At 34.9% G+C, this 56080-nt stretch carries 73 protein-coding genes and 1 pseudogene (1 of these 74 cut by a window edge); 39 read left to right on the forward strand and 35 right to left on the reverse strand.

The genetic code is table 11. The features are described 5' to 3' along the window. Positions 1-148: pseudogene (locus PQ511_RS23780) on the reverse strand (RNA-guided endonuclease TnpB family protein); the annotation flags it as partial. A gap of 199 nt (positions 149-347) precedes the next feature. On the opposite strand from PQ511_RS23780, the gene PQ511_RS21605 reads away from it, so the two are divergent. Further along, positions 348-1001, forward strand: a complete 654-nt coding sequence (locus tag PQ511_RS21605; protein WP_273854001.1) for a hypothetical protein — start codon at positions 348-350, stop codon at positions 999-1001. Between the two features lie 253 nt (positions 1002-1254). Here the strand turns inward: PQ511_RS21605 and PQ511_RS21610 are convergent, their stop codons facing one another. From PQ511_RS21610 to PQ511_RS23785, 5 genes are all read right to left on the reverse strand, one after another. Further along, on the reverse strand, positions 1255-1902 hold the full coding sequence (locus tag PQ511_RS21610; RefSeq protein ID WP_273854002.1) for a GIY-YIG nuclease family protein: 648 nt from the start codon (positions 1900-1902) through the stop codon (positions 1255-1257). A 107-nt stretch (positions 1903-2009) separates the two neighbouring features. Next, positions 2010-3347: a ribonuclease H family protein gene (locus PQ511_RS21615; RefSeq protein WP_273854003.1), complete on the reverse strand. Its 1338-nt coding sequence runs from the start codon at positions 3345-3347 to the stop codon at positions 2010-2012. 225 nt (positions 3348-3572) lie between these two features. Further along, positions 3573-3893 (reverse strand): hypothetical protein, encoded by a 321-nt coding sequence (locus tag PQ511_RS21620; protein WP_273854004.1) that lies wholly within the window; start codon positions 3891-3893, stop codon positions 3573-3575. A 132-nt stretch (positions 3894-4025) separates the two neighbouring features. Then, positions 4026-4325, reverse strand: coding sequence for a hypothetical protein (locus PQ511_RS21625; protein ID WP_273854005.1), 300 nt, complete (start codon positions 4323-4325; stop codon positions 4026-4028). 195 nt (positions 4326-4520) lie between these two features. Continuing rightward, the gene (locus PQ511_RS23785; RefSeq protein ID WP_420541747.1) at positions 4521-4754 is read right to left on the reverse strand and encodes a CPCC family cysteine-rich protein; all 234 of its coding nucleotides are present in this window, start codon (positions 4752-4754) and stop codon (positions 4521-4523) included. Between the two features lie 182 nt (positions 4755-4936). Between PQ511_RS23785 and PQ511_RS21630 the strand changes: the two genes are divergently transcribed. Continuing rightward, positions 4937-5449: a hypothetical protein gene (locus PQ511_RS21630; protein WP_273854006.1), complete on the forward strand. Its 513-nt coding sequence runs from the start codon at positions 4937-4939 to the stop codon at positions 5447-5449. 78 nt (positions 5450-5527) lie between these two features. After that, a complete protein-coding gene (locus tag PQ511_RS21635; protein WP_273854007.1) occupies positions 5528-5896 on the forward strand; it encodes a hypothetical protein in 369 nt (122 codons plus the stop codon). 337 nt (positions 5897-6233) lie between these two features. On the opposite strand, the gene PQ511_RS21640 is transcribed toward PQ511_RS21635, so the two are convergent. Beyond that, positions 6234-6605, reverse strand: coding sequence for a hypothetical protein (locus PQ511_RS21640; RefSeq protein ID WP_273854008.1), 372 nt, complete (start codon positions 6603-6605; stop codon positions 6234-6236). 157 nt (positions 6606-6762) lie between these two features. Here PQ511_RS21640 and PQ511_RS21645 point away from each other — a divergent pair, with 157 nt between their 5' ends. From PQ511_RS21645 to PQ511_RS21655, 3 genes are all read left to right on the forward strand, one after another. Beyond that, entirely contained in the window at positions 6763-6951 is a 189-nt protein-coding gene (locus PQ511_RS21645) for a hypothetical protein (RefSeq protein WP_273854009.1), read from the forward strand. 18 nt (positions 6952-6969) lie between these two features. Beyond that, entirely contained in the window at positions 6970-7242 is a 273-nt protein-coding gene (locus PQ511_RS21650; protein ID WP_273854010.1) for a hypothetical protein, read from the forward strand. Positions 7243-7386: 144 nt separating this feature from the next. Beyond that, positions 7387-8541: a hypothetical protein gene (locus PQ511_RS21655; protein WP_273854011.1), complete on the forward strand. Its 1155-nt coding sequence runs from the start codon at positions 7387-7389 to the stop codon at positions 8539-8541. 63 nt (positions 8542-8604) lie between these two features. Here PQ511_RS21655 and PQ511_RS21660 read toward each other — a convergent pair whose 3' ends face one another. Together PQ511_RS21660 and PQ511_RS21665 are read right to left on the reverse strand one after the other, a co-directional pair. Further along, positions 8605-9393, reverse strand: coding sequence for a hypothetical protein (locus PQ511_RS21660; RefSeq protein ID WP_273854012.1), 789 nt, complete (start codon positions 9391-9393; stop codon positions 8605-8607). 59 nt (positions 9394-9452) lie between these two features. Then, positions 9453-10142: a hypothetical protein gene (locus tag PQ511_RS21665; protein WP_273854013.1), complete on the reverse strand. Its 690-nt coding sequence runs from the start codon at positions 10140-10142 to the stop codon at positions 9453-9455. Positions 10143-10309: 167 nt separating this feature from the next. Between PQ511_RS21665 and PQ511_RS21670 the strand changes: the two genes are divergently transcribed. After that, on the forward strand, positions 10310-10717 hold the full coding sequence (locus PQ511_RS21670) for a thiol-disulfide oxidoreductase DCC family protein (RefSeq protein ID WP_273854014.1): 408 nt from the start codon (positions 10310-10312) through the stop codon (positions 10715-10717). Positions 10718-10815: 98 nt separating this feature from the next. Further along, a complete protein-coding gene (locus tag PQ511_RS21675) occupies positions 10816-11136 on the forward strand; it encodes a hypothetical protein (RefSeq protein ID WP_273854015.1) in 321 nt (106 codons plus the stop codon). A gap of 737 nt (positions 11137-11873) precedes the next feature. Here PQ511_RS21675 and PQ511_RS21680 read toward each other — a convergent pair. Together PQ511_RS21680 and PQ511_RS21685 are read right to left on the reverse strand one after the other, a co-directional pair. Continuing rightward, positions 11874-12776 (reverse strand): hypothetical protein, encoded by a 903-nt coding sequence (locus PQ511_RS21680; RefSeq protein WP_273854016.1) that lies wholly within the window; start codon positions 12774-12776, stop codon positions 11874-11876. Positions 12777-12990: 214 nt separating this feature from the next. After that, positions 12991-13239 (reverse strand): hypothetical protein, encoded by a 249-nt coding sequence (locus tag PQ511_RS21685; protein ID WP_273854017.1) that lies wholly within the window; start codon positions 13237-13239, stop codon positions 12991-12993. Positions 13240-13437: 198 nt separating this feature from the next. On the opposite strand from PQ511_RS21685, the gene PQ511_RS21690 reads away from it, so the two are divergent. Both PQ511_RS21690 and PQ511_RS21695 read left to right on the forward strand, forming a co-directional pair. Next, positions 13438-13611 (forward strand): hypothetical protein, encoded by a 174-nt coding sequence (locus PQ511_RS21690; protein WP_273854018.1) that lies wholly within the window; start codon positions 13438-13440, stop codon positions 13609-13611. Between the two features lie 80 nt (positions 13612-13691). After that, positions 13692-13850 (forward strand): hypothetical protein, encoded by a 159-nt coding sequence (locus PQ511_RS21695; RefSeq protein WP_273854019.1) that lies wholly within the window; start codon positions 13692-13694, stop codon positions 13848-13850. Positions 13851-13989: 139 nt separating this feature from the next. Here the strand turns inward: PQ511_RS21695 and PQ511_RS21700 are convergent, their stop codons facing one another. Both PQ511_RS21700 and PQ511_RS21705 read right to left on the reverse strand, forming a co-directional pair. Further along, a complete protein-coding gene (locus tag PQ511_RS21700) occupies positions 13990-15348 on the reverse strand; it encodes a phage lytic cycle repressor MrpR family protein (protein ID WP_273854020.1) in 1359 nt (452 codons plus the stop codon). After that, positions 15305-16300: a phage lytic cycle repressor MrpR family protein gene (locus PQ511_RS21705; RefSeq protein WP_273854021.1), complete on the reverse strand. Its 996-nt coding sequence runs from the start codon at positions 16298-16300 to the stop codon at positions 15305-15307. The genes PQ511_RS21700 and PQ511_RS21705 overlap by 44 nt, the downstream gene beginning before the upstream one ends. 510 nt (positions 16301-16810) lie before the next feature. On the opposite strand from PQ511_RS21705, the gene PQ511_RS21710 reads away from it, so the two are divergent. Further along, positions 16811-18277, forward strand: a complete 1467-nt coding sequence (locus PQ511_RS21710) for a hypothetical protein (RefSeq protein WP_273854022.1) — start codon at positions 16811-16813, stop codon at positions 18275-18277. 102 nt (positions 18278-18379) lie between these two features. Here PQ511_RS21710 and PQ511_RS21715 read toward each other — a convergent pair whose 3' ends face one another. Further along, positions 18380-18910 carry a helix-turn-helix transcriptional regulator gene (locus PQ511_RS21715; protein ID WP_273854023.1) on the reverse strand — a complete coding sequence of 177 codons (531 nt, stop codon included), beginning with the start codon at positions 18908-18910 and terminating at the stop codon, positions 18380-18382. Between the two features lie 260 nt (positions 18911-19170). Here PQ511_RS21715 and PQ511_RS21720 point away from each other — a divergent pair, with 260 nt between their 5' ends. Further along, the gene (locus PQ511_RS21720) at positions 19171-19644 is read left to right on the forward strand and encodes a hypothetical protein (protein WP_273854024.1); all 474 of its coding nucleotides are present in this window, start codon (positions 19171-19173) and stop codon (positions 19642-19644) included. Positions 19645-19722: 78 nt separating this feature from the next. After that, positions 19723-20973, forward strand: a complete 1251-nt coding sequence (locus tag PQ511_RS21725) for an RNA-guided endonuclease InsQ/TnpB family protein (protein ID WP_273854025.1) — start codon at positions 19723-19725, stop codon at positions 20971-20973. Positions 20974-21416: 443 nt separating this feature from the next. Here the strand turns inward: PQ511_RS21725 and PQ511_RS21730 are convergent, their stop codons facing one another. Then, positions 21417-22361, reverse strand: a complete 945-nt coding sequence (locus PQ511_RS21730) for a hypothetical protein (RefSeq protein ID WP_273854026.1) — start codon at positions 22359-22361, stop codon at positions 21417-21419. Between the two features lie 395 nt (positions 22362-22756). Here PQ511_RS21730 and PQ511_RS21735 point away from each other — a divergent pair, with 395 nt between their 5' ends. Further along, positions 22757-23086: a hypothetical protein gene (locus PQ511_RS21735; RefSeq protein WP_273854027.1), complete on the forward strand. Its 330-nt coding sequence runs from the start codon at positions 22757-22759 to the stop codon at positions 23084-23086. 50 nt (positions 23087-23136) lie between these two features. Here PQ511_RS21735 and PQ511_RS21740 read toward each other — a convergent pair whose 3' ends face one another. After that, entirely contained in the window at positions 23137-23403 is a 267-nt protein-coding gene (locus PQ511_RS21740; RefSeq protein ID WP_273854028.1) for a hypothetical protein, read from the reverse strand. A 309-nt stretch (positions 23404-23712) separates the two neighbouring features. Between PQ511_RS21740 and PQ511_RS21745 the strand changes: the two genes are divergently transcribed. Beyond that, positions 23713-23946: a hypothetical protein gene (locus PQ511_RS21745; RefSeq protein ID WP_273854029.1), complete on the forward strand. Its 234-nt coding sequence runs from the start codon at positions 23713-23715 to the stop codon at positions 23944-23946. A 50-nt stretch (positions 23947-23996) separates the two neighbouring features. Next, positions 23997-24950 (forward strand): HNH endonuclease, encoded by a 954-nt coding sequence (locus PQ511_RS21750; protein ID WP_273854030.1) that lies wholly within the window; start codon positions 23997-23999, stop codon positions 24948-24950. A 129-nt stretch (positions 24951-25079) separates the two neighbouring features. Here the strand turns inward: PQ511_RS21750 and PQ511_RS21755 are convergent, their stop codons facing one another. Both PQ511_RS21755 and PQ511_RS21760 read right to left on the reverse strand, forming a co-directional pair. Then, positions 25080-25346 carry a hypothetical protein gene (locus PQ511_RS21755; protein ID WP_273854031.1) on the reverse strand — a complete coding sequence of 89 codons (267 nt, stop codon included), beginning with the start codon at positions 25344-25346 and terminating at the stop codon, positions 25080-25082. 177 nt (positions 25347-25523) lie between these two features. After that, positions 25524-27683 (reverse strand): hypothetical protein, encoded by a 2160-nt coding sequence (locus PQ511_RS21760; protein ID WP_273854032.1) that lies wholly within the window; start codon positions 27681-27683, stop codon positions 25524-25526. Between the two features lie 298 nt (positions 27684-27981). On the opposite strand from PQ511_RS21760, the gene PQ511_RS21765 reads away from it, so the two are divergent. Further along, positions 27982-29682 carry a competence protein CoiA gene (locus PQ511_RS21765; protein ID WP_273854033.1) on the forward strand — a complete coding sequence of 567 codons (1701 nt, stop codon included), beginning with the start codon at positions 27982-27984 and terminating at the stop codon, positions 29680-29682. 337 nt (positions 29683-30019) lie between these two features. Here the strand turns inward: PQ511_RS21765 and PQ511_RS21770 are convergent, their stop codons facing one another. Further along, complete coding sequence (locus PQ511_RS21770; protein ID WP_273854034.1) at positions 30020-31201, reverse strand: NupC/NupG family nucleoside CNT transporter; 1182 nt, start codon at positions 31199-31201, stop codon at positions 30020-30022. A 133-nt stretch (positions 31202-31334) separates the two neighbouring features. After that, a complete protein-coding gene (gene pruA, locus PQ511_RS21775; protein WP_273854035.1) occupies positions 31335-32933 on the reverse strand; it encodes an L-glutamate gamma-semialdehyde dehydrogenase in 1599 nt (532 codons plus the stop codon). A gap of 608 nt (positions 32934-33541) precedes the next feature. Here pruA and PQ511_RS21780 point away from each other — a divergent pair. Then, positions 33542-33787, forward strand: a complete 246-nt coding sequence (locus tag PQ511_RS21780) for a hypothetical protein (protein ID WP_273854036.1) — start codon at positions 33542-33544, stop codon at positions 33785-33787. A gap of 24 nt (positions 33788-33811) precedes the next feature. Beyond that, positions 33812-34321: a hypothetical protein gene (locus tag PQ511_RS21785; RefSeq protein WP_273854037.1), complete on the forward strand. Its 510-nt coding sequence runs from the start codon at positions 33812-33814 to the stop codon at positions 34319-34321. Positions 34322-34600: 279 nt separating this feature from the next. Here the strand turns inward: PQ511_RS21785 and PQ511_RS21790 are convergent, their stop codons facing one another. Then, positions 34601-35020 carry a DUF3775 domain-containing protein gene (locus PQ511_RS21790; RefSeq protein ID WP_273854038.1) on the reverse strand — a complete coding sequence of 140 codons (420 nt, stop codon included), beginning with the start codon at positions 35018-35020 and terminating at the stop codon, positions 34601-34603. Between the two features lie 123 nt (positions 35021-35143). On the opposite strand from PQ511_RS21790, the gene PQ511_RS21795 reads away from it, so the two are divergent. After that, positions 35144-35761 (forward strand): M15 family metallopeptidase, encoded by a 618-nt coding sequence (locus tag PQ511_RS21795; RefSeq protein ID WP_273854074.1) that lies wholly within the window; start codon positions 35144-35146, stop codon positions 35759-35761. A gap of 98 nt (positions 35762-35859) precedes the next feature. Here PQ511_RS21795 and PQ511_RS21800 read toward each other — a convergent pair whose 3' ends face one another. Then, the gene (locus PQ511_RS21800) at positions 35860-36201 is read right to left on the reverse strand and encodes a hypothetical protein (protein ID WP_273854039.1); all 342 of its coding nucleotides are present in this window, start codon (positions 36199-36201) and stop codon (positions 35860-35862) included. A gap of 264 nt (positions 36202-36465) precedes the next feature. On the opposite strand from PQ511_RS21800, the gene PQ511_RS21805 reads away from it, so the two are divergent. The 4 genes from PQ511_RS21805 to PQ511_RS21820 all read left to right on the forward strand — a co-directional run bounded on the left by PQ511_RS21805 (position 36466) and on the right by PQ511_RS21820 (position 37703). Continuing rightward, positions 36466-36690, forward strand: a complete 225-nt coding sequence (locus PQ511_RS21805; protein WP_273854040.1) for a hypothetical protein — start codon at positions 36466-36468, stop codon at positions 36688-36690. Positions 36691-36703: 13 nt separating this feature from the next. Then, a complete protein-coding gene (locus tag PQ511_RS21810; RefSeq protein ID WP_273854041.1) occupies positions 36704-36919 on the forward strand; it encodes a hypothetical protein in 216 nt (71 codons plus the stop codon). Between the two features lie 22 nt (positions 36920-36941). Beyond that, entirely contained in the window at positions 36942-37238 is a 297-nt protein-coding gene (locus tag PQ511_RS21815; RefSeq protein WP_273854042.1) for a hypothetical protein, read from the forward strand. 87 nt (positions 37239-37325) lie between these two features. Next, positions 37326-37703: a hypothetical protein gene (locus PQ511_RS21820; RefSeq protein ID WP_273854043.1), complete on the forward strand. Its 378-nt coding sequence runs from the start codon at positions 37326-37328 to the stop codon at positions 37701-37703. A 367-nt stretch (positions 37704-38070) separates the two neighbouring features. Here the strand turns inward: PQ511_RS21820 and PQ511_RS21825 are convergent, their stop codons facing one another. Next, positions 38071-38301, reverse strand: coding sequence for a hypothetical protein (locus tag PQ511_RS21825; protein WP_273854044.1), 231 nt, complete (start codon positions 38299-38301; stop codon positions 38071-38073). Positions 38302-38614: 313 nt separating this feature from the next. Here PQ511_RS21825 and PQ511_RS21830 point away from each other — a divergent pair, with 313 nt between their 5' ends. Further along, on the forward strand, positions 38615-38881 hold the full coding sequence (locus PQ511_RS21830) for a hypothetical protein (RefSeq protein ID WP_273854045.1): 267 nt from the start codon (positions 38615-38617) through the stop codon (positions 38879-38881). Between the two features lie 130 nt (positions 38882-39011). Continuing rightward, positions 39012-39593, forward strand: coding sequence for an NUMOD4 domain-containing protein (locus PQ511_RS21835; protein ID WP_273854046.1), 582 nt, complete (start codon positions 39012-39014; stop codon positions 39591-39593). A 210-nt stretch (positions 39594-39803) separates the two neighbouring features. On the opposite strand, the gene PQ511_RS21840 is transcribed toward PQ511_RS21835, so the two are convergent. Genes PQ511_RS21840 through PQ511_RS21855 form a run of 4 tightly spaced genes read right to left on the reverse strand, consistent with a single transcriptional unit; the run spans position 39804 to position 41195 of the window. Beyond that, on the reverse strand, positions 39804-40085 hold the full coding sequence (locus tag PQ511_RS21840) for a hypothetical protein (protein WP_273854047.1): 282 nt from the start codon (positions 40083-40085) through the stop codon (positions 39804-39806). A 42-nt stretch (positions 40086-40127) separates the two neighbouring features. Next, positions 40128-40397, reverse strand: a complete 270-nt coding sequence (locus PQ511_RS21845; RefSeq protein ID WP_273854048.1) for a hypothetical protein — start codon at positions 40395-40397, stop codon at positions 40128-40130. 29 nt (positions 40398-40426) lie between these two features. Then, positions 40427-40738, reverse strand: a complete 312-nt coding sequence (locus PQ511_RS21850; RefSeq protein ID WP_273854049.1) for a YodL domain-containing protein — start codon at positions 40736-40738, stop codon at positions 40427-40429. Between the two features lies 1 nt (position 40739). Further along, positions 40740-41195: a hypothetical protein gene (locus PQ511_RS21855; protein WP_273854050.1), complete on the reverse strand. Its 456-nt coding sequence runs from the start codon at positions 41193-41195 to the stop codon at positions 40740-40742. A gap of 143 nt (positions 41196-41338) precedes the next feature. On the opposite strand from PQ511_RS21855, the gene PQ511_RS21860 reads away from it, so the two are divergent. After that, positions 41339-42670 (forward strand): poly-gamma-glutamate hydrolase family protein, encoded by a 1332-nt coding sequence (locus PQ511_RS21860; RefSeq protein WP_273854051.1) that lies wholly within the window; start codon positions 41339-41341, stop codon positions 42668-42670. Between the two features lie 87 nt (positions 42671-42757). On the opposite strand, the gene PQ511_RS21865 is transcribed toward PQ511_RS21860, so the two are convergent. Both PQ511_RS21865 and PQ511_RS21870 read right to left on the reverse strand, forming a co-directional pair. Then, positions 42758-43081 carry a hypothetical protein gene (locus PQ511_RS21865; RefSeq protein ID WP_273854052.1) on the reverse strand — a complete coding sequence of 108 codons (324 nt, stop codon included), beginning with the start codon at positions 43079-43081 and terminating at the stop codon, positions 42758-42760. Positions 43082-43572: 491 nt separating this feature from the next. Continuing rightward, entirely contained in the window at positions 43573-43782 is a 210-nt protein-coding gene (locus PQ511_RS21870; protein WP_273854053.1) for a hypothetical protein, read from the reverse strand. A 143-nt stretch (positions 43783-43925) separates the two neighbouring features. Between PQ511_RS21870 and PQ511_RS21875 the strand changes: the two genes are divergently transcribed. Further along, complete coding sequence (locus tag PQ511_RS21875; protein ID WP_273854054.1) at positions 43926-44159, forward strand: hypothetical protein; 234 nt, start codon at positions 43926-43928, stop codon at positions 44157-44159. Between the two features lie 99 nt (positions 44160-44258). Continuing rightward, entirely contained in the window at positions 44259-45134 is an 876-nt protein-coding gene (locus PQ511_RS21880; protein ID WP_273854055.1) for an Nmad3 family putative nucleotide modification protein, read from the forward strand. Between the two features lie 147 nt (positions 45135-45281). On the opposite strand, the gene PQ511_RS21885 is transcribed toward PQ511_RS21880, so the two are convergent. The 3 genes from PQ511_RS21885 to PQ511_RS21895 form a co-directional block, all read right to left on the reverse strand. Then, entirely contained in the window at positions 45282-46313 is a 1032-nt protein-coding gene (locus PQ511_RS21885) for a hypothetical protein (RefSeq protein ID WP_273854056.1), read from the reverse strand. Between the two features lie 178 nt (positions 46314-46491). Further along, entirely contained in the window at positions 46492-47067 is a 576-nt protein-coding gene (locus PQ511_RS21890) for a 3'-5' exonuclease (protein ID WP_273854057.1), read from the reverse strand. Between the two features lie 101 nt (positions 47068-47168). Then, positions 47169-47471 carry a hypothetical protein gene (locus PQ511_RS21895; protein WP_273854058.1) on the reverse strand — a complete coding sequence of 101 codons (303 nt, stop codon included), beginning with the start codon at positions 47469-47471 and terminating at the stop codon, positions 47169-47171. Between the two features lie 219 nt (positions 47472-47690). On the opposite strand from PQ511_RS21895, the gene PQ511_RS21900 reads away from it, so the two are divergent. Beyond that, positions 47691-47987 carry a putative quinol monooxygenase gene (locus PQ511_RS21900; RefSeq protein WP_273854059.1) on the forward strand — a complete coding sequence of 99 codons (297 nt, stop codon included), beginning with the start codon at positions 47691-47693 and terminating at the stop codon, positions 47985-47987. 85 nt (positions 47988-48072) lie between these two features. Here the strand turns inward: PQ511_RS21900 and PQ511_RS21905 are convergent, their stop codons facing one another. After that, a complete protein-coding gene (locus PQ511_RS21905; RefSeq protein WP_273854060.1) occupies positions 48073-48348 on the reverse strand; it encodes a DUF1433 domain-containing protein in 276 nt (91 codons plus the stop codon). Positions 48349-48452: 104 nt separating this feature from the next. On the opposite strand from PQ511_RS21905, the gene PQ511_RS21910 reads away from it, so the two are divergent. From PQ511_RS21910 to PQ511_RS21940, 7 genes are all read left to right on the forward strand, one after another. Then, complete coding sequence (locus PQ511_RS21910; RefSeq protein ID WP_273854061.1) at positions 48453-49856, forward strand: lipase family protein; 1404 nt, start codon at positions 48453-48455, stop codon at positions 49854-49856. A gap of 18 nt (positions 49857-49874) precedes the next feature. Further along, a complete protein-coding gene (locus tag PQ511_RS21915; RefSeq protein WP_273854062.1) occupies positions 49875-50177 on the forward strand; it encodes a hypothetical protein in 303 nt (100 codons plus the stop codon). A gap of 242 nt (positions 50178-50419) precedes the next feature. Next, positions 50420-50755 carry a hypothetical protein gene (locus tag PQ511_RS21920; RefSeq protein WP_273854063.1) on the forward strand — a complete coding sequence of 112 codons (336 nt, stop codon included), beginning with the start codon at positions 50420-50422 and terminating at the stop codon, positions 50753-50755. A 262-nt stretch (positions 50756-51017) separates the two neighbouring features. After that, on the forward strand, positions 51018-51299 hold the full coding sequence (locus tag PQ511_RS21925) for a hypothetical protein (RefSeq protein WP_273854064.1): 282 nt from the start codon (positions 51018-51020) through the stop codon (positions 51297-51299). 96 nt (positions 51300-51395) lie between these two features. Beyond that, positions 51396-51854, forward strand: a complete 459-nt coding sequence (locus PQ511_RS21930; RefSeq protein WP_273854065.1) for a hypothetical protein — start codon at positions 51396-51398, stop codon at positions 51852-51854. 251 nt (positions 51855-52105) lie between these two features. Then, positions 52106-52591: a GNAT family N-acetyltransferase gene (locus PQ511_RS21935; RefSeq protein WP_273854066.1), complete on the forward strand. Its 486-nt coding sequence runs from the start codon at positions 52106-52108 to the stop codon at positions 52589-52591. A 553-nt stretch (positions 52592-53144) separates the two neighbouring features. After that, complete coding sequence (locus PQ511_RS21940) at positions 53145-53396, forward strand: hypothetical protein (protein ID WP_273854067.1); 252 nt, start codon at positions 53145-53147, stop codon at positions 53394-53396. A gap of 95 nt (positions 53397-53491) precedes the next feature. On the opposite strand, the gene PQ511_RS21945 is transcribed toward PQ511_RS21940, so the two are convergent. Next, positions 53492-54187: a hypothetical protein gene (locus PQ511_RS21945; protein ID WP_273854068.1), complete on the reverse strand. Its 696-nt coding sequence runs from the start codon at positions 54185-54187 to the stop codon at positions 53492-53494. Between the two features lie 274 nt (positions 54188-54461). Between PQ511_RS21945 and PQ511_RS21950 the strand changes: the two genes are divergently transcribed. Further along, the gene (locus tag PQ511_RS21950) at positions 54462-54908 is read left to right on the forward strand and encodes a hypothetical protein (RefSeq protein ID WP_273854069.1); all 447 of its coding nucleotides are present in this window, start codon (positions 54462-54464) and stop codon (positions 54906-54908) included. A 60-nt stretch (positions 54909-54968) separates the two neighbouring features. On the opposite strand, the gene PQ511_RS21955 is transcribed toward PQ511_RS21950, so the two are convergent. Beyond that, the gene (locus PQ511_RS21955) at positions 54969-55763 is read right to left on the reverse strand and encodes a nucleotidyltransferase domain-containing protein (protein WP_273854070.1); all 795 of its coding nucleotides are present in this window, start codon (positions 55761-55763) and stop codon (positions 54969-54971) included. Positions 55764-55948: 185 nt separating this feature from the next. Between PQ511_RS21955 and PQ511_RS21960 the strand changes: the two genes are divergently transcribed. Then, positions 55949-56080 carry the 5' portion of a hypothetical protein gene (locus PQ511_RS21960; RefSeq protein WP_273854071.1) on the forward strand. The gene runs 111 nt beyond the window's last position, so the window shows 132 of its 243 coding nt (coding positions 1-132); its start codon is at positions 55949-55951; its stop codon lies off the right edge, out of view.

Here is a 56080-nt window from a genome sequence, read left to right on the forward strand (position 1 = left end):
TCTTGAAGAAGTGTTGTCGTACAGAATACAAGCCCACATTATACATGTTCTTGCTTAAATGAACGAGCTTACGCAGTGCAAGATACTCTTTTTTAGATTTCAACTTCAAATACTCTTTTTGAATGCCGTATCGCTTTTTCTCTTTCATTTTTCACACCTCCTTTAGCTACATTTTATCAAAGGAACATGTGTTTGTCTCGAATGTGCTAACCCACGGAAATTCATCCCATGACTGAAGATCACGGGTGTTCTTTCCTAATTCATACAATTCGCATTAATAACAGTTATCCTAAAAAATATGTTAGTCTTGATAAGCGATAAAACGGAACAATGGGAAGGGGTAAAAAATGAAGAAAGTTTCTATGCTGATTCTTTTGTTGCTTTTATTTGCTGTAGGTTGCTCTCAAGAATCCAGTCAATCGAATGAAGAGATAAATCAATCGATAGAGAACGACCTTAATACAAATGCAGATAAGAAAATAGAAGAAGAGAAGAAAAAAGAAAAAGAGGAACGAGTTCCGATTGTAGATACCAGAGCACTTGCAAAAGAAACAGGTGCAGATCAGGAACTAATGGATAAGTTTTATCACGTAGGTGATGAGTTCAGTCGAAACAATTCACTGACTCTAAAACTAACAGGCGGATATACCACTAAAGCAAAGCATAATGACCTTGTTGTTGAAGAGCTAGATCATGATCAGTTTTTAATTTTGGAGTTTAAAGTTTCGAACATGCGTAACGAAGATGTCGTGTTATCCGATCAAGACTTTACAGGTATTTCATCCGAAGAGATACAGATGGAGAGTGAGGTCTTTTACAATACATACAGCGATGAGTCGTTTAATTACCTTAAGCTTCAAGCGGGAGAGAAAGGTATTTTCCGAATTGCATTTGATGTGACCGAAGCGGAATTTTACATTGTGAAATTTAATGAAATGGAAAAGATGAACAGCAGCGAAACGCTTATCTATATAAAACCTTCCTATCCCACAAAATTATGAAGGTAATGACTCCAGGACATAAAGAAGGTGATCTCAATAGCCACAATAAGACTTAATCGTAGGTATGGTTGTTTCTTTGAGAGCAAAGAATCAAATGATTTAGTGTTCGCACTATATGAAGATATCGATCGTAATATCCACTACAAGTATTGTAACTACGACACCGACACGTATCAGATGAACACGGTATTGTTCTTCGAGAAATTCCAGAGGTCAGTAGAGTAAATGCCTGCGCTCTCTGTTCGAAGGCAAACTATAAGTTCACGAGTTTAACCAATAATGATTTTCTTTTTAATTTCTGGGAAGCGAGGATGTAGTAAGGCGAACCAACTAAAAGGAACTTTCCTTGTCGCTTCCCTTTTTGTTCTTGAACTTCTACGTAGGTTTCTGTCGGATGATTACTCATTTTCTCCATATATCTCTTTAGTTTTTTAGGATTTGGTTTGCTCGGTAAAGGTTTGTAGTTTATTTGGGCAATTAAAACTTCTTTAAATAATGGATCTGTAGGAGATAAAGTTGTTTCCTTAATGTTTTCAGCCTCTCCAACTGAGATTGTTTCCAGTTCAGCATGATCTATAGTTATAGATTTTACAATTTCTTCGGGAAAGTTCATGCGTCTAATCTCATTTAGTTCTTCTTCAGATAATTGAAACCATTCCCCATTTAGTCTTTTTCCTTCAAAATACTTATGTAAAAGTTTTTCTGTGGTCTGAACGTTTTGACTGTATATTGCATGAGCGAGCTCCACATCAAAAGGCAAAGTGACCCCAAAACGGATTAATCTTTGATCTAAATTCCTCGAATATCCAATCTTAATACTCCCACAAAGATGTTCTCTCAAGAAATAAACAAATCCGGCTTCTTTCCTCTTGAGTAATCCCGTAATTTTCTTGCTCTCCATTACCTCAACTCCTTTTACCTTATTTTTCTACATTTCATCATATTTATTCGATTGGTTAAAACGACTTACAAAACTGGAATTTTCATTTAAAAAAACAACCTCCGATATTAGCCCATCGAAAGTTGTCTTTTAAGTTTTTTTTGATAAAATTTTTCCATCTTCTCCGAATAACTCAAGAAGAACAAATAGCATTGCTCCTCATTTACTGCGATTTGTTGGTCATGCGCTCTTTTTAACAATTCTCTCACCATGGACCCTACGTTTATCATTAACGCGCTTAAACTAGAAAAACTCTCTCTCTTTCTTTTGAAAATAGCATGTCCATAACTTACCATTCTTTGCTTATCCTTTTCATCAACCGTGAAACAGTTAAGAGGACTTTTTATTGTTATTGCCTTCACCATTAGACCCTTTAAGTGATTATTCTCTTTGCTTACCTTAATTTCTTTTCGTACCTTCTTATTACGAATCAACTTCATATAGATATTTTCCATTTTTAAACTATGCGACAGGAAAAATAGATAAGCTTGATCACGGGAGAGTACAAGTTGCTTCCATTTAGCCTTTTCAATAAATACATCTACTAAAAACTCTATGTCATCCATTAAGTCAGCGTAGCTAAGATAGTTATGACGGTAGCTCAAATAGATATTTTCACCACTACTTAACAACTTTTGCCTTACTTTCCCTTTGCCAGAAAAACAATCAATCGTCTTGTTAACTTTCAATGCCTTTTTCCTCAGTTCGACGATATGAGGCATTTCTAAAGCGTTGTTTGTACTAGAAATTTTGGTTCTGAAAAGTGCTTCTTTTGCTAGGTGATCAACAAGTTCATTGTATTCATTTCCATTATGCGCTTTCACTTTAGTGAAATCTAACCTTAAACCATAAAGAGCAATCCATCTATCCATAAATGTTTTGTATTGTTTTGCGAATGGATTTCTAGGCTTTATTTCTCTAGTTACTATTTCTCTAACCCCATTGAAATCATGATATATAACTAAATTACGTTCCCCATTTAATGCAGCATACCTCACAGCTTCCATCACTGCTTTTAGTTCTCCTGCTAAACTCTTCAAAGACAGAGCAGCTTCCTTATTCGTTCCTAAACCGCTCTGGCTATGTGTAACGGATTCATGTTTGACTGTTACAAAAGCATAAGAGTAGTCATTCGTTCTCCCGTTAAAGCTTCCGTCTGTATAGATGTTCATCATATGTAAATGTGATAACTTATTTGTCTGTCTTTCTTCCGCTAACCGGAACCCTTTTAGTTGTTTTTCTCCTAGTAACTCCTGCGCTTCAGATAGAGAGTAACACTTCTTTACAGATGCCCCTAAGAACCCCTTAGTGACCCGCAACACTTCATCCCAACTATAGTAAATACCTGGTTCTCTACCCATGATCACCGCGTAACAGATGGAATCCTTTATGGTTTCTTTTTTCATCCTTTAAACCTCCGTAATGCTGTTCAGAGCAATTAATGAGAATAACCTAAATGAACTACTCATCACTAAATAATATGGAGCCAAAAATTCCTTATCTTAAGAGTTTCTTAGAAATCTCCCTGGTTATTTTCTATGTGGAGAAATACGGAAAAGGTATTCAGTCATTAGAAACATCAATTAAGAAAAAGAGCTTATGAAAAGCCCCTTTGTTTTATATGGTCTTTTTTAGCTCGCAATTCTATTACATTGCATACAATACAATCCCAAACTAGGGTTGCCATCATCTAAAGGTCCAAGAATCCCTTTACCGCAACTACATGTTTGGTTGTATTTTTTATTGTAATCATTTACTTCTTCGTTTTCTATTTCTACTTTTTTATCATTATGAATATGCCATAATGCAACGTCCAAATCTTCGTTTGCAACTTTGAGCTCTTGGTTTTCTTCAATTAAAACCTTGTTTTCTATGCTTTTTTTGTTTAGAAGCTCTTCCAATTCCTCAATTCTTGCTTGTTTCTTTCCGAAGATCTTTTTAAATAATTTCATACAATACACCATCCTAGTTTTTTGCAATTATAACTGGATATTGAGTATTGAGAGAATTTAAATTAGTTTTTATCGTACAAAGAGGTAAGCGAAGGAAGCGCACAGGAAGCTGAACACTTTTCCGATAACATGCTAAGCGATATGAATATCTTTGAAATTTATTATTTTACTGCAGTTTAAACAATAAAGACCCGAATTTGGCTCCTCATCAACTAATGGTCTTATATCTTTATCCTCGCAATGACATTTCTTTATTGATCGCCCTTGATAGTCATCTTCCATAAGTCTTCGTTGTTGTTTTTCGTTAGTGACTTTTTGAACACGAACTCTGGTTGATAACGATTTGATTATTTTTCTTTTTCCATTTAGCTGATCCGACAAGAGTTGATTTTTACTCCTCTTTGAAAAAAACAATGTTTTTAGTAACTTCATCTAAATCACCCACTTAACGTAACTTCATTAACCTCTATTATATTAGCGAAGTATTGAAATGAACAGTTGTAATTTCATTATTATATATATTTTTACGTATTTTTAATAATAGTAGAGAGGTCTGTACAGAATGACAACTACTTAATGTCGCTAGGATAAAACATCTAACTACCTTCTGTGATAGTTGAACCCCTTTTAAAGGAGCTTCCACTTCGGATCTCTATCTCCATATTCCTTAGCCGACCGAGTTTCACCTAAGCCATTCTCATCACACGCACCAAGAATTAAGAAATTCATTTGCGCTTCTTTTAATGTCAGGGGTGAATTCGCTTCATCTAATGAGTCAGGTCTTTCTCTGTAAATAGGATCGTCTTGCCAGAAGCAATTTTCACAGATATCGTGAATTTCGCTATTTAGTACAACATCCACAGCAAGGGCAAGTATATTTCATTACTATCACCTCAATTAATTAATAAATGACAATGGGTCATGTATTGTAGTTCCTCTTTTTCAATATATTTTCAGAAATTTCCTTTTGGATAAAGGACTCTTTCCTTATTAGATAAAAGGGAATTTTAGGAACAAAAATTAAAACAAATGGAGTGAACAAAATGAAAAAAGTATTATTTTCAATAGGCGCAGCGTCCTTGATTTTCACAGCAGCATGTTCAGAGGAAAAGGCAGAGAATACAGAACCAGAACAAGAGGCAATATCTCAAACAGATGTTAAAAGCGCTCTAATGGATTTCCAAATGAAGTTAACGAACACGATCAACAAACAAGATGCCGCGCTTTATTCTTTTGATGCACTAGTTGCCAAAGAAGAAGAACCACCAACTCAAGAAGAGGTGGATGAAGCAAAGAAACATGCTACAGAAACATCAGTGAAAATTGCAGAATCGGTAAAAGATCTCAAAATCCCTTCAGATCTAAAACCATTTAATGAGGAACTAACCGAAGTTGTTACAGAACTTTCTACTGCTTATAAAGAGTGGGGTACTCTTGGTGAAGAGAACGATCACCCTAAATATACAGAGCACTTTGAAAATGCTCAAGCATCACTCACAGAAATTTATGAACAAGTGGAACTTGAACCAGCTGACTTAGCGACTGAAGTAAAGTAATCTGAATCAACCAACTAGAAGCCATAACAAGTGTTATGGCTTCTAGTTTTAAAATAATCAAAGATGGAGTGAACGCATTTGGAGCAAAAGGTATATAAAATAAGAAACAAGGTGACTGGGGAATTTTCCAAGGGAGGAAGTAGGGCTAATGTATGGACCAAATCAGGTAAGTCCTGGTCAAATATAGGTCATCTTAAAAACCATATTAATCAGTTTATACGAAACGGAGAACTAATTCAGAGCTATCCCTATAAAAATGCAGAGATCGTTGAGATAATCATAGACGATTCCAATTCATTTAGATTTGATATGGATAGGTTTGCTGAAGATTTACTAAAAAACAAAGCGGATGCTGAAGAAGCCTATCGTAACAACTTGAATCGTTGGAAAGAGCAACAAGAAAAGGCTCTATTAGAAGCACTAAAGCAGAAATACGAACCACAGTAAGTCACTAAAGGATGTGTATGACATGCATCTTACATATACTAAGGGTATACAATACACATACTCAATGTACACCGAAGCGAGAGAGGAGGGGGGAGAACCATTACAAATTTAGGTGCGGGAATACTACTATTAATTTTACTAGGATTAGTGATGTATAGCTGGTTTTTTGAACCAAAAAACGGGGTGGCTATCGATTTCCATTCAAAAAAAGCATTTGTTTTATTTTCTGTTTTCTTAAGTCTACTCATAGTTTATTTACTGGGCACAGGCATTTACCAATCCTACATGTAAACAAAAGAACCTTAGAGGTATCGTTTCCTCAAGGTTCTTTTAATTCTTAATTGATTTCGTCAGGACTACCCAACTTAACTAATCCATACTGGATAAGTAAGTCGCCAAACTCATGATCAAACAAATCACTGTCATAGTAAGGAAGTGAATCATAATAATCCACTATTTCTCGTAAATTGTGCTTCAACATTATTTTTCTAAATGCTTCACAGTAACCGCTCGTGCCTTCCATATAGAGCCACCAAGCATGATAACTAAATTCTTCATAGTTATTTGGCTTATCGCCGCGTTTAATATCGTTTTTTTGGAAAGTACGGATAACTTCCTTTCTAAAATCGGATAAAATTTCTTTAGTAAACTTGGATTTTATCTCTTCAGGTATATGATAATCCACGGTACCTTTATCTGTTATAGGCATAATATCCCCCTTTCATAAGCACTTATGAGACTGGTAATGATTTATTTTCCAAATTCTTGGTTTACCCTCTAGTAATTTACCCTTAAACTGAATACCATATCCTATGTGTACCAATTCATAACTGAGCAATTAGCCTAATTATCAGGAGGTTTAAGAGTTGATCGATAATATCCTAAAGGCTTTAAAAGAAGCGGGTTATTCTATCCAAATAACCGTTGAAGATGAAAAACCAGTAAAAGTACAAGCTATAGGCACCGACCGCACATTACACGAAACGACCGGTTCTTCGTTGTTGGTCAGTTTAGATAAGATGCAGGAAAACTTATTGTGCAGCAGCAATAATTAATATAGAGGAGGCGATACCATGATCGATAAACGAAATACCATCATCAAAGGAGCTTTATTACTCCAATTAATTTGGTATGTGATGTTTGTAACGAATTTCATTGGATTCATAGGATCCAAAAGTATTCTTCTCCAAGATATAGTATGGATTGGTATTCCTAGCATAGGATTAGTTGTTTCATTATTATTTTTACTCAAATACAAATTACATAAGCTTTCATTTATCACGATGTTACTATCTTTACCCATTTTTGCATTTTGGTTTCTTATATCGGGAATAAGCGAGATGTAAGTCTCATCCCTATACACCTGTTGCAAAAAAAGACTTCACCTTAAGGGAAGTCTTTTTTGCGTTTACACATTCATTCTCCTTTTTCTTGGTTAATTACATTCTGCAGTTTAGGATGTTTGTTCAAGCGAAGGAGGTAGTTTTCTTTTGAATAATGGGTTAAAGCGCATGATCTTGTTTAATACATCAACTTCGGTTGTGTTTACATTCGTGGATTTATTTGTGAATTTATATATCTGGCAACAGAACAAACAACTTTTGGACTTGGTATGGTTTAACTTTTTTATGTTCTCTTTGTGGAGTATTTCATATGTGAGCGGATCATACTTATTTTACAAAAAAGATTTAAAAACTGTAATGAGAGCGGGTTCAATCTTTTCACTAATATTATTTGGGTTACTTTCTTTTGTAACGTTTGATGAACCATTTCATTGGATTATGTTTGCTGGTTCCATATACGGTCTAATGAGAGGGGTATTCTCAGCTGGAATAACACTTGCTTTATCAATATTAGGGGAAGGGAAGGAATTCAAACTTTTCTTCCAACAGTCCGCTTTCTGGAGAAAAGCCGTAAACAATTTCATTCCACTAACGTTCGCATTTATATTGTCAACGTTAAACTATGGGAACACATTTATTGTCATGTTTATCTTTTCGATTGGACTATTTTTGTTGAGCTTCATGTTGCCCGATATCTCACCTAAAAAGGATAGAATCTCAAATCCATTCACAAAAGAGATAGGCTTAAAAAAGGTTTTTAAAGGCGGAAAGACCAAACTACTTCCTTACTCATATTATTTCGGAGGGATGTTCGCGGAATTCCAGACAATCTTTTTAATGTATTTCACATTCACAATTACGGAAGATAAATTCTTCGTAGCACTTCTCAATGTTTTCTACACACTATTAGTATTCATCATGATCAAGCTCTTCAATGCATCGAAACTCTCACCGGTCAGTTGGATGATTATCGGTATTTTACTAGCATTCCTAGGTTTAGGACTAGCAACCACTCTATCGAACCTATGGTTATTGGTGCCTAACATCCTATTAGTAATAGGTAACTTCATCTTCCGTACAAACTATTACTCTCAGCAATACGAACAATTGGAAGGGGAGGGGAAGACGAAGCGTATACAGATCACTATTTGGAGAGAGGTTATATTGTGCATATCCAGAATTTCATTCTTAACAATTATCATCATCTTGCATGCAATAGATCTATTTTCTATTTATATCCTCTTATCTATGATCATCTTTACGACAAGCATCGTTCCAGTTATACATAATAAATTCAAATGATAAATTTAAAACCGATAAAGGGAAAAACCCTTTGTCGGTTTTAAGACGAATTTACTGTCTCTGTTAGTTATCACTGAAAAAACTTTCATCTAGAAAATTAGTAATATCCTTAAAAGGGAAAACCAATAATTTTGATTCACTTTTTTCCCATTCACTTAGTATTCCAATTGCTTTATAATCGATCCCGCCAGGTTCCATATATAGACCAAATACTAATGAACCACTCATACCGGAAAAGGTAGATACTTCAATCTCTTCCCCGTACTCAGAAATCCCCTCTTGATTTGAATGTATATTCAAGATTTCTGCATACTGATCATATTCTGCAACGGTTGTTTGATAGGGAGTGGTTACCATGTCTATTGTCTTTTCCATATGATCTATTTGAGTATCGTACACAGCATAACCGTGAACGAAAATAACATTTGATATATCATTAATGTAATCCTCTATATCCAAATCATAGTTTTCTTCACTGAGAAAGCTTTTTTCGTTCATTTTATTAACTGTTTCTTCGCTTATTTCGAAAGCAGCTAAATCATTATCTTTATTCTCAGCGTCATTTATTACAATCATTTTTCTATCTATTGCGTCTTTATCAGCATAAGGTATATTGATATAAATTGCTCTATTGCCTTTTGGAACAGACCTAACAACATGTTCATTAGTAACTACAAAATAACGCCCTTTGTAGTTAACTAACCCACCTGAACCTAATGGCTTTATCTTACTTCCCGAATCATCAAAAATCTTTACCAATGCAAGCCCAGACCATGCTTTGAATTCCGGCATAATTTCCATGAATTTTTCCGGATTAATGATATTTCCACCTTCACTATTTTCGTTAATCATTTTATATCTCTCTTCCTTATCAATTTTTTTATCTCGATTCATTTAAATTTAGTAACTAGTTAACGATTGTGTTGTACATTCCATCCCGGTCCATTGTATCCAATCATCGCTTGTTCAAGCGCTATAACAGTTTCTACATCATTCGCTGAATCACCAACAATTAAGATGGAGATCGAAATTTGTTCTCGATTCTCAAACATCTTTCGCCCTGAACCATGAGTTCTTCCGCTATCACTACCTCTGACGTAATCTCTTAGTCGTTTCCTGAAACCACCATTGCTGTGCTCCACCGCCTTTCCCACATAGACGGTTTTGCCGTTTTTCTCAGCTTTATATAACCCAATTTGTTTATTGTATTGGCTTAAATCGTCAATTGTCAGGGAACTTAATCTCCCCAGTTGGATCCATTTCCCGTTCCATTGACGTATTGTGTAGCCTCCATATGTCACCTCACCATTACTATTAGTCTTCAAATTCCCATATGAACTGCTCGGTTTATTAATGTTGCTTTTAACCTTTTCTATTTTTTCTCTTCCTTCATGTACCTTCCTTGCAAACTCAGGATCTTTCATTCTACCTGATTTCTCAGCCGCTTCAACTTTAGCTTCATTCTCATTCAGTCTTCTTACAACTTCTTTTTTCATAGCAACTTCCCGTTTTGCTGATTCCTGTTGCAACTTATATGCAGCTTCTGGCGCTTTTTCAATCGCCGTACCAACCGCTTTCCCTACCTTATTCCAGAATCCCATAACAAAACCCCCTGTAATTTATTGAATGCGATGTAAAATTTGGTAACTTACAATAATAGTATCACAGTTTATCGATCGCATTAGTAAAAGGGCTTAACTACATTAATCAGAAGAGAAAAATATATGATTATGGTAACGTTGAATGTTGCGAAGGAAGGGTGATAATAATGAATCGTAATCAAGAGCAAAATATAATCCTATTTGATGGCATATGCAATGTATGCAATAGCTTGGTAAAATTTATGTTTAAAGTTGATAAGAAAGGTATTTTCTCTTTCGCTTCTTTGCAATCTGATATAGCCGCAAGATTATTGAAGGAAGCGCATATGGAAGAGATACCAGACAGCGTCATAGTAATTAGAGATGGTCAAGCACTTGTGAAATCAGATGCAGCGATATATATTTTCAAAAAGTTAGGCGGAGTATTCCAACTATCCGCTATCGCTTACATACTGCCTAGAAGTGCTAGAGATAGAATATATGATGGTATTGCTAAAAGACGTTACAAATTATTTGGGAAGAGAGAAGAATGTATGCTTCCAACGAAGGAGCAAAGGAATAGGTTCCTAGGATGATTAACTGAGGAAGGGAGTAGGTAATTTTATTTGGTAAGCAGAATTAAGTAAGAGCAGACGGTATTTAAAACTTAAATCATGTTTTGGGAGGAGTAAAAATGAATTATCATAGTCTCAATCCAAAAGTATTTGCTGATAGGACAGAACACTGCTTGTTGATCTATGCCATTGAGGGAAATTATTCTTACATGTTCACCTATCATGTTTTAGAAGAAAAAGATTACAAATATGTACTTTATTTTCGCAGAGTAAGTAGGAAAGATGATATACGTGATACTTTTTATCTTGACGTACCGGACTTAGGCGTAAGAAACTACGAAGAAATCGCTAAAACGCTACTAAATAACAATATTACAGAAATAGAAAAGAAAATAACCAAAAAACTCAAAGGTTTACGTCTTCAAAAACTACTAAAATAAATAAATACTGTACACAAGCAAAGTTAAGGCGTGTGTACAGTATTTTTGGATGCTACTAGAGAAGTTCCTCATATAAAGTATCTGAAGTTATGAATTTGCATTCTTCTTCGAGGGGTATTTCTTTTCGATTATTGTGATAATGATCATAGAGGTCAAACCTAATGCCAAACCCTTAACTAACCAATTATCCGGTAAGAAGATATATTCAATGCCCATTACAACCATTAAACTTATCCAGGTAATAAGAAATTTCTTCCCGTAAGACATTTTTACCTCCTCTAGATTTAATTTACTTGTTGTGAATTCGAAATTATATCCTTCAGCTCCCATGTCATACTCGATATAAATTATAGTCTGAGGTTGCGCTATATATATTAAAAGAAAGAAACAAATTGGTGGAGAGAAGAGCGGAATCTTCGAACAATGAAGTAATAAAACACTGTACACCTCTCCTTAACCGGTTGGTGTACAGTGTTTTAAATGCTTAATCGAATTCGCTCGTTTACAAGTGAAGTATCTCAAATAAAGTAACCGAAGTTATGATCCTTCTTTATTCTTCAAGGGGTATTTCTTATTCATTATATTGGTAACGAGTATAGTTGTCGTACTTAATGCGATTGCCTTAATTATTATAATATCTGGCAAGAATATATATTCAATACTCATTAAAACCATTGAGATTAAACAAATAATAAGAAATCTTTTCCCGAAAGACATTACTAACCCCCCTTGAAAGTTTATTCACTTGATGTAAATTCGAAATCAGACCCTTCAGCTCCCATTTGGTACTCAATCTTAATATTTTGTGCAACATAATTCATCTCTGTGAGAACTAAAGCCGCAGCAATCGTGGAGAGTACCCAAAGAGGAACACCAGTTATTAATACAGATTGAAGTGCATATATAAAAGCAGCTTCGGTGGGGGTGCCAACTGTCAAATCTAAAATGCCCGCAACCACAGTTTCGGATAACGAAACGACAAATCCAGTCCATGTTATCTCTAGACCTGTTTCCCCTAACTCAGGATCACCTAAACCATAATCAGTAGGACAAACATCTTGCTTAATTCCACAATCACCGTAGCTGGGACCATCTACCTCGCCTGAACTAGTATTTTCCTCCCATGAATATCTAATGATATTACCATCAACAGTTCCATCTACATAGTCCGTTTCTCTCATTTGATTATTCGCAAATATAAGTTGATCTTTGACAATTTGCAACTCCTCTGGAGTTAGTTCATTTTCAAGTGTAGTCATGTTCACATCTTCCATTGTATATCGATAGTAAACAGCTGATTCTGCAGTAGTTGCCTCTGAAGAAGAGCTAAAATATTTCCCTCCACCTTTACCACCTGGTTCAGAGGGAAGAGTGTCATAATATTCATCATTAGGATCTGCTTCCTCTTCAGTGTGATAAGTTTCAAATTCACCATCTGGCAAAATCTCAGAAAAAGAAGTGTTAGACCTTTCTAACTCAACATACTGATCAACTTTTTCGATTAATTCCTCACTGATATGCGAATATTCTTGAGCAAACACTTCTTGTGGTTCATGCCCAATAGAAGGGGCGACACCACTAAATACCAATAGCGAACTTAAAACTGGAACTACCAACTTAGCAACTGTTTTTGATTTCAAATAAAAAACATCCTCTCCATTTTTTGTAAGAACTCTCTTCAAGTATCACTAAGGTCCTACGTATAAACATAAATTGGATAAAAAGTTAAGACAATTCCAAAAAAAACAGGCATTTTAGGATAGGATTAATGTCATGTATCCATCTAAAATAAAAAGCAAATGATTTAGAATCATTTGCTTATAAGAAATATAATGTTTTAATTAAACCTATTTATTATAGAGTGTTTTTGAGCCCAACATAAATAGACTCTACATCACATTCGAAAGTATCACCTATTTCTTCTTCAACTTTAGCAACCATATCCTTAAGCGTCTTATCTAATTCTTGATGAAGTAACAAGGCGTTAAATTTGTTGAGATCTTCTTCCTTAATTGGTGTCATAAATGATACTTCTGTTCGGATGTGAGGCTTACCCTTGTGCATTTCTATAACATGTTTGTTCTTTACTTTTTGCGATAGCATATTTCGCCCTCCCTATTTTTACAAATGAATACTAATTCCGTATCCCATTTGTATCATTACTTACATAGTACAATTAAACGGTATGAATAGGGTGAAATAATACCTTTTTTATCTCTTAAATGTTATTTATTTGAAAAGAAGGGAAGCTTACCATAAGCCCATTAATCCTAGGTTCAATATTATGAAAGGAGATCACAAATGAAACAAAATACAAAGTTTCCCTTTATGACCGTTAATATCATTTTAAGCGTTTCGATCTTCTTTACAATTCTTAAAGTTGAAAATCCTTATCTTAAATCCTTTCTAATTATCCTTATTTTCGCTGCAACCACTTACAATAACCATAAATACCGTCAATATCTTAGACATTAATGAAAATTTCTAATGTGTCATTAGTACGGACTCATGTGACACATTATTCTAATGTAGATACGCCATATGAGGAGGTCATAATGAAGAGTAGTCTATATTTCCTTTTGTTAATTGTGGCTTATGCACTTGTTTTAGGCTTTGCTTTTTACATTACTCCAAATGCATATGCAAGGTTTTTTGTATCGATAATAGGTGTAGGAATTAGTTTGTGGATCGTTTTAAAAATCAATAAAAAATAAATAAGTCTAATGTTAGATGTGACACAACAGAAATAAGGGTCAGAACTAATTTAGGTTCTGACCCTTATTGATTTCGGCGAATTACGCAGATTAAGCGAAAGAATCACCTATTTTCGAATATGTTCTAATAGAATTAATTTCAATTCGTAACTTGTATTTTTCTTTTTAAAAATATCTCCTTGTAGTTATATCGAATATTATCTTTATCGACTTCATGTTTAAATTCTACAACTTTTCCATTTAGAGAGTTCTCTTCATCTATATGAATTAAAGATTTAAAATCTCTAGGATTGATTGCTAATATACCCAGATCAAATAGTTTATGATGGTTCGGACATAATACAAGGCAGTTATTAATTTCATCAGAACCGTTGTGTGCTTCGTTATAAGGACGTATGTGATGTACTTCTGAGTATGCTAACTCATCGATTCCTGTAAGATTCGTATCGCATACCTGGCACTGGTTATGGTATACCTTTTTTAGATCTTTCACTAACATCTTATCTCTTTTCAAACGATCGATAATCGCAGTTTGCTTTTCTGGTTTAATATCATCCAAATCATTCTCTAACCGTAAGAGGAAATTATTTTCAGCATTAGAATTAACAGGAATACCGAAATAACGCAATGTTCGACTGGCTGTTTCCCTTAAATCATTCCTAGTGAATCCTTTCATAACCCCTTTTTCGCGGAGTAAACTTTTAGCATAGTGGTTTTGTCCGCTATAAACAACATTGGTAGCCCTTAAGTTTTTAATTCCCGCTATTTTCGCTAAGCGTATAATAGCTTGACTAATTCTCTCGGGCTTTACTTGCTTTTCCCCTCTAATCCCTTTTAAAATAAAACCTGCTTTTTCCATTTTATAGCGTCTGACTTTATCCCCATTTACACTTAGATATTCATCTTGAGTATAGGCATTTGTTATCAGTTTTGCAGTTTTAGGTGTGATTGTGATCGTTCTATCAGTTAAGTGAATTTCATTTCTATCAAAATCGACATCTTTATATTTTAAATTAATCAATTCTTGGAAAGTTTTTTTATTATTCAACCCTTCGAATAACAACGCTAGTACAACACCATCCTGAGCATTATCCGCACCCATGGCAATATTCATGATTTCACCCGCTGTGAATAACGCATATTCAGAGGTATTACTATTCAACAATTGCATTTTAGCTTCTTTGTAATTAAAGGATTTGACTGGGTTATCCTCCCTTTTTACGTACCCTTTTTCACAACAGAAGTTGATGTATTTATTAATCGTGGATAATGTATTGTCTAAACTTCTAACAGATTCAGCTTTTCGAGAAACTAAAAAGACTTTTAACTCATCATCCGTAAAAGAGTGAAGATCCTTCCTGAATTTTTTTTCGTATTCCGCCATATGTCTAAATAGCGTTTTAACATCATGTTGAGTAGAGGGTATGTACTTATTAAAAAACTCTACCTTTAGTTTATATTGATAGTAATTTTCCGGTATATCTTTGGTTTTTCTCATAGACTTTATCTCCTTTAATTTTTGCTTCCATAAGATTTGATTTTACTTTTTTTCTTAATTTCGAAATAGCGGTTTGATTATCTGGCAACCCAAAATACTGTCTCGTTTTTATAATCGCTTCATCCAGGGAACAACCATTAACGATTAAAGACTTTGCATAATGAATTTGACCACTATTATTTAATGTCCTACCATTCAAATTACCTTCATTAAGCAAGTCAGACAGTCTAGCAATTCTTAGTCTTATCGCATGTTTGGTAACTTTACTATTATTCCGTATACCTCTCACTACGTTTGTGCCTTTAGCAACAGTATATTTTCTGTTTTCAAACCCTGTAACACTCCAATACTCCTCTTCATAGAACGCTTTTCTAATAAGCTCTGTTGTCTCAGAGCTGATAAATATCGTTCGATTTCCTAACGTAACAGATCGATTTTCAAAATCGACTTGATCAATAGAAAGGTTAACCAATTCTAAATATTCATCTTTAAAACTAACCCCTTCAAACAACAAAGATAAAATAATACCATCTTGTGCATTCTCTGCCTCATATGCCATTTTCACGACTTCATTTTCAGTCAAATACGTTCTATTTGACTCCTGGAATAAACGGTCCAATTCCTTTTTGTTATTAAGTTCAGAAGCGGTATTTTTATGAAGAGAGCTATAGTTCATTTCAATCGAGAAAGCGATGTATTGACGAATGATCGACAAATTCCCGTACAAACTACGAAGGCTTACAGAACTTAATGATTTTAATAACGTCTCTAGTTCTTTAGAAGTAAAAGAGTGTAGATCTTTTCCGTAGTGTTGTTCCAACAAAGCTGAATGCCTAAATAACGTTTTCATTGAACGTTGAGTAGAGGAGGGAGAACTATTAAGGAATTCCATCTTTGTATCAAAATCGAAGTAGTACGTACTTTCGTGGTCTTTATCTAAAGCTATTTGCATTTGAATACTCCTTTACTAAATTTTCACCATATGATTTAAAATAATATAACACCTCAACGTTTTATTATTTTAAATCATATTAAAATAAATAGTATATTTTCAATTATCTTTAATCCAAGAACAATTATACACGTGATGAATTAGATTATAAATCATATATTTCGTTAATATTGTCATGTTATGGAAGAATATAACATGCTTTTATCTATATGAAAACATTGCTATACTAATAAAAGTCGAAATAGAAGGGAGGCAAGAGGTTAGTGATTTTGCTATTACATACGTTTTAATATACAAGCAAAGTTTAACTAACTTGGATTTTTAGTAAATAATATAATTTTAGCATAAGACGTTTGGAATAAGTTGAATGAAATTGTACTAAATGAAAACAAAGACAGTAAGAATATACTAAAATCTTGTTTCATTTCATTAATTTTGGACAATAGGTACTATTTATATTTGATATCACTCGTTCTATAGCTATAACCATGGAAAGGTGTTTTAAATAAGGTGAAAAGATTACTGATGAGTCTAGTTTTTTTGAGCGCAGCATTAGCGGGATGTTCTTCACCCGATAAGGTATTGGATAAAGTTGATTCCGGAGAATACGTAGAAGCCTTCGAAGTTTACGAAAAAGTGTTAGCGGATGGCGACATCGATGATGAAAAAGGATTTCAAAAAGAATTTTTAGAATCGGTCCAGAAGAATATGAAAGAAAATATAGAGAACAAAGACTTTGAGAGGGCATTACTCCAAATCGATCAGTTAGAAGATTTTTCTTTCATTAGTGATTATCTAAATCAATCCAAAGCAACAGTTGAAAACGCAAAGCAATCGGAAGAAGCCTTTCAAACTGGTATGGCACTCTATAAAGAATCAAATTTAGATGACGCACTCACAAACTTTCATTCAGTTAGAGAAGATGATAAATCCAATTTCAAGAAAGCCCAGAACCTTATTGATGAAATTATGTTCACTAAAGGTAAAGGCTATTATGAAGAAGCAAAGAAACAGGATAGCTTAGAAACTTATAAGTTTGCATACAATATTCTCTCTGAGGTCTCTGAACAAAACAAAAGTATTTATCAAAAAACTCAGAAGTTATTAAACAAGTCAAGATTCAAGTTAGGACAAGAGGACACCATCTATCTGATGGAAATACCCGAGAGTAGTGAGGTCTTCAAAAAAGCTCAAGAGGCGATGAGCAACGAAGCATACAAGCTCTTAATATTGGAAGATCCCGACTCCATTAAAGAGGCTTATAACCTCTTGCCAGCTAAATTCCGTAAAGATCATAAAGGGGATTTGCACAAATTACTCCGTTATAGTCAGTTAAACTATTATGTTGACGATATGCCTGCCACTCCTTTTGGAACGAAGATGCTTTTTTATCATATGAATTACGGTACGATGGACGCGACCTTTAATAAAAAAGATGATGAAGGCGAGAAGGCAATCAATTTAGATGTGCGTGGCTTCTACGTGGATACGAGAAAAATGGATATAGAAGCTGAAAATAAGACTAAGAAAAATGATTGGCTGCCTATGATTAGTTTTCAGACTGGAAGTGATTATTTTTATCCAGGGAAGATTACATTTCATGTAGAGGATAAGGATGTCATAATTCCCTTCAAGCAAGAGGGGCTAGGAGGACATGAAGTATTAAGTAAGGTTGGGGATTTTATGATGCCCAATTATACCAATTACAGAAGATACGATGCACGAAATTTACTTGACGAATTGGAAATGCTAGGTTACACAAAATCTCCGATAGATTTAACTATAGAGGATAGTGAATCAGATGACACTCTTCAATTCGAAGATGTTTTCGATGATGAACAAAAGATGCATTTCAGAGACTTTGTTGATCACTATAATATTGTTCAACATTGGTACCCAGAAGAGAGCGATGCATTTTACAAGACATTAAAGGATGAATTGTACACCAGAAACTTTTCTTGGGAACTTGAATCTTAATGTACGAGCAAACAAAAATGACTCTAGATCATATTATGCGATCTAGAGTCATTTTTGTTCATCAGAAGCGATGGACAACGGCGACTTCATATCCCTCAACTATCATTCCCCTTTTGGTAATTCTCCTTTCAACATTAACGATTTACGCATTCTACGATAATTGCTTTCTGTAATTCCCAATTTCTCTTTTATCGCAGCAGGAGCAACGTTATTACTTAATAGCGAAAGAAGAGTTTTCTCCCTATCAGTTAATGGGATGTGTTGAGAAGGGGGCGCATCATTCCGTTCTACAATAATTTCTACGGAACCTGTTTCTATCGCTTTTTTTAGCATTTTTTTGCATTGGATAACTTTTCTTTTCCCTCGTTCTCCTTCGCCTTTTCCTCCCATTCTACCGTTGTTTTGGAAAAAAACTGTCCCAACATATTCATCCTGTTCATCAAGAAAACGAACCGCTCTTCCACGCTTACTCTTAAAGTAAATGAACTGACATGTAGCGAATTTATCTTTTAACGTCACCAAAACATTTTCGTGTTCATCGTACATTTGAGAAACCGTATAATTCTCATCTAATAACGACCAAAATGAGTGGCATTCGAACAATGGCACTGACTTTGTATTTTCGAACTTCATTAAAAAATACCCCCAAACTCTCCTGTTTATCTACTCAAATTTTATCATATATCATTCTAAGTTACTTTTATCTGCTTACCACATAGATTAAGTCATTTAAATACTTAAGGAAATGCATATTCTTCGACTTGCTCTAGTAAACGCTAATATAGATCGCGGGCACTTAACCAGTAATATTTATTTTTTACAAAAGAAGGTAACAAACCGATCTAAATCCAATATACTTTTCTAAACAAATGGAGTTGGAAGGAGTAAGTTGAATGAAGCATGCTATTATCACACTTTTATTGATTTTTTCCCTGATAGGATGTTCTAGTGCCACAGATGGAAATGAGGAAAGTAAGTCCTTTGAAACCCGACAGGATGCAATTGAATATGGATTAGAACTAGAGGACATAGAGAAGGATGATATTTTAGATACAATGAGTTTGGAAGATCAGGAAATTGTGCTCTTTCAATTTAGCGAACAAGAAGGAGAAGGAATCACTTTGGCGGAGTTAACTAAACAAGATGGCGAGTTTCAATGGAAACGCTCAATTCAACGTGTCGTATTGAAGTCCGAAGACCCTAGCATAGGGAATTTAAACGTGGAGACAACCTTTGAAATGAGTTCCGGGAAAGAGTATGCACTTTATTTAGGAGTTGCAGACGAAGAGGGAATGACGATTGAGACTGACATAGGTGAAGTTACCCCCACTACTACTAATGGTATGTACTATTACCTTCAGTCATAGGATGAAGTTCCGCCGGTTAGCACGTTTGAGACAAACACACGTTCCTTTGGTAAGATATAGCTAAAGGAGGTGTGAAAAATGAAAGAGAAGAAGCAATATGGTATTCAAAAAGAGTATTTGAAGTTGAAGTCCAAAAAAGAATATCTCGCACTGCGTAAGCTTGTACATTTAAGTAAAAACATGTACAACGTTGGGTTGTATGCTGTTCGACAGCACTTCTTTAAGACCAACACCTACCTTCGGTATAGTGAAAATTACCATGAGTGTAAAGGGAATGAGAATTACAAACTGATGGGTACAGCTGCAGCACAACAAACATTGAAAAAAGTAGACGAGAATTTCAAAAGCTTTTTTGGATTGCTTAAAACGCCAGGATGTAAAGCACGAATCCCTAAATACTTAGACAAAGAAAGTCATTTTGAACTAAGTTATCCTCAGTTCAAATACAAAGGTGACGGAACATTCAATGTCCCTGTTTCCCCTGCATTCAAGAGAGAATACGGGAATATAACCGTTCGATTTCCTGCAAATTTGGATCCGAATAAAATAGCTGAAATCCGTATTATTCCTAAATATAACGCTCATTACTTCGAGATTGAGTATGTATACGAGATCAAGGAACTTTCAAAGTATGAGCTCGATATAAATGAAGCGTTAGCAATTGATTTAGGGATTAATAATTTCTGTTCAGCTATTGATACGCTAGGTCACTCTTTTATCATTGATGGTAAACGAATTAAGTCTGTTAATCAGTGGTACAACAAAGAAAACAAACGATTGCAGTCCATCAAAGACAAACAAAAGATCAAACACCTCACAAACCGTCAGGTTTGTTTGTTAAAGAAACGAAACAACATTTTACGCGATTATTTAAACAAAACAACTCACTACATTATCCACTACTGTTTGGATAATGGAATCGGTAAATTGGTTGTCGGTCACAACATCGGATGGAAAAAGAATAGTAAGATGGGAAAACGTTCAAATCAACGTTTTACACAAATTCCACACAGTCAATTGATTAGTAAGTTAGCTTCAATGTGCGAACGGTATGGCATTGCATTTGTGAAACAAGAAGAATCCTATACCTCAAAAGCTAGTTTTCTAGATTCTGATGTCATTCCAGAATTCCACGAGGAAAGAATAAAAAAATACACCTTCGCAGGAAGGCGTATTAAACGCGGTTTGTACAGGACGATGAAAAACATACTAGTCAATGCTGACATCAATGCTGCAGCTAATATCCTCAAAAAAAGTAAGCATAATATCTCTATGGATAAAATGTGTAGGGGGCTTTTGGCAGTCCCAACGAGAATTAGAATCGCGTAAGCGATCATTGTTTTGTTTTTCTCGTAGAATCTCGTAACTTCAGTGACGAGTAGTTCAAACTTTCTCCTTAAAATATGGAGATAAAGGATATATCGCGTTCAAACCAACTAAACAGAAATCCACCGGTAAATTGAAAAAGTATTCCAACTGGGATGGGTATCTATACAGCAAAGACGCATACGCTAGAAACCCCGTCAAACTAAGCAATGGTGAAGCCAAAGGCGTTTATCTATTTATTAAACAATAAGTCTCAAGAATAGATATAGGGAACCCCATTAATAAAATGGGGTTCCCTATTAGTTTAATGAAGGTAAAGAAAAACATCTCATTAAGTTTTGTATGTTTATTAAGTAAAGTTTAGTGTAGAAAAAGAAACCAGAGTAACTAAAACAGGAAGTTTCGTTAGGTCGAGACCACCTTACATCGCTATAACTCCTTAGGAATCATCGCTCCGTTTCACGTTCATATTCATATTTTTCATCTTCTAGTTCTCGCTGATATTCGGTTCTTCCCAACTCATTGTCAATCTCATCCAGTTCAACATCATATACTCCTTTTTGTCCCCAGGTTCGCATTTTAAAACTTTGATGTTCTAATTCTTCTACTTTTTCTAAATCGATCTGCCATTGGGGTTTCTCAAATTCTTCAGGAAATGCATCGATGTTGTTAGAATTAGAGTTCTGTTCTTCATCTCCCAACCAGCCTGACCATAATTCGCTTCTTTCTTTATACAGGTCGATATATCTTTGATTATAACTTTGACCTCGTAGCTTCAAATTAGTATGTGTACGATAACGTTTATATACAAAATTGCGATATAACTTAAGTCCAAATATTAGGAAGACCAATGCTACTAATGTCCATATAATTGAATATGAAGGAGTGGGGGAGATTTCTGTCATGCCAAAAATAAATGTGATGGTCAATAAAATAATTGTTCCCTTTCGGATATTTTTACTTAGTAAAGCCAATTTATGTTCATCTCCGGATGCGATGTATTTCAAAGAAATAGAGTTGTTCATCAATCCTAATCCTTTTAAAAATCGATTTACTACCAAGGAGAGCAAACCTACAACAGTCATTCCAATAATATAAGTTGAAGTTATTTCAGCTGTTCTACCCCCGTAGTCATTCGCATAAATAAACCAAGCTGTTAAAAAGATGAGGTAAGAATACATATAAATGAGAATTCCAGATCTCTTTAATAGTTGCATTTTCTTTAAATAGCTGTTTGCAATAACTCCTAATGAATAACCCAGTATTAAAACAAAAGCCGTGTTTACTAATGTAGTTTTCTCTAGAAATACCGTTATTGTTCCGATTAACCATATTGTTATAAAAATATAAATTCGGGTAACTATTCGACCGACCAACCATAATTTATCCACGAGATACCTCCCAAATTTGGTTTGATCAAACCATCCCATCAATTCCTACACCTATAGCAATTCGAAAATTTGTTCCAGGTTATCAACTCCCCCTCTTTTTGGGTTATGTTTACATTATACTATCTAACAAGAACCAATCGTGTCTTTTCCTATTATTAATGTATTTTTATATGTTAAAAAAATACATTAATAATAGGAACTGCAGTAGGCGACTTTTTAATAAAAAGGTATGTATTAACTTCAATAGTAGCCTTGACGCTTTAGTGAAGTAAGTTTTCGATTTCATCTTATTTTGCTACAATACGAACTGGTGTTTTGGTATAATAGCAATACATAGAACGTCCCGAATACAAATTTAAACAGTGTACTAAATTATATCTAAAAAGGAGCTTTAGATGAGCCAAGAAAGAAATGTCACCCAATCAATAGAAAAATCAATTCACGACATCAAGGAGATGCGAAAAAAATTCGAAGTTATGGAAAGGCTCCTTAAAGGGCTCAAGTTTGCTCTAATTTTCGTAGTGCCAGTTAGTATTCTCAACTTAGTCGTTAGTCTTGATGAGGGAGGATATAGACTGTTGCAGTCAATTATTCTCTTAATCATTACCGGCTTGAGTCTAAAAAAGTATTTCACATTAACCGATAAAAACAATAAGAATTTGCAAAAGAACACTATGATTTTAAAACGTTTATCTTCTGCAAGAAAAGCAAGATCTTCCCTTTAATAGTGCTCATCATTAGATCGTGAAGAATAGAGGCTAATAGAGGCTGAACCCTAGGAAACATCAGGAAATGTAGTTTTAGTAAGGTCGATACAGAGTTTTGTAATGGATACAGACATGTGTTTCTCATTGATGAGGACATCGGGTGAAAACCAGATTATTTGAAACATCTCTACTATGATTTTTTCATGGTACTGGCGCGGAACCGAAGTAGTATATAACACATTGGTGATGTGACGGATATAAGAATCATATAGCTCACTTAACGATTCTTTGTCTTTCTCTAAAAGTCGCTGAACGATCTGATGTTTGTTATGCATTCAATATCTCCTTGGGATTTTCGTAGTAGTATATTAGTACCACTAAAATCCCTTTTACAAACTTATTATACGGTTTTGCAGCACTCCGGAAAAATGTATACAAAGGATCATTCAATCATTTATACGTAAAATACTTTAGAAAGAATGCCCTAACCCAACGCTTCTGTAAGGGTTAGGGCATTCTTTTATTGGGGTAGCACTTATTAGTATTATAAAAAAACATATGATATTCTGTATTCAATGGTAAAATAGGGGATTTTTAAAACGGATTGTTAATTACGTGACACCAAGTAGAGGAGGAGAATCGTCTTGAAATGTCCAAAATGTAAAATCGGAAAATTGATCCTTTATAAGGAAACCGAATCAGTATATCGTTATAAACTCACTAGAGAAAACAAGATTTACAAAAAACCATATACTTCTAGTGAACATCCTACCGATAAGGAATATCTAGAATGCGATAATGATGGATGTTATATAATGTGGGATTTTGACTTAAACGATAAAGGCAAAGTGATAAAAGATAGTCTAACCATTCGTTAAACTATCAGACGGAATAATACTGAATCTACTAATTAGAAGAGGGGATAAGTTTGGATAATAACCCGTTTGATTCAACAGATACAGTTCGCTTTTCTAGAAATCGAAAAATTCAAGATATATATGAATTAGCTAATATTTTAAAACGTGTTGAGTTAGAGAATAATGAATTACGAATTGGAAATTTTATTCTTCAAGGACGGCGAGGTATTACGAAACCTCTGCACTTTAGTCATAAAGAAGACCAGCACTTGGATCAGGAACATAATTACACTTTTACTATTTTAGAGGGGGATTTAGAACTATCTCTACAATTAAACGAGAACGGGAATCACCATTATAGGATTAACTCTTTTTCTCGTATTAATGATTTAGTAGGTCCGATACTCTCTATGAATCTAACGACTGAAAAAGATGCAAAGGGCTGCATCTTCCTTAATCAAAAAATAAAGTTTTCTGAACGTTATGCTGTATCTGGAGAAAGAGCTAAAAAGCATAGAGAAATGAAGAGAGAAGTTTTCTGTAGTATGTTAACTAAATTAGGTTTTGAAATATCGGAAAGTTATGACTTACTGCTAGGAGTTTACGATACAAGAAGCAAATCATTTTTAAATACAACTCCTGAAAAATTCGTAAAAGACTTTTTAATGATAACCATTTTAAAAGGTCATTTTATGGGTAACAAAGGATACGAATTAGAAATCTTACCGTCCTATTCTTTAAGTCCAGAAAAGGAAGCACCGGAGCAAACCAATGAGATGCTTCTACCCGAACGAATTAAGAACCAAAAACTAAGTAGAAGTATTCCATTAGGGTTAAGGTTTAAGGTGTTGGAGCGGGATAGAGTATGCATGTTGTGCGGTCGTTCTCCTAAAGATGACATCATTCTCCATGTCGATCATATAGTCCCATTTTCCTTAGGAGGTCTCACTGTGTTAGAAAACCTTCAAGCTCTATGTAATGAATGTAATATCGGTAAAAGCAATAGATCACAAACTAAGTATTAAAACAAAGCCGACTTTCACGTAAAAAGTGAAGTCGGCTTTGTTTAGTTATACGAATGTTGTATTGTACAGCAGGAAAAAAGCCGTACCCGCTCTCCTTTACTAAAAATTCAATGTAAAAAAATCTTTAAATCAGCTTTCTACTTCCTCTTCCACTCCCAAATCAATTTTCATTCTATGCCGACTTTCTTGTAATTGATCTTGCGCTTCATGGGTATAATACTTCACCCATTTGTCCTCCAGTTCACCAAACACCTCTTGTATACTATAAACTGTCGGGAATTCTTTTATTGTTTCTATAGCGCACGTCTTAAAAGACGAAGCTTTATAGATAATCTCCTTGGGATATACACCTAAATGATTATCTTCTATATAACCAATGATAAACTTTTTCATCATATTTAATCCCCCTCAGTGTTCAAATTATAACCTAGTTATAATAATAAACCAATTAATCCTTTTCTCGGTAATGCGCACTGCAGAGAGCTTATGAGCTAAGGAAGATATTACAAAACTCTACAGTATAAAACGCCTCTCTTAGAAAATGAGAGACGTTTTATTCCTTGATTAATCGACTTATTCTTTCGACATAAACTCCACTTTCAAATCAGCCGTATCAGCATAATGATTTTTTATGGTCTTTGGCATCGCTTCTTGTTGTTCTTCTACGTTAGTATAGTAAAACAGAGTCGTTCCATCAAAGTAAGCAGCCCAAATTTCTCCAGAGTCCTTATACATAATTATCCCATTAAAACTTTGTGCAACACCAGTTAAGAAACCGGAGTAAACAGTAGATCCAAATCCGTCGATGTCTTCTTCTTTTGAGTACGTACCAAACCTTTCTATAAAGGCACCGTATTTATCTCCTGTTAAATCCTTTAATTTAGCGTCAATGTTTTCTGGAAGCATACCTATACTATTAAAAGTGGTGGACTGCTCGGCATTACCTTTAGGATAATTCCCTTCAAAGGGTCCAACACCTGCCCCTTTGTACCCATCGCAAAGTTCATTAGACGTTACTTCAATACTCTCATCGAGATGAAAAAATGACACTTCGCAACCCATGTCGTCTTCTGGGTATTCAGCAGTATCCTCAGTCGTTAGGTTTGCAGTCCCCTTTATTAATCCAGTGTTACCACCGTTCGATACGTTCAATTGAAAATCAAAGGTGCTACTCGTCTGGTTAGTGATTTTTAAACTTCTCCCGCTGTGAGCGTTCGTTTCTGACCAATCTCCCACCCAGTCTTTAGGCGAGAGGGGAGTGTTAGCCACTTCTTCACCCTTCTTTGACCAATTATTAGCGTTATCATCCGTGATAACTACCGGTGCATTATCTTCTAGCTTGGAGATGGTGAGATCCCCATAAGGCATTGCTGGTGAGACATCTAAAGCCACCCAAAAAGCTAACCGAAACTCACTTGTCTGACTTTCCCATTGTTGAAGACTATTTAACTCCCCTTTAGCCATTTTATGTGTTGGGTCGTAATCACTCACAACTTGCTGATAGAGTTCTTTGAATCCTTTATAAACTATTTCTTTCGCACTTTGGTCATCCTTATTACACTCTTTTTTTAAATCAAAGCGATAAGTTATGGAATCTAGTTTCCCCGACATGAAATTAAAAGAGACCGTATCACTTTTTACACATGTAGTTGATGAATATCTGTCTTCTTTCACAGATAGATATGTCATTCCATCATTTCCATTTTCCTCGCTTGCATTTGGAATAGCCTTTTTCAATTCCTCTACTGACATTCCCCAATCCAACAAAGAGAGGTAGTTATCATCATTGAAATCGCCTTTCTCTAAAGCAATTTCACGGGCAAATTGTTCGGCAAAGTTTTCTTCTTCTGATTCATAACTTTTTACAAGAGCCTTTGCGTATTCAGGATAGAATTTCGGTTCTTTATCATCCAAAACAGCGTATACGTCTGATACTAATTTACGAATCTTATCCGCGACTACTGTGCCGTTTTGAGTTTCACTAGATATGAGATCGGGCGTTTCAATGCCCTGAAAAGATTTAATTCCGTGTCCATTGTATATTCGAACACTCGATTTTGTCCTGATGAGTGCTGTAGTGGGAGAGACGTCATATCCGCCACGAGCAACCCATTCACCGCCTTCATCATATATGGTAATTTTCGTTTCTGATCGTTGATTTAAGAATTCCTTAAAATACCCATAAGGTACAGTGTCATATTGCTGTCCGACATAAGCATAGGTCATAATCTTTATCGTGCGATAAGAGATCTCTTCGGATGAGAATAGTTGTTTCAATGAATCTAGTAAGAATTCAACTATTTTTTTCGTAGTATCCATGACCTTTAATATTGGTACAAGACCTAGTATGTCTATTTTAATGCTTTTTTTAATTCCAGTGTTTACGGAATCATTTAATGTTTTTAAATCATCCTGTCCATACCAGCTATTATAAATGATTTCTAATCCGAAAAACTCCTTAAGAATACCATCTTTAATAACTTCTTTCTTCTCAATTTGTTCAATAGCCCAATTATCTCTCCCTTTAGCCTTGCTATCATCGATAACTGCGATATTTGTCCCATTTAATAACTCGTCAATTTCCATTTTCTTATCTTTCTTTTTTGGAGTCTTTTCCTCCGTTTTCATTTCATTTTGATTAGTAGAAGCCGACTCATTTTTACTGCATCCAACAACAAAGATAGAAAACATGAATAGAAACAAAAGAACAACAGAAAATTGTTTAGCTTTCATCACATCATCCTTTCCTATATTCGATAAAGGAAGAGTTCTCGATCATAGTAGAAATACCTTCCAATGTTATATTCCATTTAATTTACATTAAATCGATGAAGAGATCGTATTTGTTATAAATATGGGACTTACTCACTGTTCCAAAAGACTCAAGTACATTCAGATAAGGTAGCAATTCTGAGACAATCGCTACCTCCTTTGGTAAAATATAGACGCAGAAGAATACCAATTTGTTAACAAGGATTGTTATTGTTTGCATTACGTCACACTATACTAATCGAACAGAGAGGTGCAGGGATTGTTACAAGCGATAGATGCTTCAGGTAATAAATATCATTCATTTATAGAAGAAAATAGCGAACAGGTTAAAGAGTTAGATCAAAACAGAAGGTTGTTATGCCCTGACTGCAGAAACCCCATCCAACTTAAATCTGGACCAGTTAAGATCAATCATTTTGCACATAGAAGAGGACACCTTTGTACTGACAAATACTCTGAACCAGAAAGTCCACAGCATTTAAAAGGCAAGATTTCGCTAAAAGCGCAATTAGAGCGGATGCATCCAAATAGTAGAGTTGAGCTTGAATATAAAGTTCAAAAGACCAATCAACGAAGCGATGTCATGGTAATCCATCCTGATGGCAAACACGAAGCTTTTGAGTTTCAATGTTCCCCAATATCAGAGGCAGTAATGAACGAACGACATACCTTATATAAACAAGCAGGAGTGAAAGATTATTGGATATTCGGAGAGACAGTTCACTCCTATCATGAATCAAAGGATGATAACTACAATGAAAGTAGTCTTCATAAATTCAGGGGAATGGAGTTAGCAGTACAAGCATTCCAAGAGAACCTCTATTACATTAATACAAATACTGAACGTTTGAGAGCTCTCTATAACTTTAATTACAAAAATAATTACTCTAAAACTGTATTTCATATCAGGGAAGAGAGTATGGATTTAGGATCCATACTAAAGTTCGAGGATTATTTAATGAACTCTTCTATTAAGAGTATGATCCTAAATAACAGAGAAGCAGCTGCTATCGCTGAAGAAGAGCGCGTTAGAAACCAAAAAGAGAAAGAGAAGAAAGAAGAGCTTCGTAAAGAACAAGCTGTTGAAGAAAAACGAAAAAGAATGCGCGAAATTCATCATACGTTAAATAATAAGAACCTCATAACAAAAAAAGAAGAAGAACTTTACAACACACTCATGCAGAAACACGGTTATCAATATCTCCCAGGATGCTTTAATATTGCAGTAGAACATAATGATATGATCATCACTCCTAACCATGTATGGCAGCTTTGGATCTATGATGAATTCATACACCATAAGAACTTACACTCTTCAGGTAGGGTTTTTGTTTCAAACATTAAAGATTCTTTCTGGAAGATGATAAATAAAGGGGTTTTTAGAGCCAAAAGATCTAAAAATAACTCTTACCGATCTGTTCATTTTTCATACCCTATCTATGCCTATATATCAGCGTTAGCTATGTTAGATGTACTATCCAAACTTTCCTACAAACGTAATTACTACTCCATTGAGGTAGATGAAATAAAGCCTTTTAACGATAAATGGAAGAACATATTATTATCGATCGCCACAGAAGAAGCTATTGATGTTTTCGACGAAGAAGATAGCTTACGGTATCATTTTGAGAAGAATAAACAGTTTTCAAGCAAAGCGGATGAGTTAATAAATGATGCGATGTTATCTTTTCTAAAAACAAATTTGAATTTATCCTTAGAGAAATATAGAAAGATCGAAGAACTTAAAAGTAAACAAAAGCAATATAGAAACACAATACAGTATATTCATAATTTATCAGGGGATGTAGGAGATACATTGAGTGAGTGGGAGAGGAACTTCATTAAAAATTCCCATCAAAATAAGAACAAGTTGACTGAAAAACAACTGACAGTCGTAGATAGAATATCAACCAAGGTGGAACAAAAATTAAATATCTCATTATCAATGGAAAATATCTAAAAGAAGATATTAAAAAAAATGAATACTAAAATCCGCTTTTTGTCTAATACCCGGAGATAACCCTTTTCAATTTCACTACTGTGTTTTTCTAGTTCACAAGAGATAAAGGGTGTTAGAGCTATTTAGCTCTAACACCCTTTATCCGTTATATTTAGTGTTTTCTAGTCTTCATTTTAGGTTTAGTGAAGTAGAGGAGGTAGTCAGAACCACCAGCTTAGAATCCGTACCACTCATTGTATAGTCTCCCACCGATTTAGATGGAATTAGTTTGTTTTATTGTTTTTGCAATTCATAGGATGGTGTTTTTGTATATCGAAATGGATTCTTGAAATATTTATTAAGAAAACAACCCTACCATTGTAGCTGTTAGAATACTAGCCATAGTTGCAACGAGCAGCATTTTAAGACCAAACTTAGCTACAATTCCTGCCTTTGCTCCGTTGATCGCCTGAATAGAACCACTGATTATTCCAATAGAACTAAAGTTAGCAAAGGAAACCAAGAAGGTACTAATGATAGCTACAGACTTAGGTGAAAGAGTATCTATAATCTCCTGTAGTTGAAGCATAGCAACAAACTCATTAGTTGCTAATTTCGTACCCATAAGAGACCCTACCTGAATCATATCAGCAGAAGGAACACCCATGAAGTAAGCTATCGGCGCAAATATGTAACCTAGAATCTCAGTGAAACTCATTCCGATCACAGACATGAAACCTGCGTCTATCATTGAAATAAGACCAACATAAGCAACCAACATAGCTCCTACGATAAGTGCAACCTTACCACCGTCTAAAGCACCTACACTAATTGCCTCGAACACTGACTTAGTGTTAGATACTTCTTTAATGTTAATTTCCTCGTCCTCAGTTTTCTTAATAGGCGCTACCATTGTAGCAATAATTAAAGCTGAAAGAGCGTTCAAGATCATAGCAACCAGTACATATTGTGGCGGAATCATACTCATGTACGCACCCATAATGGAAGCTGAAACACTAGCCATAGCAGAAGTAGAAACAATGAATAATTTGTTATCGTTCATTTTATCCAAGTGACCTTTAATCGCTAGCAAACTTTCGCTCTGACCAAAGAATATAGAATTAATAGAATTGAACGTAACAACCTTTGAAAGTCCTGTGATTTTTGCTAGGAATCCACCAATATACTTTATAGCAAGTGGCAGTAGCTTAATGTGAGTTAATATAGACAGAAGCGTTGATGTGAAAATAATGAGCATTAGAACATTCACAAAAAACACTGTTGTTCCCTCAGGAATCCACCCACCGACTACAAAGTCGATCCCATCATAACCATAAGTTAGAACCTTAGTGACGCCGTTAGAAATGGCTTCAACGATCTTCATTCCAATCGCAGTTTTGAACATGACCAAAGTTACAGCAATCTGTAGACCGAACATAACACCAATAGCTTTAAAGTTAATGTTTCGCTTATCGTTACTGATAAGATAACCAATTCCCAAAGTAAGTAACATACCGACAATTCCAATTAATATAGACATTTTATAATCTCCTTTTTTATATAAGAAAGAGGCTGGTCAAAATATTTGTTCACAAAATCACTCTGAACAGTTTTTTGGGGTGCGAATTCTTCCCTGAATTGCACCCCAATTAATTATTTTCTTATTAATTTTATTACGAAAGATTAGAGAGTTTTCTTGTCTTCATTTTTGGCTGAGTAAAGTAGAGTAAGTAGTCCGGTCCGCCCGCTTTGGAATCCGTTCCACTCATGTTATAACCTCCAAATGGATGAACCCCCACAAGAGCTCCAGTACACTTTTTGTTAATATAGAGGTTTCCACACTGCATGTCTTCAAGAGCTTCTTCAATACGTTCTTCTACAGTCGAATGGAAGGCTCCAGTAAGTCCATACTCTGTATTGTTGTACTGTCTAATCGCATCCTTATAGTCCTTTGCCTTTGTAAGACCCAGAACAGGACCGAAGATTTCTTCTTGGAAAATACGATCTGTTTCAACTACATTACCGAAAATCGTTGGTTCGATATAATATCCTTCATCACTACCAGCTTCTCCACCAAGCAAAAGTTCAGCTTCCTTTTTACCGACTTCAATGTAACCCATCACTTTGTCGAATGATTTTTGATCAGATACCGGTCCCATTTCAAAATTATCTTTCCCAGGTCCCATTACAAGCTTTTTCGCTTCATCAACAACCTTAGCCGCTACTTCGTCATAGACACTTTCTACGATGATTGCCCGAGAACCAGCTGAACACTTCTGTCCTTGGAACCCAAATGCCGAACTTACAATATCTTTTGCAGCTTGATCAAGATCAGCCGTTTCATCAACTACAACACCATCTTTTCCACCCATCTCAGCAACCACTGTTTTCAACCATCTTTGCCCTGGTTGTACTTTAGCCGCTCTTTCATAAATGCGTGTACCTGTCGCTCTGGAACCTGTGAAGCTAATAAATCTTGTTTTTGGACTATCGACCAAGTAGTCGCCGATTTCACTGCCATAACCAGGCAAGAAGTTTAGTACACCTTTTGGTAGTCCGACTTCTTCCATTAGCTCTACAAATTTATAGCCAATGACAGAAGTGAGCTCTGATGGTTTAAGGATGACAGTGTTGCCTGTCACGATCGCGCTTGTTACTGTACCCGCAAGAATAGCAAGAGGGAAGTTCCATGGTGGGATAACAACTCCGACACCGAGCGGAATATATTCTAGTTTATTATCTTCTGCAGGAAGAGGACGGTACATATCTGGATCTACATTAGGATTGATTTGGATAAGCGGTTCAGGATTAGCGAGGTCTAGCATTTGTCTCGCATAATACTCCATGAAGTCGATTGCTTCAGCTGTATCTGCATCCGCTTCAAGCCAGTTTTTACCCGATTCAAATACCATCCATGCTGTAAACTCATGCTTTCTCTCACGCATAATGCGAGAAGCTTCAAAGAGGTAGTGAACTCTTTCTTTAGCAGGTACTTTGCTCCATGTCTTAAATGTTTCACTAGCTACATTAAGAGCACGTTCAGCTTCTTTTGTTCCTGCAGCAGACACATAACCTACGACTTCGTCCTTTTTACCAGGATTTAATGATTCGATAACTCGCTCAGTTTTAATTCTTTCACCATTAATAACGAGTGGGTATTGCTTCCCAAGCTTAGATTGCACATCATTAAGTTGCGCTTCAATTTCAGTCTTATTTTTAGGATTTTTAAAATTAACGAACGGTTCATTTTCAAAAGTATAAATATTTTTCATGGATAATCTCCCCTTATAAATGTATTTAGAAAACGGTTTCATTTATTCGATTGAATAAAAAGACTTGGAAACCTCTTTCAGTTCTAGATAATTATCAGAGTATTACACCAAAAGACCCCAAGTGAACGGATTAAAATATTAATAAAATATATGTTTATATAAAATTCATGCAATAAAATTTGGTTTGCCTATGTTAAACTGAATTAAAATGTTGTTTTTTTACTATCTAGACCACATGTATGGGTACGATTAATCCATGTCTTAAGACACTATCAATTAGTAATCTAGTTCTAAAGGAGAGAAATATCTAATGGGAGATACCAAACCTTGTTTCAAGTGTAAAAAGTTCAAGAATGTTGACGACATGAAATGCTGTGAGTTCAATTTCGACGCATTCTGTCCTAATTGCGATGATGAATTGGTTATGATACGAGATCACTCCAATTTTAGAAGTTACGTACATATTGGATCATTAACTCGATTACAAGCTGCTCAACCAACTCAGCATTGGATTAAGTTGTGATTCATCAGAAATAGATTTTATCAATTAGTAAAGGCATTTAGACACTCATTTTCATTAGATAAGATATAAGAGAGGGGAAGGCTAATTGCGAAATATAAGGAGACTGTCGGAAGAGGAAGTTCAAGCATTGAGTATGGAAATGAAAGTATGCTATATGCTTCAGGCTTGGAATAATGTAGCGGATCCACAAACGCCAGAAGAATGGGCAAAAGAAGTAGGGTTCTTTAATTACAAGAAAATAGGCGTTTCGAACAACGATCCGGTAGCAATTAAAAAAGCATTAGAAGATGCCGAATATCACATCCAATACATAAATACATTTATCATATAAAGAAGAGTGGAGGAGACCTAAGAAATGAGAAGTTTACCAATGAAACTCGTTATACCGATTGCTGCTCTATCGGTTTGCCTTAACATAGTCTTTATCGTTCATCATTATGATCATACTCAAAAGGAAAAAGAAGAATTAGGTAGCGCTGTATATCATGTAATGGTCAATATTAATAACGCCGTTAATCATTTAGAAAATCTGGATAGAAACCAACCGGACTATAAGGATCGCTTGATATTAGCTCAAAGAAATTTTGCAGAAAATAGAGGGCTAATCGATGCGCATATCAGTGAAATGCCTCAAAATTTAGCTTCATGGAACGGAGGTATGGAAGTTGGGTTAGGGAATGGGATTTATAGTACGAATGACGAAGGGGTCAAAGAAACCATTCAAGATATCAAAAATTTCGCAAAAGGCTACCATACTGAATACGATCACGTAAGCGGGAAAGACAAACCTTATGAAGCGTTAGAAACGATCGAAAACGTACTGAGCAGTAAAAAATATATGGGCGACAATTATATTAATAAGTAATACGTCAATATATTAATTACTAAGGGAGCGAATAATGATGAAAAATAACATTGCAAAAAAACTGGGTGTCTCAAAAAAAGACGCCAAAAAACTTGTTTCATTGTCGCGCAAGAACAGATCGGTTGCCATGATTTCAGTTAAAGATGCTAGATGATGCTATGCAGAGTTTTCTTTCTAAATCAAACGAAAATAAACCCCACGAAGATAGGTGACATCCTATTGGCGTGGGGTTTTGTTATAATTCGTAGATAAACATAGTTAAACAATGACGAAATGTAATTACAATTTTACTTGCAGAATCTCTAGTCCATTTTCAAGGTATGAAGAAAAAGGAACCTTTGAGGTCATTTGTCGGATTTCAACCTCTTTGCTATTCCATCCATCAGAACTTAAATCCTGAAGGTAATTTTCATAGATTTCTTCCGGTGATTCAGTTTTAGGATAATCGCGATCACGTCCAAGATACATAACCGTCTGTATCATTCTAATATCATCAAATTCTAGATTTTCTAAATAGGATTCGAGCTCTTCGTTTAATTCTCTAATTTTCTTTCCTTCCTCAGTAAGTTGGAATGCCCTTATGTCTTCTGGACTACCACCATCACTGCTAGAACGATCGACAGCCACCTTCCATTTTTCACCTAATTGGATCACATCTCTAAAAATTTGTTCTTTACCTTCAAAAAGTTGACCATTCATACAAACAACCCCTTTCACAATTAGTTCAATCCTAACAAAATTAAGAAAAGATTTGGTATATTTCCACAAATTTCTGAAAAGAGATTATACTATTTGGGCGTTTTTTAGGAGGTGTATTGTTTGATGAAAAAGATTCCAGATTTACCGATGGTAAATGATGTGAGTGGTGTGAACGTAAGTGAAAACAGGGAAAAGCTCGTTTTGCTTAATGACGTTAACCCTGATAAATTAGTCGTTTTTTCTAAAGCTTATAAAGAAGGTAAAAAAGGAGCTATAGAAAGGTCATTCGTCAGAGAGACAGTTAAGGAGAAAGTGATTTCAGCGGCGGATAACCTACCTAAAGGGTACAAATTGGTAGTGTGGGAAACATACACTCCGAAGTCTTTGATTGAGGGCATTCGTAACGAGAAACTCCAGGACATTTCTGGATTCGCTCATATGACCGGAGGTAGTGTGGATGTATCTTTAGCAGATTCGCACGGGAACGTCTTAGATATGGGTACTGATTTAAGCCACAGCGCTCCTCAAAATAAAAGTACCTTACATTATGAGCAACTTAAAGACGGAGAATTGAGCGATGAGGCAAAAGAACTTAGGGAGAATAGACGAATTCTATTCCATGCGATGAGTGACGCAGGTTTTACCAATAACCCATTAGCCTGGTTCCACTGGGACTATGGGAACCTATGGTGGGGGAAGGCTACAGGAAGAAATGGCTTTTATAGTTCACTTGATATGTAGAAAAAAAACACAAGGGTTACCTTGTGTTTTTTTTCTATTAAGTTGGAACAAAGCACTATTAGTAAAAAAGGGCATAGTTGCCCTTGAGTGAATTAATGTCAAAATAAGCTGATTTGCCCACCGTTTCGATATAGCAATTCTTCTTCATCATCTTTGAATATAGTCTCTATATCTTCTCTTAGAATCGAAGCATAAAAACCCGACTCATCTCTAATACATACAGAAGGACATACGATAATCTTGTTCATAATCTCCGTCGGATGGTAGAAAGTATCGACTACAAACCAAGTTTTATCACATCCTTTTATCGCCACCCTATCATGTACTTCTAAATGATGAAAAGGAAATTGATATTGTTTGTACTGATCCCAACTATTAAATCTAAGAGGCTTACTTTCTAACTTCTTACCTGATAGTTTATTGACCGCTTTGTAACTCATTTTCATTCCTCCATGGATATGTAGATTTTAAATATTGTAGCACCTATAATGCATAATAGACTTAAAAATAGAATGTAATTCCTCACGAATCACCCTTACTGGAAATGAGTAACTAATGTAAAACCTCAAAATAATTCGATTTTATTCTTCCATAGAGACATTTTCCAATTAAAATAATTTCGTAGTCACAATATACATCTTGCTTATCGGTAGCAAAAACAACAACATAAGAAATCTAACAATGGACGAAGGGGAGTAATAATGATGGTTAACATGACGGTCTACGCAGACGGAGAGGTTTTTTGCTTCATTGTTAATGCACTGAACCATGGACCTTTTGAAGGAGCGGAAATCCTGGAAGTATCTTTAAAGAAAACAAAACGATTCAAGTACGAAATACAAGTTCCAATCGTCATAATCGGTCAGTTTTCTAGGAAAAATAAAACCACAATCGACCTGGAAATGCTGGTGCAACTGAATGAACATTAGGAGTATAATTAACTTGAAAATATTTGAAATGCGAGGTATTCGAGTGGAGAAAAAGGAAGCAATCAAAAATGTAAAACAATTTATTAAAGACCGCCAATACACTTATAAAGTACATGATATTGTCGAGTCATACCAAGAGTATTATAAGAAGGGATGGTATATTAGCTATACCATGAAAGATTGCATTAAACATCTGAAAGAAGAATTAGAGGTACTAACAGCAGCATAACGAAAAATAGGAGTGATTACTAATGCCAACAAAGTTATCAGAAGGAAATATTATAAAATTTAATCATGAAAACTACAATTCTAGTAAAGAATATGTCGTAACAGAAGTATGGGAAAGGGAAGCAGGGACGAATGAATTTAACCGAATGACATCATATGAGAACTTATTCACTGCTAAAGAATTGACCGATGGTGAATATGATGAACAAGCTGACGAAATCTCTTTTTCAACTTGTAAAGCATATGAGAATTCTATTGAGGAAGTCCATATTAATATAGTAGGGTTAATGAGAAAAACCTATGTAAGAAGTAATTTTTAAACTTTTTCTAAAAACTGCAGGTATATGGTAATCATTTTTTTGAGATCATTAATACTAATGTCTAAATAAGTAAAAGGTAGGTATGAGATGGTCCTGAAAATAAAATATAGTAAACATCAAAATGATGATGATTTTAAGGTTATTGAGAAAGATGAAATTGCACTTAATGACAACCCTGAAAAAGCAGCTGTTGATTTTTTTCAACAAGTGGATAATACCTTAGAAAAGGTAAAAGCAAATGCGGAAAAAATTGACGATTTTGTCGCGCATGGAATGACAGCAATTGAGTTTTTCTCTAACGACAGACAATATTATTATTTATTTGAACTACAGCACAATAACGAGACAATAAATTCAGTACAGGAATTAGGGTTTTGCTTGGAGTATACTGAATATGTAACGGCAGAAAATAGTTATAAGATAAATGCATTAACGTCAGTTCTAAAGAATAAATTAAATGTTTAAAGACCTTAGCGGGTCTTTTTTTGTTTTACTACAAATGGTTAACCTCACTAAATTAAGCAAAGTAAGTAAAAGGTTCACAAAAAGCGTCCCCTAGTAAGGAGACGCTGGTAATAGTAATAGGGACCATTATCAAGATCCCCTTAGTTGATATTCGTGCTGTCCCGATACTCCGATCAGGCTCTGTTGTCTTCATCATGATAACAGGATGGTATTAAACAGGCAATAGTCTAAACTCTAAATCCTTCGAGTTTACCCTTTGTTAGACAGTAGAGCAAATATCATGGGAATATATCTTTGTGTCCATTAAAGTTATCTTATCTATACCTTTTAATATTGAGGTAATCATTTGCTTTTAATTTATTTATTTTTATTCTTCCTTTTCGAAAGTTGCAAATATCAGCATCAAAGCTAACCAAATCATTACACCTAAACTAATATACATCCCTATGCTGACTTCAGGTGTTTGGGGCGTTTGGCTAATTCGTTCTTCCAAAGCTTTAATTGTGCTATCTCCGACAGTCATCACTTCCTGTATCCAACTTTTTGGAACCAATAGTAACAAACAAGCAAAAACATACGTGATTATAATTAGTTTCATAACATCCCCACTTTCTATCTCCTTATGGAAAAAGTTATTTTGTATACTTTTCTCCATTAATTGGACGGTAATGTTACCGTTTATTCCTTTTCCATATTAATTCTCGCTTAAATTATCGTATTACCTTATAAAATTCCAGTTTCAGATCAGAAAATTTTACAGTTAGAATTCAAAACTTTAACCGCTTAAACGATTTTATCCGGCATTCTACGATGACATCTACTACATACAATCGCAGTATACAAAACACTAGTTATTTTAAAACAGACTCCATTTCGTGACCTATAATGTCTAAGAACTGGGGGTGGTTTATTTGAGTAAAGTTTCAAAAGAAGAAATAGCTGGTTTTATCGATGACGCATTATTTGCCGATGGATTCGATGACGCGATTATCGGATATGTTCAGCGATGTGGAATGATGGTTGTCTTGTATGATGCTCGTAAATGCATTGAAATACTGGTGATAGATGAGGGGATGACGGAGGAAGAGGCTTTGGATTATTTTAGTTACAACGTATTAGGCGCTTGGGTAGGCGAGAACACTCCTGCTTTCGCTTTTCTGGAGGATTGTTTGATTTAAGGGGGCAACCCTTTTTTTATCGCTATTGGATACTAATAATTTATATTGGAATTGATGGGGTTAAGGTACTTTAGGTAACTTTTCCTGATATAATAGTACCATCTTCTAACATGATCTAAGGATGTGACATATGGATACAAAAACGTTAAATACAATAAATGAGATAACATCTGTTGGCGAATGGAAAGAAGTTAAAGATTACCCAAACTATGTGGTAAATACAGATGGCGATGTATTAAGTAAAAAGACTGGTAAGTTATTAAAACACCAGATCAACACTAGAGGGTATAAGTTTGTCCGCCTAAGAAATGATGGCAAGCCTAAAATGCTGTTAGTCCATCGATTGGTCGCAATAACATTTATACCAAATCCTGATAACAAACCAGTTGTAAATCACATAGATTCTAATCGAGAAAATCCGCAAAAGACTAATTTGGAATGGGTTACACACAAAGAGAATTCGGAACATATGGTAAATCATTTTCGTTGCCCTAACCAAACGATGACAATTCTATTAGATAAAAAGGGTGATGAAATAGGTGTTTTTCCATCCTACAAAAGATGTATTAACTACGCATGTAACCATTATAGATTTAGACATGGGTACAAAGAAGGTGAAGATATAAGCCATGTTGATATGGAATTATACACAGATTTACCTGCTGTACTAAGAGACGGTAGAGTAGCTAAACGCATTAAACTTACGTTCTAAGTAAAAACACCAATACTTAACTACTGAATAACTCTACAGCTAAAGAACAGGATAAACAAAAACATAAACATAATAATTAACACAATAACTTGGGAAGGCATTTAGCCACCAAGTTTTTTAGCTTCTTTCTATAATTTTTTTTGCTATTAGAAAAATAAAAAGCTAATAGAGAAATTCTATTAGCTTTTTATTTAATGTCGAATTTACTTTTTATGCTGATTTATTTGCAATTACACTTTGTAAAACATCAATTACTTTTTCAAGCGATATATTTTTCATATGTGGTCGAAATGAAGAACGGAAATTCAATAACTCAATAGTGTCAAAAGTGTTATTATCATTGATCCGTAAGTATAAGACTACATTATTGTTATAGATAACACTATATAAAGAATCGAATAGGTACAAACCTTTACTTCCTTCAGGTGGTTCCATAGCAGGTTTCAGTTCTAACCCATTATCATTGAGTCTTTGTTCTACTTCTTTTTTCATATTTATTCCTCCATTTTGTTCTGTTTTTTTCATAAATCAATGCTACATCCATTTAAAAGTATCAAAATTGCCCCATCGTTCCTCAATTTGTTTTCTAGCTTCTTCTTCAGTATTCGATACTCCATCAGCTTCGTTTGTATCAAAATCAAAATATATAAATATTAGATGTCTTTCACGGCGAATGCCTAGCTTCACAACCGCTTTTTCGGCATCATCTTTTTCATTGTATTCAGCAACCCAAACAATAGGATTATTTTTCTTGTCATTTTCAAATTGTTGGATTGAGTTTTTCAACTTATCATATAAAGTCATAATTTTCTCCTCTGTCTAAAATAAATACCCTACAGTTCAATTTGGGTCCAGCCAAATGAGTCACAATAGTAATACTTATTATTAATCTCAACAATGTCAGATACACTCATTGAGTGACCATAATAATCTTTTGGGTGGTGGACATTGAATTTAGCGAAAAGCTTCTCAAGGATTTCTAAAGTATCTGACTTACTATTTAACTCAATCCCACCTTCATAAACCTGGTTGTAGTTAGCCAAGCTCACTTCGGCACCTATCGAATTCAATAGCTGCAAACCCATAAATCCAAAGTCTCTAGTCAAATCTCTTTTTACTTGGTGTATTTTATACTCAACTCGCATACTACATCATCTCCTGGAAAGATTCTGAACCTACCTCTATTAAACCGTGGTTTTGATCCCAATCATCGATGTAATGATGAATCTCACCTACAAATTGATCGAGCATTAACCCTTGTTTGTTTTCGTCAATGATACTGATTCCAGTTTTGATCGAGTAATTCTCCTTGTTTACTAATTTTCTCAAGTAGTTATCTAGACTCTCTCTATTATCAAAATGACCAATCCCTTCACCATTTACATGAAGGTAGAATGATGATGCGGTGATGTATTCTCCTAATTTACACTCTTCGATAACCGTGGAACCTTCACTTGTGTACTGAGTGATCGTTAATTTTGCTTCTTTATCAATATGTTCATATTTTGAAAGGTTCGATTGCAGCTTCATAGCAATTAACGCTGCCTTCTCAAAACTTTCGTCTACTTTCCCAATTCCTTCAATGCCTACTGTGTAATTCATAGTAAAACCTCCGTTTTTTTTAGTTTATTTCTTGCAATAAATTGTAATGCAATAATCCCATTATGGTTAAAATTAGTCCTTTTTTTATGGGGTTAAGAGGTGTGAGACTAATGCTGTTCAACGCTAGTACAGGGGGTGATAATTTGAAATATTTTACTACTGCACTAGTGTTGATCGGTGTTCTTATGGTGCCGATCAAATCAGAAGCAATTGATAAATATTCTACATTTGAGGATTTAAGAAAAGACTATGTAGAAGATGTTGATTATAAAATAGCGGGAGAACTAAATAGCACGCAAATATTGTTTAGCGCGATACACGGAGGAAACATCGAAGGCGGGACAGAAGATATTGTGAAAGAACTGGGCAATCGGACGAACTATAGTACATATATTTTTGAGTCATTGTTAGATCACCAAGTCGACGAAGAGGGATTCAAGCCTATGCATATTACATCGACTAATTTTGATGAACCGATAGGATATGCTTTGGCACATGCAACATCTACAGGAATTACCTTTCACGGTTTTTATGACATTGAAAAGCCATACGTTCAGTTAGGTGGTTTAAATACAGGTTTTAAAAAGATCGTCGAAAAGGAATTGAGCGCAGCTGGCTTTGATGTTTCTGATGCGGAGTCTCATATAGCGGGAGTAAAACCAAATAATTACGCTAACATTGGCGGGTTGCAAGCAGGAGTTCAACTAGAACTTTCAACTGCACTAAGAAAATCATTCTATGATGATGGGCGACACATATCTCGAACCGGCAATAAGACAGAAAAGTTCTATGATTTTGTAGGGGCTATTGAACGGGCAGCTGCTGAGTATGACAAAAAGTACGAAGAAATCAATGTCGGTCCTACTACAGGAGTAGTAACTACAGTCAACGAACACTTAAACATTCGGATAAAGCCAGACTTAAATTCGCGCAAAGTGGGCGACATCCCTCTAGGCGAAACTGTCGATGTCTATGAAACATACCAGGATTACAGTGTCGTCTCATACAATGGAGTGATTGGCTTTTCTTACGGACCTTATATCAAAAAAACAGAAGAAACGGAAGTAGAAAAGCTAACAGTTCATAACGTAACGTCTTATGCAAATATGAGAAGCGGTCCTTCTATTAATGATCCGGTGATTGCTACCGTTCCAAAAGGTGAACAAGTTAAAATCCTAAACAAAGACCAATCTTATTACAAAGTTTCTTATTCAGGAAAGATCGGTTATGTGCACAAAAATACACTTGCTAACATCGTCACTCATTTTGTAGGAGGGGTGAATACATATTTAAATATACGCGAACAGCCATCGATTGACTCTCCAAAACTTAGTCACGTATATGAGTACGATACAATAGAGGTAATTGATGATTCGAGTGAATGGTATAAGGTGTTATTTAACGGTCAAGAAGCATACGCCTACGGGAGTAATTTGTTCAATAGTATTTTAGACTACAGAGTTTCCATTCAATAAAAATTAAACCCCTTCTTGGAAGGGGTTTTGTTAAGGTGCATTTTACAAGATGAAAATATTTTTAGCGATTATACTAATTCTTGCATCTTACGCTAAATCAATGTCAATTTCATTATCCGATTTAACTTTCACTTCGTAATAATCCATTCCAGATAGTCTTTCAAGCTTACCATCATTAAGAACACAATAATTACTCAATCCTTGTCTAGTAAAAATAACTTCTCCAATATCTTTTCCATTCCCATTGTAAACATCCCAAAAGCGGTTTTCTGTATTTTCAACAATTGTTGTAGGTTTAGCCGTAACTTTATCTACACCGATGTATTTAATTCCCTCAGCAAAAACCTTAAATTGTTGCTCTTTATCCTCATTTATATCAATAAACACACCAAACTCAGCCTCGTTTTTCATCTGACCATCTCCTTATGAACAATTTCTACGTAAAGATTATACCATTTAAGATTTCATTAAGAAGATATTAATATATAATTGACCATGTTATAATAAAATATATGTTTTTACGTAATTTAAATTGAAGAAGATGCTATTAATAATCAACTAATACACTTGGTAAAGGAAGATAGGACATTGAAATTATACAATTGGCATAACCTTACCGAATTTGAAAAACCACTTTACAAAAGTTTAGTTACTCAAAAAAGAAATGATTTAATATCTGAACATGGTGAAAGAAAGGAATGTTATGTAAGAGCAAAATTTTTTGCATATCATACGATTTATAAAATCCGCTTTACCAATTCTATTAGAAGCTATTTTCATATGGAGTAACTCAATAGCTCATAAGTAATTTCATTTTGTATACATAAAATAACAATAGGTATCCTCATCTAAACGAGAAGCAAGTTCAAGTTGTTTCTCGTTTTTCAAGTGCTTTTACACTCTCATTCACCCTCGAATTTTTTCACCGCATTTTTTACTCGAATCTGTTCTTTCTCTGTTAATAAGCTTAACGTTGATACGATTTCTTTGAATTTTAAATTTTCAACTTTGTAAAGATAATAAATTTCCTTTTCCCTTTTGGATAATTCTTCAGTTTGTATTTTTTGATACCTATGAATCTTAAATATATCTTTATCGTGATTTATTTCCATCTAATCATCCTTTTCATTGATATAAACTTAATTATACATATTAATCTTCAATGGAAATAGTCTTTGTAGGATAAGGCAGGTAATGTACATTAGTATGCGGAATTGATAGTGTGTTGGAAATTATTGAAAATGGAGGGGTAACGATGAGATTATATTCTTTCTTCGCAAAAATTAAAAAGGACGATTGGAAAGAATCAACTTTTACTTCAGGGGTAATGGTTTCTGAAGCCGATCTCCCTTTGGAAAAGGATAAAGAAGCTGTGAGGCAAGACATAATAAAGTCTTTTACTGAAGATGGATACATGATTAGTAAAGATATAACTATAGAGGAAGTCCAAGTTGATGGGTATGAAATATCCATTAAAAAATTAGAATAATAAAGAGGAAAAGAGATTAAGTTTCCACCTTACTTGCTATTTAAACTCCAAACTACACGATATACACCTAATAAATACTTGAGAATTATAAGCGATGTAATGCGTTTCGCCAACTATTATAATGACAACTTTACTCTAGCAAAAAAAGGATGGGTTAAATCCGTGACTTTAGTTATATTGAGTAGAAAAGGATTCGATGGAAAAGCGGGAGGGAAGCCCAGCCCTGTATATGAAGGTCGATTTCGCTCCTTCCCAATCCCATTTGCTAATTCAGGAGTTTTCTATCGCGATATGAAATTTAACAAAACTCATTCCTATTTGGATGTAATGATGGATCTTGGGATCACCCAATATAGCGAATGCCATTTGGACCCTGACCTTCACAAAGAGGTTCTTATTAGGGACTCAGATTGGGAACCAATTTTTGGTCAATCCGGCGGTCAAGAAACCTCCTTGCAAAAAGAAAGGGTTGGAGAAGGAGACATCTTTTTGTTCTTCGGTTGGTTTAAACATGTGAGCTTTTCCGATGGGAGATTCCAGTACGAACAACGATTCAGTGGGGATGATGGCTTTCATGCTATTTATGGATACCTCGAAGTAGGGGAAACGGTAGACCTCAGACAAGGGGACAGGATTCCATCATATGCAAAACAACATCCTCATGTTCTTGAATCATCACGTCGTACAGGAAGTAATCGTCTATATATCGCAAAGCGTGCAGGTACATTCCGCTTCAATCAGGAGCTTGTTTTGACGAGAGATGAAAAAACAAGAAGTTGTTGGCGATTACCTCCATTTTTTGAATCAATCGGTATAGATAAATTCAGGCAAAAAACAACTCGGACTGACGGAGAAGGACTCTGCGTCAATTTCACGGGGAGAGGTAGTCAGGAACTTTTAATAGAAAAACATCCTGATCTCGTAGATTGGTCTGAACGATTCATTAAACTCTATGGAATCCCTTCTAAAATCTAGCCCTTATTATTGGAAGTACAATGACACGTTTCTCTCGGAATATTAATCGTCAACCCTCTTAGAGTCACAGCAATCAATCTACAGAGTAATCGGCATTTACATGCAATCGGAAAAGAGCTTGGAAAAAGTCCAAGCTCTTTAAAAAATCTATTTTGAAGTAATTAACACATCTATATTAAACATAGCATCATCCACAACACTTTCCGCTACTCTTATATTATGAGTAGACATAGGATCACTAAGGACTTGCTCCTCGATTTCAACCACTTCTTCTAAACTGGATATAATTCCTTCAATATCATTTGTTCCATTATCCCCCAAATTGTTCTTTGTTTCTGAATCTCTCAATATAGAGTTTAATTTATCTTTTTCAGTATTCAACACTTCTATCGTATCTTGTGCACTTTTTTCATTTAAATCCAAAGAAAGAGCATCGCTATTAATCGACTGAACCTGATTCAGCAAATCAGAAATGTCCTGTAAAGTAGCTTCTAGACCTTCTACCTTATCCCATTGTATTTCATCATCTTTATCCTCCTGGAGAGAAGAGGTTCCTTCTTGGTCCTGAGAACTACCTGGTTCTTCGTTCTCACTTGAATCTTCAGACTCATCTCCATATATATCATCAATAATCTGCTCATTTTCGTCATCCATTTGTTCTTCGTTAATCTCCGCGCTATTATCTTCTTGAGAATCAGTTGATATAGAGTCATCTTTTCCTGCATCTGGAGAGTTTTCTTCGTCATTGCCTCCTAGTAGATTCGATATAGCGCTTTGTCCCAGCTGATCATAAACCATAGGTCTGTCTAGAACCCCTATGCTCCCAGGTACATAAGCGTCTAATATTTCATAATCCCCATTCAATAACATTTCATAGTTGTAAAGTTCCGAACCACTAGTAGTATTCGTACGAAATGATGAAGTAACTAAATAAAAACCATCTTCACGTTTTATTACGAGACTATTTTCGTACGTGTCGTGATTGATAATGTCAGGGTTTCCCTGACTGAATAATTGAGTGATGTACTTTACTGCGGACTCGTAAGCAATGTATTGTTTACTTTCTTCGCTTCCCGCTTCTTCCTTCCCACTTGGACTGACCACTGTTTCTTCGTTATTCCCACCACACCCGCTGATCACCAAAGAAAGAACTACTAAAAACAACCATCCAAGCTTCAAAAGCCAACACTCCTTATCACTTTTTGACAACCTTGTAACTCACACCTTCAGTGAACAACATCTTACCTATGTCTAATTATTAGGGAGAGGGACTAGATTCTAAAAAAGTAGTTTATTATTGGTGCAAACTGTATTTGCTCAAATAATAAACTACTCAAAAAATCATTTTCTATTTAAATCATTCGTTGATAATTATAGCATTTTCTGGAACAAATACGAGAGGTCTTTTTTTAAAATCAACGATAACATTACGATAGTCAAATTCTTTTTTATCTGCTTCAGACTTCTGCAGTAGGAAGACTTCTTTGGTCATCATTACATCATCCATGGCTCGATGAGCGTTCAAAACTTTAATGTTGTTGCGTTCACATGTAACAACCAGACTAGGATTTTCTTTCGGTTCTACCATGAAGGTCAATGTACGTGTGCAAATGAATTCTTTTGGTTGGAGATAAGTGTCTATGAAAGAGAAATCGAACGGAGCATATTGCGCTACAACGATTGTATCCTTACAAAATGAACTTAACATCGTGAGCGCTTCGGACTCTTCCATACCATGCTCACATTCTTCTTCTGTTACTTTGGCATAGGGAGAAGGCTTGCGTCCATTCGTCAGACGTACAAATGTATGCAATGAACCATACTCATTACCTTTTGCATCGATCTTAAGTGCTGCAATTTCTGTTACTTGTTCTTTTTTTGCATCAAGACCTGTTGTTTCGAAATCAATAATTGTATATAGACTGTTATTCATAGTTAAGCACTCCTTGGCATTATTGACTGATACTTTAAGTAAGTAATATCACTTTACTTAATATCATATTATTGTATTTCTTTAATATCTTTTATACGTAACTACACACTGCATTTACCACAATATATACGACCATCGACTATACAGTGCTCATCTTCAAAAGTTATTTCCTTAAAACACTGTTCACCATAACATTCAAACCACCAACCATCTTCAAGTTGCGCTTCAACTAACTTGGAAGGTTCCTTTTCTAAATCATCAGCAAAACTAGCGCGTCTTGCTCTTACATTAATATACTCATCCCATCCGAGAGCTTCGCTTTTACTAATAGCTTCGCTCCTCTTGTCAGCAAATACGATTTGCTGGTATTCTCCATCCTTGTCTTGTACATGCCATGCTTTCATACCCTTCACTCCTTATACTGTAAACAATAAAGAAACAGTTATTTAAAGGAAACAACCGAATGGAATCCAAGTTTTTAAAAGCATTCATCCCAGAAACCATTATCTTTAAATATTTAATAACGTATTATCTATTTCAACATACCAAATATTTCATTAAAAGGAAACAAGAATTTATAATAATATATATTTTAATAAAATTGACGGAAGGGGAGATGTAGATTGTTTATTATTCATGCAGGTTTTCATATTAACCCAGCAAAAGAAGAGGAATTTTTAAAAGAGGTTCGCTCGGTGATTGAAGCATCAAGATCAGAAGAGGGGAATATCTCATATGATTTGTTGAAGGATACAGAGACCGAACATGTTTATACAATGGTAGAGGTTTGGAAAGATGGCGCAGCAGTCGAAAGCCATAATAAAAGTTCACACTTTACGTCTTTTGTAGGGAAAGCACCTGAATTTCTTACAGCTCCATTAGATTTGAAAATCTATACTGGAGACAAAATCGAGAAATAATCAGGACATCATCTATAAAATAGTTTTGGTATTTAACAGTAAAAAAGAAGCCGATTAAGGCTTCTTTTAAATATTATTATTATTATTATTCACAGGCGACCTTTTTACACTCTTCCTTGATTTCTGGAAATCCATCACCTTCGCTTATACCGCCAATAAACAAACTTTCACTTACATCCATTTCGAAATCAGCATTCCCATTAACGGTCCCTCTTAAAGCGAAATTACCCATTGGACTACTGTGATCATCACTGAATTCGACTGTTTCTACATCATGATAATTATTCCTAATGTATTCTTCCGCCTTTTTTTCCGCTTTTGAGATAAATTCTTCATCATGAAATTTATCGTTTGAGTTCACATTGCATCCTCCTAAAAGTATAATAAACACAATAGCAAATAAATGGAATTTTTTCATGGAATCACCTCTCGTGGGAAATAGAAACCAAAAACAAGGAGGAACAGATGATAAAACTAAGAGACTATGAAGCAGCTTATATATCTTTTACCTCGTATTCTCCGTTAAAAAAGATCCTTCGAATTAGAAATGTAAACGGTGAAATTTCTACTTGGAAAAGAGTTGATACGATAACGGATGTCGATACTGGTTTACAAGGTTTTGTCATTCAAAACGTTTATACCGATGAAGTCGTTATTAGTTTCCGAGGTACGGAAATGCCCACTTCAGAAAAAAATGAAATCAAGTCAAAATATGTTGGATCACCTTATCAAGATGCTCTGTTAGCGTCTGGTGAAGCTGAAATCAAGAACGGAGACATTACGTACAAAAAGAAATCCGTAAACCCAGCTAGTATTCAAGAAGCCGATAAAGACGTGACAGAAGATGTTGAAGGAATTATCCTTGGCGATTCCAATTATACCAAAAAGAGGTATGGAACAACAGCTTATTTAGGCACACCTTCCCAAGATGCTAGCCTATCCAGTGGGCAAGCTGAATTGGATGCGAAAGCGGGGACGATCACGTATATCCATAAGAATCAATTTACTGAGGCGAAGGAGAAGGTAGACAAATATGTAGAAAAATTCGGAGCTAAAAATATTACTTTTGTAGGTCACTCTCTTGGAGGGGGACTAGCACAGTATTTCGCTATTACGAATGATTCTAACTCAGTTACGTTTGCAGCTGCAGATATCTATTCCTTATTGACCCCAGAACTACAAAAGAGAGTTGATAATGGGGAGTTTAAAGATAACTCCATATCCTACACATTTCCGGACGACGTAGTAGGTACTCATTTCAAACAGTCTACTGGGTCTGTGTATTACATGAGTGATCCTAGTCAGTCAGGAATGCCTTGGATCGAATCGCACGGAATCACTAACTATTTATCGGAAAAATTATATGACGAAGATGGCTATTTCGTTCCTGAAGTTCTCTACGACGAATATATTCAAGCGCAAGTTACAACCTCACCTCTTGCTCTTAAAAATAGTGGCGTCTCAGATTTCCATATTAAGATCCAAGAGAGTCTTATGAAGGGGTATGTTCAAGAAATGAAACAAAGCGAGGAACAGATCGAAGCTACCAAACAGGCATTAGTAGCATTTTTGGATACTTACATGAACAAAATGAGGGATATAAAAAGTAAATATCTTAATGCCGTTGGTAGTGGTCGATTTGATAAACTAAGTGAAGCCGATGTGGAAGGGAACTTTCAAGAATTCACGAAACCTCCTGAAGATGGAGTACCGATGCTGTTCGATATCAAGACATTTGATAGCTTAATGACTGCCTTAGGCGATACTCATCAGGATACATCGGACATCGCTTTTAATATGGAAAGAATGAGCAATGATTTGGAACGAGCAGACCAATTACTAGCTCAATGGTTACGCTACGAATCTTAAAAAGGAGTTGTTGGACTAATGGGGTTTGATCTTGACTGGTGGGATAATTATTGGGAAAAACAACGCCAAAAAGAAGATTTACGAACGGAAATTAAAAATGAACTGCTTTCTGAAGCAGAATTATTAACGTATCATCTTGAGCATTGTTACGCTGTTGGTAATCTGAGTGAACGTCACAGAACAATTGTAAATCAAGTAGAACATAATTTTGATGGACAAGCCAACAAAGCTCTTATACAACGTTTTGAAGAAAACCAAACGAAGTTACTTCAACTGAAGATGATATATGAAATGCTCCAAGATAGCATAAAGGTGCGATAGAAAGCGTAAGTAACGGGAAAACAGATAGTTATTGAACTGTTAACTCAATCTTAGACTTCAAACACTTTCAGATGGTTTTATGGAGCGATGGTTCTGAAAAAACAACTATTTCTTAAATATTGCGTAACAATAATCTAATGAGAACTGAACCTGACAATAATCATCATAATTGGTTGAATAGAACTTTAAACAGAACGAATTTATCAAAGATCAGGATGGTCAGTTATAGAGGAGGAATTTAATTGAATAGAGAAGAAGTTGAAACCTATGTAAGAGATCATCAACAGGAAGCTCTAAGACGTACTAATAAGCTTATGAACGATCATTTTGGAAAGGAATATTCTAGTTTCAATGGACTTATAGGTGGGAAATTTAAAACTTATGAGGTAATCTTAGGGGATTATGATACAGCAGAAGAATGTGTTGAAGCTTGGTTAGAAGGGCATGGAAAGATTTATCAAAGCGAGGAGAATCAACCTGATAAGTCTTCTAATAGAATAAAATTAATGCTTCAAGACGATTACCTTAGAAAGTTTATTGAGAATTTTGTAGCAAAAGCTTACTTCAAAAACAAATAACTTTATTAAAGCACGTGCAGCTGGCAGGTGCTTATTTTATTCAAGAGGGGATATTTGAAGTGAGGGGACGGCTTTAGCACTTGCTACAAAGTCCTAACAACACCTGGCTTTGATTATCTTGAAATCAAGTCTTATAAAAACTCGTAGCGTTTATTAAATGATAAGTATGCGAATGTAATAGCCCAACTGAAGGTCGGATATGTGTTTTATTAACTTTAGCTACGTTCTATAGCTTTACAAATTCTTTTCACTGGGGGACATAATGAATAGGGACAAATTAAAAGGTTTAGTAATTTGGGGATCTATCATTGGAATAAGTGGATTTGTGATGTTGTTTTTTAGTGTTTATTTTGGAACCCTGATTGCCGAAAACTGGTTGATAAAACAAGGTGGAGCGGATACTGGTTATTACAACATCATTATGAAAAGCTATATTAATAATTTCTTAGTCGGTGGAGGAATATTATTTACTTTTGGAATAGCCATAAATTCGGTTGCTTATTATAAACTGCAATTGATTAAGGAAAAATCTCATTTAAAATGAGAAATCAATCTCGGTGCAATAGTTTAAAAGAGTGTTTGATTTATGCTCCGAAGTTGCTGGTATTTGAACAAGAGAAGAGAGAGAAAGGAATTGATAATGATTCGTTCAATATTATCTTTAGTAAGTATAGGGTGTTTATTTTTATTGACCGCCTGTATAGGAGAGGATTATGATTTCACTCCTCCAACAATGACAATTTGGTACCATCATCTAAACGATTATGATTCATATGAGCTTAAAGAGGCATCCGTGAATTGGGAAGGACCTAATGAGGAATACAAAAAGACTGTTGTTAATTTTCAATCATTAGGAATCGAACAGAATCAAATTGAGGTCAATGCTGATTCAGAAGGAAACCTAGAATTAAGACATTCTGATTTTCAATTAGAAGAGCTTCAAGTCTCTCTGTGGCAAAACAATGAAGAGATTGAATTGCCTGTAAATAAATCTAATGGCTTTCAATTTCCAGATTCAAAAGGTAACTATATCTTAGAAGTGAATCTGTCTTCTAATATGGGAGATGTTCAATATGTAGGTAACATTGATCTGAATTAACACTATTATAGGATAAAATCTAGAATTTATCCTGATCCCAAGTCCTCTGGTTTATCGGAGCTTATCTGGTAATAGGGTAGGCTTCTTTTGTTTTGAAATGACTCTTTTCGTAAGGCTTTTTTCGTAAAGATTGTTGCTTTTAAATTGGACAAGGATAAATTTACTTTTTATGGTATTGTATATACAGGAGCATCTGCAGCAATCGGGCAGGATTACGGAACAAAGAATGAATCATTTAAGGGGTGTTAATGATGGAGTACATAATTCGCAAAATGGAGAAAAAGGATATAAACGCAGTTCAGGAAGTGGCTAAAACAAGTTGGAATGCAACATATGATGGTATAATTCCTCTTAAAATTCAAGAAAGTTTTTTAAACTCTGCTTATAATGATGAAATGATGCTAAAACGTTTAGATGTTTCTTCGCTGTACGTTGCTGAAAAGAACGGAAAAATTGTTGGATTCGCTAACTTCTCTCCTCTAAAAGATGAAGGGATAGTAGAATTAGGGGCAATTTACTTATATCCAGAAAATCAAGGGAAAGGTATCGGTACTGCCTTGCTTGAAGAAGGTATCAAAAATATAAATGGTGCAAAGTCAGTCTATATAAGTGTTGAGAAAGAGAATGAGATAGGAACAAATTTTTATCGTGCAAAAGGGTTCCAAGTTGTTTCAGAATTTGATGATAATCTAGAAGGTCATATAACTAAAATGTTTAGAATGGCACTATATATATAAGTTTCACTATTAAACAAACTCGGAGCTTATCTGTAATAAGATTGGCTCCTTTTATTTGAAATTAAAGATTGAGTTGTTTGCATTATTTTGAAATAATTGTCATTAAGAAGGTTGAAGGAGTATGTAATTAGGGTTTGGAGGTTCTTATTATCAATGCAATTAGAGAGATCTTATCTTCTAAGTGGTTTGGTTATCCTTTGATTTTCGGTTTGCTTTTTGGAGCTTATTCTAAATATGGGGTAATTAAAGTCGTTTTATCTACTGTTCTGATCGCATTTTTTATTTCTATGCTAGCTTACAACTATAAGCATCAGAGCTTATATAATTTAGTTACGAAAAAAGACAAAAACTCTAAGTAGAAGATGTAATCTTAAGAAGCAATAACCGTATTCATATTCTACAATCTCGGAGCTTATCTTTAATACGATAGGCACCTTTTAAATTTGAAGTAAAAGATTGAGTTAATCGCACTAATTTGAAATAATTGGTATTTAAGATGTGGGAAAGTTTATGAAAGACTTAAATACTAGATAAAATCAAGGAGGTGGTAGAAGTGAGACGGAAATTAAGTGCTATTTCTTCTATTCTATTTATTATTAGTGTAGTAGCCTATCTCACGATGCTGTTCGGTAATGATAGTTTACTTTTTGTAGGTGTTTTAATTTCTGTAGTTGGGTTAGTTATCGCACTGTTTTCTGAAAGTGGAATTTACAAAAAGATTGGATTGATTGGTAATGGTTTTATTATTTTCATCACTATAATAATTCCTACGATTGTTACTACATTCTTTTGGAATACTCCTTAATAGTAACTATACTAATAGGAGAGCTGATCCATAAACTCGGAGCGATTATCAAACAACCGTAGGGGACCCTCAGTGTGAGGATCCCCTACTCTAATTTATTTAGAAATTCTCTCTTTATAAATCTTCCAAGTATCATCAAAGAAACTAATTGTTTTCGAATACCCCGCTTCTTTTAAGATCTCTTCATATTCAGGATGAACCTTATAAAGGCGATTACGATAATTCAGTCTTGAAGCGGAATTACTACATTTATGAAAATCCTCATCGGCTAAAACTTTTTTACGGATTATCTCAGCTTTTTCTTCTTTTTCTCTTTGCTGCTGTTGTCTTATTTTGACCAAATCTCCCTCTGATATTTCTTCAGTTATACCATCAGAGATTTCTTGTAACATATCTTCGTAAGCCACCAGAGAATTCATTTTAGCGTTATCCATTCGTATAAAATGAATAAATCCTTGATGTAAAAAGTAGAGAACCAAATAACCAGGTTCATTAAAATCAACATTCTTTATGTATTCATTATGTTCATGAATCATTTGACTGAAAATATTTCGTAATTCAATTGGGTAACGATCGATGTACTTTTCAGGTATTAAGAATTCAGTATCTAAGAACCACCCGTAAAAATAATAAATAGATTTTATGTTGAGTTCATCAACGATTTTAAAAAAATCGATTTCTGATTTAAACATAATACCAGTTTTATATAAATTTTCGAAATCACATAAACCGTTATACAATCGCACCCCTTTTTCTTGAGCGGTCTTAAATAATTCTTCTTTTAGTAGCATATTGACCTCCAATTTAGAGAATTTTCAAATTTATTACACCTTATTATATAATATCCTATCTAGAAAAACCGCCTATGTCCGATTTTTATCTTTATTACAACTTTTCACCTTAAAAGAGTTAATCAAGGTGGAAAAATAGGCTTCTAATGCCGATACTTAAATACAGAGAACACTTCTGAGGTCGAAAATTATGACAAACGCATGGATTTGATAAACCAGCAACAGTATCAATCGAACCTGATTAAAGAAGTAGTCAAAGGAGGACGTCGTTCAAGTGTTGCAAGCTGCTGTTAATTTCGAAAAAAAGGTTAGATTCTGTCTGATATGTTTTTCAGCTTTTTCTTCTTTATATGCCATGAAAGTTAGCTGGTTTCCAAACTTGATTGCTGACCAAAATTCAGCTAACTTTGTTATCATCGGTATAATGATTTCCCTGTCCATTGCCATAGCTATCTACATATGGTACGAATTAAAAGATTTTTTCGGCGGGGATTGGGATTGGACCCCTAAAAATCGCATCGAACGTGTACAAAATGAACTATTCGGCTTAGTGGGTATCGGCGCATTGTACTATATGACTCAAATGGGCATTATGATTTTCTTCTTTCCTTCGTTCGAAGAGTTAAAAGTGATGGGGCTCCACTTATATATCGTGTTATTTTTGTTAAGTTCTCTCATAATCTATATCTTTTATAGATTGACTGTCTTGAAATTTGAATAATAAACATAAATCAAAATGTTTTATAAAAAAAGAAGCTCATTGCAATAATGAGCTTCTTTTTCAATTCCATACTTCGTCTAAGGTTTTTCTGAAAAGTTCATTTAGCTTTTCGGTAGGATCTTCTTGTACAAAGTCCAGACTCTGTGCATATGCCTCTAACTGCTCCATTTCTTCTTGTAAGAATGAGTTGATCAGATCAATTCTAGGTTCAAGATTCAATTCTTCTCCAGCTATCTTCCGTTTTAACAGTGTAGTGATTTCATCATGAAGCGCTGGTGGGAGTGCAGCATCCTCGAATAGTTCGTGGAAACCGATAGGTGGAACCGTATGATATTTCTTGATCCATCTAGCCGCAAGAACAGGTCGAAGTACATAGAAATACTTCTTAATTCGTACGTCATCACCCTGGAGATACTCTCGAAAGTTCCCCTTTGCCATATTTAGATAATGATATAAGCAGGAGGTAGGTAAAAAGATCGTCCCATCAAAATCTCTCATTTGTTTAGCGGTTGAAAAAGACTCATAGTAGACAATATTGGAGCGTAACCATTCAAGCAGAGGAGGATTAGACTTCCGAAACAGCTTTAATGCCTTCGTGAGTTCCCAACCGCTCATATCAACCAAGTCATCAACTGGGATGGATAATTTGTCTCTAGTGGGAATTTCGATAACATCCCTTTTTTGATCGATCGATAAGTACCAATCTTTGCGATGGACATAGATAAATCGAACGTCATAATCGGAATCCTTAGAAGGGAACCCCCATGCTCGACTACCCGACTCACACGCATAGAGAATTTTAATATCATGATCGATCTCTGTTTGTTTAATGACATCTAGTATATGCTCATGCATTATATTCACCCATTCCATATAGACTTTTACCACTAATATGATACTACACTTAACTAGTAAACTACATAATAGCAATGATTGATTCTGGAAATAGCTCAGATACCCCAACAACTGACTCTCTATCAATATAATGGTAATATAATTAAAAGAGAGCGGATAATAAACTTTTAAAAGGAGGTTATGTAGTGGAGGCGTTCGGGATAACTAGTGCCACCTTTGTATGCATTATATTAGCCCTTATTGCATTCATTAGAGTAATCGAAGATAGTAGAGAAGATACGAAGAAATACGATGAAGAAATCAAAAGACAGAGAGAA

It is taken from the genome of Guptibacillus spartinae (assembly GCF_028610625.1).
In the GTDB taxonomy this organism is placed as follows: Bacteria; Bacillota; Bacilli; order Bacillales; family Guptibacillaceae; genus Guptibacillus; species Guptibacillus spartinae.

Bases quoted from the DNA above. Each gene is read 5' to 3' on its own strand.
- PQ511_RS21685 (WP_273854017.1), bottom strand. From the start codon at position 13,239: ATGCTATCGCAAAAAGTAAAGAACAAACATGTTATAGAAATGCACAAG.
- PQ511_RS21620 (WP_273854004.1), bottom strand. From the start codon at position 3,893: ATGAAATTATTTAAAAAGATCTTCGGAAAGAAACAAGCAAGAATTGAG.
- PQ511_RS21820 (WP_273854043.1), top strand. From the start codon at position 37,326: ATGGTCCTGAAAATAAAATATAGTAAACATCAAAATGATGATGATTTT.
- PQ511_RS21915 (WP_273854062.1), top strand. From the start codon at position 49,875: ATGGGGTTTGATCTTGACTGGTGGGATAATTATTGGGAAAAACAACGC.
- PQ511_RS21870 (WP_273854053.1), bottom strand. From the start codon at position 43,782: ATGGAAATAAATCACGATAAAGATATATTTAAGATTCATAGGTATCAA.
- PQ511_RS21785 (WP_273854037.1), top strand. From the start codon at position 33,812: ATGAGAAGTTTACCAATGAAACTCGTTATACCGATTGCTGCTCTATCG.
- PQ511_RS21895 (WP_273854058.1), bottom strand. From the start codon at position 47,471: ATGAAAGCATGGCATGTACAAGACAAGGATGGAGAATACCAGCAAATC.
- PQ511_RS21925 (WP_273854064.1), top strand. From the start codon at position 51,018: ATGAATAGGGACAAATTAAAAGGTTTAGTAATTTGGGGATCTATCATT.
- PQ511_RS21625 (WP_273854005.1), bottom strand. From the start codon at position 4,325: ATGAAGTTACTAAAAACATTGTTTTTTTCAAAGAGGAGTAAAAATCAA.
- PQ511_RS21835 (WP_273854046.1), top strand. From the start codon at position 39,012: ATGGATACAAAAACGTTAAATACAATAAATGAGATAACATCTGTTGGC.
- PQ511_RS21695 (WP_273854019.1), top strand. From the start codon at position 13,692: ATGAAGAGTAGTCTATATTTCCTTTTGTTAATTGTGGCTTATGCACTT.
- PQ511_RS21955 (WP_273854070.1), bottom strand. From the start codon at position 55,763: ATGCATGAGCATATACTAGATGTCATTAAACAAACAGAGATCGATCAT.
- PQ511_RS21605 (WP_273854001.1), top strand. From the start codon at position 348: ATGAAGAAAGTTTCTATGCTGATTCTTTTGTTGCTTTTATTTGCTGTA.
- PQ511_RS21700 (WP_273854020.1), bottom strand. From the start codon at position 15,348: ATGAGAAAAACCAAAGATATACCGGAAAATTACTATCAATATAAACTA.
- PQ511_RS21755 (WP_273854031.1), bottom strand. From the start codon at position 25,346: ATGATGAAAAAGTTTATCATTGGTTATATAGAAGATAATCATTTAGGT.
- PQ511_RS21690 (WP_273854018.1), top strand. From the start codon at position 13,438: ATGAAACAAAATACAAAGTTTCCCTTTATGACCGTTAATATCATTTTA.
- PQ511_RS21935 (WP_273854066.1), top strand. From the start codon at position 52,106: ATGGAGTACATAATTCGCAAAATGGAGAAAAAGGATATAAACGCAGTT.
- PQ511_RS21825 (WP_273854044.1), bottom strand. From the start codon at position 38,301: ATGAAACTAATTATAATCACGTATGTTTTTGCTTGTTTGTTACTATTG.
- PQ511_RS21610 (WP_273854002.1), bottom strand. From the start codon at position 1,902: ATGGAGAGCAAGAAAATTACGGGATTACTCAAGAGGAAAGAAGCCGGA.
- PQ511_RS21815 (WP_273854042.1), top strand. From the start codon at position 36,942: ATGCCAACAAAGTTATCAGAAGGAAATATTATAAAATTTAATCATGAA.
- PQ511_RS21615 (WP_273854003.1), bottom strand. From the start codon at position 3,347: ATGAAAAAAGAAACCATAAAGGATTCCATCTGTTACGCGGTGATCATG.
- PQ511_RS21945 (WP_273854068.1), bottom strand. From the start codon at position 54,187: ATGCTACTAAAAGAAGAATTATTTAAGACCGCTCAAGAAAAAGGGGTG.
- PQ511_RS21840 (WP_273854047.1), bottom strand. From the start codon at position 40,085: ATGAAAAAAGAAGTAGAACAAAGACTCAATGATAATGGGTTAGAACTG.
- PQ511_RS21890 (WP_273854057.1), bottom strand. From the start codon at position 47,067: ATGAATAACAGTCTATATACAATTATTGATTTCGAAACAACAGGTCTT.
- PQ511_RS21880 (WP_273854055.1), top strand. From the start codon at position 44,259: ATGCGTTTCGCCAACTATTATAATGACAACTTTACTCTAGCAAAAAAA.
- PQ511_RS21855 (WP_273854050.1), bottom strand. From the start codon at position 41,195: ATGAATTACACAGTAGGCATTGAAGGAATTGGGAAAGTAGACGAAAGT.
- PQ511_RS21850 (WP_273854049.1), bottom strand. From the start codon at position 40,738: ATGCGAGTTGAGTATAAAATACACCAAGTAAAAAGAGATTTGACTAGA.
- PQ511_RS21640 (WP_273854008.1), bottom strand. From the start codon at position 6,605: ATGCCTATAACAGATAAAGGTACCGTGGATTATCATATACCTGAAGAG.
- PQ511_RS21930 (WP_273854065.1), top strand. From the start codon at position 51,396: ATGATTCGTTCAATATTATCTTTAGTAAGTATAGGGTGTTTATTTTTA.
- PQ511_RS21660 (WP_273854012.1), bottom strand. From the start codon at position 9,393: ATGATTAACGAAAATAGTGAAGGTGGAAATATCATTAATCCGGAAAAA.
- PQ511_RS21705 (WP_273854021.1), bottom strand. From the start codon at position 16,300: ATGCAAATAGCTTTAGATAAAGACCACGAAAGTACGTACTACTTCGAT.
- PQ511_RS21795 (WP_273854074.1), top strand. From the start codon at position 35,144: ATGAAAAAGATTCCAGATTTACCGATGGTAAATGATGTGAGTGGTGTG.
- PQ511_RS21740 (WP_273854028.1), bottom strand. From the start codon at position 23,403: ATGCATAACAAACATCAGATCGTTCAGCGACTTTTAGAGAAAGACAAA.
- pruA (WP_273854035.1), bottom strand. From the start codon at position 32,933: ATGAAAAATATTTATACTTTTGAAAATGAACCGTTCGTTAATTTTAAA.
- PQ511_RS21670 (WP_273854014.1), top strand. From the start codon at position 10,310: ATGAATCGTAATCAAGAGCAAAATATAATCCTATTTGATGGCATATGC.
- PQ511_RS21865 (WP_273854052.1), bottom strand. From the start codon at position 43,081: ATGAAAAACGAGGCTGAGTTTGGTGTGTTTATTGATATAAATGAGGAT.
- PQ511_RS21675 (WP_273854015.1), top strand. From the start codon at position 10,816: ATGAATTATCATAGTCTCAATCCAAAAGTATTTGCTGATAGGACAGAA.
- PQ511_RS21735 (WP_273854027.1), top strand. From the start codon at position 22,757: ATGAGCCAAGAAAGAAATGTCACCCAATCAATAGAAAAATCAATTCAC.
- PQ511_RS21805 (WP_273854040.1), top strand. From the start codon at position 36,466: ATGGTTAACATGACGGTCTACGCAGACGGAGAGGTTTTTTGCTTCATT.
- PQ511_RS21650 (WP_273854010.1), top strand. From the start codon at position 6,970: ATGATCGATAAACGAAATACCATCATCAAAGGAGCTTTATTACTCCAA.
- PQ511_RS21725 (WP_273854025.1), top strand. From the start codon at position 19,723: ATGAAAGAGAAGAAGCAATATGGTATTCAAAAAGAGTATTTGAAGTTG.
- PQ511_RS21790 (WP_273854038.1), bottom strand. From the start codon at position 35,020: ATGAATGGTCAACTTTTTGAAGGTAAAGAACAAATTTTTAGAGATGTG.
- PQ511_RS21630 (WP_273854006.1), top strand. From the start codon at position 4,937: ATGAAAAAAGTATTATTTTCAATAGGCGCAGCGTCCTTGATTTTCACA.
- PQ511_RS21760 (WP_273854032.1), bottom strand. From the start codon at position 27,683: ATGAAAGCTAAACAATTTTCTGTTGTTCTTTTGTTTCTATTCATGTTT.
- PQ511_RS21875 (WP_273854054.1), top strand. From the start codon at position 43,926: ATGAGATTATATTCTTTCTTCGCAAAAATTAAAAAGGACGATTGGAAA.
- PQ511_RS21665 (WP_273854013.1), bottom strand. From the start codon at position 10,142: ATGGGATTCTGGAATAAGGTAGGGAAAGCGGTTGGTACGGCGATTGAA.
- PQ511_RS21715 (WP_273854023.1), bottom strand. From the start codon at position 18,910: ATGAAGTTCGAAAATACAAAGTCAGTGCCATTGTTCGAATGCCACTCA.
- PQ511_RS21845 (WP_273854048.1), bottom strand. From the start codon at position 40,397: ATGACTTTATATGATAAGTTGAAAAACTCAATCCAACAATTTGAAAAT.
- PQ511_RS21910 (WP_273854061.1), top strand. From the start codon at position 48,453: ATGATAAAACTAAGAGACTATGAAGCAGCTTATATATCTTTTACCTCG.
- PQ511_RS21800 (WP_273854039.1), bottom strand. From the start codon at position 36,201: ATGAGTTACAAAGCGGTCAATAAACTATCAGGTAAGAAGTTAGAAAGT.
- PQ511_RS21720 (WP_273854024.1), top strand. From the start codon at position 19,171: ATGAAGCATGCTATTATCACACTTTTATTGATTTTTTCCCTGATAGGA.
- PQ511_RS21770 (WP_273854034.1), bottom strand. From the start codon at position 31,201: ATGTCTATATTAATTGGAATTGTCGGTATGTTACTTACTTTGGGAATT.